This window comes from Ensifer sp. Root558, from assembly GCF_001427045.1.
In the GTDB taxonomy this organism is placed as follows: domain Bacteria; phylum Pseudomonadota; class Alphaproteobacteria; order Rhizobiales; family Rhizobiaceae; genus Ensifer; species Ensifer adhaerens.
The window spans coordinates 1-54,968 of the sequence record NZ_LMGC01000003.1; the positions used below are offsets into that span (position 1 = coordinate 1).

The following is a 54,968-nucleotide window of genomic DNA, read 5'->3' on the forward strand; positions in this document are numbered from 1 at the left end:
GAAGTCGAAGATCTGGCCGGCGGAAGTCGAAGATCTGGCCGGCGCGCACCGTCTCGCCGATGCCTTCGGCCAAGGTCTTGCCTTCCTCACGCGACAAGAGCTTTCCGAGTTCGTCCTTGCGCGCAAGGATCTCGTCGGCGGTCTTCCTCAGGATCGCGTGGCGCTCGAGAATACCGGAGCGCGACCAGGCCGGAAACGCCGCCTTCGCAGCCGCGATCGCCAAACGCGCATCCTCGGCTGACGCGCGGGCGTATTCGCCGACCACGTCGTTGGTATCGGACGGGTTGATGTTGGCAACCCCGTCACCGCCGACCCATTCGCCGGCTATCAGGTTCTGGTGCAAAGTCATGGCCTCAGGCCTCCTTCATAGATGCGCATGACCGTCCCTCGCGAACGGTCGCGCTTAGGAGATGTGTCAGAGCTGGCGGATCGCGACCTCTTCGTCAGCTGCGATCGCGAGAGCGTTGCGGAGCGGAAGGCCAAAACCATCGGCCTCGATCTCAAACACGTCACCTTCCTCGGTGCGGATGCCATCACCGAAGGACAGCGTCGCCGTGCCGAACATGTGCACGTGGATGTCGCCCGGCTGGCGGAACAAGCCATACTTGAAATGGTGATGCTCGAGATTGGCAAAGCTGTGCGACATGTTGGCTTCGCCCGACAGGAACGGCTTTTCCCACAGCACCTTGCCACCACGCAGGATACGCGACATGCCGCGAATGTCCTCCGGTGCGACACCGATGCGGATCTCCGGACCGAAGCTCGCCTGGCGCAGCTTCGAATGCGCGAGCCAGAGATAGTTGACCCTCTCGGTCTTGTGGTCGGAGAATTCGTTGGCAACGGCAAAACCGATGCGGAACGGCACGCCCTCGTCGGAGATCACGTAGATGCCGGCCATTTCCGGCTCTTCGCCACCATCCTCGGCAAAGGCGGGCGAAACGAGCGCATCACCCGGCGCCACGGCGGAGGTGCCGTTGCCCTTGTAGAACCATTCCGGCTGCACGCCTGTTTCGCCGGCCTTCGGCTTGCCGCCTTCGAGCCCCATGCGGAACATCTTCATCGAGTCGGTCAGGGTTTCCTCGGCCGCCTCGCTCGTCTTCTTGTGCATGGCGTCGCGGGTTGCGGCGGAGCCGAGATGGGTGAGACCCGTGCCGGTCAGGTGCAGGTGTGCCGGATCCGGATGAGTGATCGGCGGCAGGAAGCGCCCCTCCGCATAGGCCTTTTCGAGGTCGACGGCGGCGCCGAGCCCCTTGGCCTCGATCGTCTGCTTCAGGCTCCATCCGGCATTGGCCGCTTCCACCGCCAGCGCATAGACGCTTGTCGCGCCGTTCACCGCATGCGCCGCCTCACCCGGCAGCCGTACCGCCACCGTGATCGACCCGTCTTCGTTCCTGATCTGCGAAATCAGCACGATGCTATCCTTCCTATCGTCTTGGGTCGCTGTGTTCGCCTCTTCAAGGCAAAAGCGTCCCCGTGGGTGGCTTTCGCCACCCAATTCCGGCGGACCAATCCGCCGATCCTGGCAGCTGTGGCTGCCGGTGAATGTTACTGGTTCGCGTCGGGTCTTATGGCTTTCCGCTCAACCCTTGTTCTTGTTGTAGACATCGAAGAACACGGCAGCGAGCAGCACGAGGCCCTTGATCAACTGCTGGTAATCGATGCCGATGCCCATGATCGACATGCCGTTGTTCATCACGCCCATGATGAAGGCGCCGATGACGGCCCCGATGATCTTGCCTACACCGCCCGACGCCGAGGCACCGCCGATAAAGCAGGCCGCAATGACGTCGAGCTCGAAACCGACGCCGGCCTTCGGCGTTGCCGAATTGAGGCGAGCGGTGATGATCATGCCGGCGAGTGCCGCAAGCACGCCCATGTTGACGAAGGTGTAGAAGGTCAGCCGCTCGGTGTTGATGCCCGAAAGCTTGGTCGCCTTGACGTTGCCGCCCATGGCATAGATGCGGCGACCGATCGTCGAGCGCGTGGTGACGAAGGTATAGAGCGCAATCAGCACGGCCATGGCGATCAGCACGTTCGGCAGGCCGCGATAGGTCGCAAGCTGGAAGCCGATGAACAGCGCCACGGCAGCGATGACAGCCATCTGCACGGCGAAGAAAATGAACGGCTCGTTCTCCGTGCCGTGCTGCTCGTTGATCTTGCGGTCACGAATGCCCGCGTAGATCGCGTAGCCGACGAGCGCGATGACGGCGACGAGCGCCACCATGTTCTGAATGGTCTCGGGCGCCGGATTGAGGAAATAGAGGAAATCCGGAACGAAGCCGGTCGACAGCAGCTGGAATTCCTTCGGGAACGGACCGATCGGGCGGCCGCCGAGCACCACATAGGTGAGCCCGCGGAACACCAGCATGCCGGCCAGCGTCACGATGAAGGATGGGATCTTCTGGTAGGCAACCCAATAGCCCTGGGCCGCCCCCATGACGCCGCCAACGATCAGACAGGCGGGAATGACGATAATGGCGGGCAAGCCCCATTTGACCAGCATGATCGCTGAGATCGCGCCGATGAAGGCGACGATCGAGCCGACCGACAGGTCGATATGCCCGGCAACGATGATCAGCAGCATGCCGAGCGCCATGATGACGATGAAGGAGTTCTGCAGCACCAGGTTGGTGATGTTGACCGGCTTGAACAGCACGCCGTTGGTGACGAACTGGAAGAACAGCATGATCACCACGAGCGCGACGAGCAGGCCGTATTCGCGGATGTTGTTCTTGAGATAGTCCCCGATCGAGGGCTTGTTGTTTTGGGTGCTCGTATCGGCGACCATTAGTGTTTCTCCCCTGAACGCATGATGGCACGCATGATGGATTCCTGGCTCGCTTCCGCCTTCGAAAGCTCCGCGACGATGCGGCCCTCGTTCATGACGTAGATGCGATCGCAGGTTCCAAGCAGCTCCGGCATTTCCGATGAGATCATCAGGATGCCCTTACCCTCGGCGGCAAGCTGGTTGATGATGGTGTAGATCTCATACTTCGCGCCGATATCGATACCGCGTGTCGGCTCGTCGAGAATGAGAACTTCCGGATTGGTGAACAGCCATTTGGACAAGACGACCTTCTGCTGGTTGCCGCCCGAAAGGTTGACCGTTTCCTGATAGATCGAGTGCGAACGGATGCGCAGCTTCGAGCGATAGTCGGAGGCGACCTTCGCTTCCTTGCGATCGTCGATGACGCCGTTCGCGGCCACCGCCTTCAGATTGGAGAGCGTTGTGTTCTCCTTGATGTTGTTGATCAGCACGAGCCCGAGCTGCTTGCGGTCCTCGGTGACATAGGCGAGCCCCGCATCGATCGCACGCGGAATGGTGCTGACGTCGACGGGCTTGCCGCGCATCGTCACGTCGCCGGTGATCTTGTGGCCCCAGGACTTGCCGAAGAGGCTCATCGCCGTTTCGGTGCGCCCTGCCCCCATCAACCCGGCGATGCCGACGACCTCGCCGGCGCGCACGGTGAAATTGACGTCGTGCAGGAACTGCCGGTCGCGGTGCTGCTGGTGGAAGACGTTCCAGTTCTTCACTTCGAGCAGCGTCTCGCCGATCTTCGGTTCGCGCGGCGGATAACGGTCTTCCATGGCGCGGCCGACCATGCCCTTGATGATCCGGTCTTCGCCAATGTCTTCGCTGTGACAGTCGAGCGTTTCGACCGTGCCGCCGTCGCGCAGGATGGTGATCTGGTCGGCGACCTTGCGGATCTCGTTCAGCTTGTGCGAAATGATGATCGAGGTCATGCCCTGGGTGCGAAACTCCATCAGCAGCTTCAAAAGCGCATCGGAATCGGTTTCGTTGAGCGAGGCGGTCGGCTCGTCAAGGATCAACAGCCGCACCTTCTTCGAAAGCGCCTTGGCGATCTCGACCAGTTGCTGCTTGCCGACACCGATGTCGGTGATCAACGTCGCCGGGGATTCGCTCAAGCCAACCTTCTTCAGCAGTTCCTGCGTACGGGCAAAGGTCTGCGGCCAGTGAATCACACCGTTGCTGGCGATCTCGTTGCCGAGGAAGATGTTCTCGGCGATCGACAGCAGCGGCACCAGCGCCAGTTCCTGGTGGATGATGATGATGCCGAGGTCTTCGCTGTCGGAAATCGTCGAGAAGCGGCGGGCTTCGCCGCCATAGTGGATTTCGCCATCATAGGTGCCGGCGGGATAGACGCCGCTCAGCACCTTCATCAGCGTCGACTTGCCGGCGCCGTTTTCGCCGACGAGTGCGTGGATCTCGCCTTCGCGGACCTTGAAGCTGACATTGTCCAGCGCCTTGACGCCCGGGAACGTCTTGGTGATGCCCCGCATTTCAAGAATGATATTGTCCATGTTCAGTCATTCCAGCGGCAGTCTTCAAGAGAGTACCGGCTCCGTCATCTGGATAAAAGGGCCCGCGCGCATGCACGGGCCCTCACGCTCAAAAAGATCAGTTGTTGATCTGGTCTTCGGTGTAGTAGCCCGAGCTGACGAGCACGTCCTTGATGTTGGACTTGTCGACGGCAACCGGCTTCAGCAGGTAGGACGGAACCACCTTGACGCCGTTGTCATAGGTCTTGGTGTCGTTCACTTCCGGCTCCTTGCCTTCCATGATCGCGTTGACCATGCCGACGGTGACCTTGGCGAGTTCGCGCGTGTCCTTGAAGATCGACGAATACTGTTCGCCGGCAAGGATCGACTTGACCGACGGCAGTTCGGCGTCCTGGCCGGTGACGGCAGGCATTGCCATGTCGCCCGAACCGTAGCCGACGCCCTTCAGCGCCGAAATGATGCCGATCGACAGGCCGTCATAGGGCGACAGAACGCCATCGACCTTGGCGTCGGTGTAGTTCGACGACAGCAGGTTTTCCATGCGGGCCTGGGCCACGGCACCGTCCCAACGCAGCGTGCCGACCTGGTCCATGCCCTTCTGGCCGGACTTGACGACGATCTTCTTGCTGTCGATCAGCGGCTGCAGGACCGACATCGCGCCGTCGTAGAAGAAGAAGGCGTTGTTATCGTCCGGCGAACCACCGAACAGCTCGATGTTCTTCGGCTCGGTTGCGCCGTCGAGCTTGAGGCCCTGGACCAGCGACGTGGCCTGCTGCACGCCGACCTGGAAGTTGTCGAAGGTGGCGTAGTAGTCGACATTGCCCGAGTCGCGGATCAGGCGGTCATAGGCGATGACCTTGACGCCGGCGTCGTGGGCCTTCTGCAGGATGTCGGAGAGCGTGGTGCCGTCGATGGCGCCGATGACGAGAACCTTGGCGCCCTTGGTCACCATGTTCTCGATCTGGGCGAGCTGGTTCGGGATGTCGTCGTCAGCAAACTGCAGGTCCGGCGTGTAACCAGCTTCCTTGAACAGCTTCTCCATGGTCTCGCCGTCGGAAATCCAGCGGGTCGACGTCTTCGTCGGCATGGAAATGCCGACCGTGCCCTTGTCCTGCGCAAATGCCGGTGCAGCGAAGGACGCGATCGAAATCGCGGCGGCTGCGAGAAGCGAAGTCATCAATTTCATCAGTTCTCTCCCAAAAAAGTTGAAGCCGGCAGGCGAGAGCCTTTCCGTCTATGCGCAGCAATCCGCCGCCCGAGATCTTCGTCTCCGGCAGCGGATCAAGGTGAAGGAGAGGCCTCCCCGCCTCGCATGCTCCTACATGCGCTGGCACATAAGCAAAAACTGGAATGAAACCATATAACTGTCAAATACAATTTTGCTTTGAATACATACCAAAAGTGATATATCGAGCGCAAACAGTGTGATTTTTGAAAATCCCTGAAAACCAAAGAAAAAAACGCAGAGGTTGAAATGCGCGATCAGAAACCGAGCACCGCCGGCGAACTCTTCGATTCGACGCTTTTCCGCTCGGGCCTGAAGATCAGCCACCTCCGGCTGATTCTCGCGATCGACGATCACCGCCGCATCAGCGCAGCCGCTGACGCCCTCGGCATCTCGCAACCGGCGGCCTCGCGCATGCTCTCGGAAATCGAGACCATGCTGAAGGCGCCGGTCTGCGAACGCGTTGCCCGCGGTGTCCTGTTGACGCCCTATGGCGAAGCGCTGGCGCGACGCGCGCGCAGCATCTTTCTGGAACTCCGGGAGGCATCGCGCGAGATCAACGAGTTGAAGACCGGCAGCGGCGGCTCGGTTTCGCTCGGCTCGGTCACCGGCCCGGCGCTCAATCTCGCCGTGCCCGCCATCCGTCAGGTGATGACCGCCTATCCCGGCATCGAGATCAACGTCCAGATCGAAAACAGCAACGTGCTGGCAAGGGAACTGCTCGCCGCCCGCCACGATTTCATCATCGGCCGCATCCCCGACGACCAGCCGCCGCGGCTCTTCAACATGGTGGAGATCGGCTACGAGGAGGTTTGCCTGATCGTGCGCGACGGCCATCCGCTGCTCGACAAGCCCATGGTCGTCGCCGAGGACTTGCCCTCCTATGACTGGGTATTCCAGCCGCCCGGCACCCTTCTGAGACGCGCGGTCGAAGACAGCTTCGTGGCGGCCGGGGTGAGACTGCCGGCGACCGTGATCAACACCTCCTCGATCATCCTGACGCTGTCGATGGTGCGCAACACCAACGCAATTGCACCTGTGGCACTCGACGTCGCCAACCTGATTGCCGGCAACGGTACGCCGGCCGGCGAAATCCGCATCCTGAAGACCGAAATCCCGATCCGAATCAAACCCTATGGGCTGATCACTGCCGAGGGACGCGCGCTGCCGCCGAGCGCCAAGCTGCTCTACGACCTGATCCTCAAGCAGGGCCGCGCCTGATCAGCCCTGGCATGATCAGTCTGATCAGCCCGGGATAATCTCCGCCTGCCATGGTGCGCCGCGATCGGAGACGTCATGTTTGGAATGTCAGTCTTTCAGTCGGTGCTCGAGCGGCTGAAATCGGAAGAGGATATCGAACCGGCACCGGCTGAAGCGACGCGCGTCGCCACGCCTTACGCCCCGGCATTCGACAACGCCTTTGCTGCCGAAAGCGCCCGCTCGGCTGCCTTCGGCGCCGTCGAGCGGGCCTATCTCGATGCGTCCTTCGTGGAGCCGCCACCTCCACCGGTCATGCCGGACTATCTCAGCCGTACGACCCTTGCCGACGTGGCCGAGGAACTGGCCCTTGTCGACCACGAAACACAAATGACGCTTGCGGCAAAGCGCCGGGCCTTCGCGGCCCTGAACCATCCGGACCGTCTGCCGGCCGCGTTTCGCGCCAATGCCACCGTGCGCATGAAACTCGCCAACATGCTGATCGACGAAGCCGCAAAGCAGATGCGCGCCATCACCCCGGCGCCGTGAACCTCAGCCAGCGTCGCTCCCGTCGCCCTTGCCTTGCCCCTCGTCCCCAGCTTTCTCAACGCCCTTCTCGCTCGGCTTGTAGAAAACCAAGAGAGCCGCCGAGGCATAGGCGGTGACCGCGAGGAAAATCATCCCCCACATCGTTTGCTCGCCCAGGAATTCGACCACTGTCCAGACGCCGCAGAAGCCCACGATCAGCAGACGGATCCACAGTGGGCGGTAGAAGGGATGGTCCGGATCGATGAATTTGAGCATTCTGTCCTCTGGTGGCCTTGTCGCGTGCGTCCCATTTAGGGGAAATTCGTCGCGGACGGCAAGGCCATGGCCTCCGACTCCCTTGACGGGCGCAATAAAAATGGAATAAAAATTCCGAAATAATCTACATCGGCGACTTCATTCTAAATAGGAAGTGGCCGAGTAGAAACGGAGGTATCAAGGGAGAGGTGCTGAGCGCAGCGTTCCAACGCGCGGTCATTCGTGGCAATTCTCCAAACCATTCGCGGAAGCAGCGTTCCGCGGCGCCTTTGCGCGATGAGCGCCGATCATCACGCCCCTTCCCGGTCGCGAACCGGAATTCGAGAGAAACAGAGATGACAGTCAGATTTGGTCTTCTGGGCGCCGGCCGCATCGGCAAGGTTCATGCGAAAGCCGTCAGCGGCAATCCCGACGCTGTGCTTGTTGCCGTCGCCGATGCCTTCCCCGCCGCCGCCGATGCCATCGCCAAGCAGTATGGCTGCGAGGTCCGCACCATAGAAGCGATCGAAGCGGCGAAGGACATCGACGCCGTCGTCATCTGCACGCCGACTGATACCCATGCCGACCTGATCGAACGCTTCGCCCGCGCCGGCAAGGCGATCTTCTGCGAGAAGCCCGTCGATCTCGACGCCGAGCGCGTGAAGGCCTGCCTCAAGGTCGTGAGCGAGACCAAGGCCAAGCTGATGGTCGGCTTCAACCGCCGCTTCGACCCGCATTTCATGGCCGTGAAGAAGGCGATCGACGCCGGCAAGATCGGCGATGTCGAAATGGTGACGATCACCTCGCGCGATCCGGGCGCCCCGCCGGTCGACTATATCAAGCGTTCGGGCGGCATCTTCCGCGACATGACCATCCACGACTTCGACATGGCCCGCTTCCTACTCGGCGAAGAGCCGGTCTCGGTGACGGCAACCGCTGCCGTTCTCGTCGACAAGGCGATCGGCGAAGCCGGCGACTACGACAGCGTTTCGGTCATCCTGCAGACGGCGTCCGGCAAGCAGGCGATCATCTCCAACTCCCGACGCGCCACCTACGGCTACGACCAGCGCATCGAAGTCCACGGCTCGAAGGGCGTGGCTTCCGCCGAGAACCAGCGCCCGGTCTCGATCGAGATCGCCAATGGCGACGGCTACACCCGCCCGCCGCTGCATGATTTCTTCATGACCCGCTATACCGAAGCCTATGCCAACGAGATCGAGAGCTTCATCGCCGCGATCGAAAAGGGTGCGGAAATCACGCCGTCCGGCAAGGATGGTCTCGCGGCTCTCGCGCTTGCCGATGCGGCTGTAAAGTCCGTCGTCGAAAAGCGCCAGATCAGCGTCGCCTGAGCCTTCAACCGACGACCGATCAAGGAGAAAGGCCGGGCGCCATGTGCCCGGCCTTTTTCGTATCCGCACTGCCCGGCCGCGGCCGTTTCAACCGTCGGCGCGCGCTGGCACCTTCTCCCGGCGCGCGGTTTCCTGGCCGGTGCTGGGCGCCGCACCCGGCCGACCGGAGAGAAAGCCCTGTATCTGCAGGCAGCCCTCCTCCGCGAGGATTTGTCTTTGCCGTTCGGTTTCGACGCCCTCGGTCACGACCGCGAGCCTAAGGCTGTGGCCAAGCGCGATGATCGCCCGGACGATCGCCTGCGCCGAAGGGTCCTTTTCCAGCGCCGCGGTGAAGCTGCAGTCGATCTTCAGCTTGTCGAAGGGGAACGTCTGAAGGTTGCTCAGCGACGAATGGCCGGTGCCGAAATCGTCCATGACAATCCGCACACCAAGGACCCGTAGCCGCACCAACACTGCCAGCACGTCCTCGCGATTGTGCATCAGCGCCGCCTCGGTGATCTCAAGTTCGAGCCGCCAGGGATTAAGGCCGGTGCGGCGCAGGATGTTCGCAACCTGGTCGAAGAGGTTGGGCAAAAGGAACTGGACCGGCGAAATGTTGACGGAAATCGGCAGGGGCTCGTTCCACTTCGCCGCTTCCGTGCAGGCCCGCTCCAGCACCCATTCGCCGATCTGGATGATCGAGCCGCTCTCCTCGGCAATCGGGATAAAGACATCCGGGCCGATCAACCCGCGCTGCGGATGCTCCCAGCGCAGCAGCGCTTCGTAGCCGATGATCCGGTCGCTCTGGACTTCGACCAGTGGCTGGTATTCGAGGAAGAATTGTCGGCGGAGCACCGCATGGCGCAGGTCGTTTTCGATCTGGCGGCGGGTGCGTACCGCCTCGTCCATCTCCCGGTCGAAGAAGCAGGCGATGCCCTTGCCGCTCTGCTTGGCGCGGTAGAGCGCCGTGTCGGCATTGTTGCGCAACTGATCCGCCGTCTGCCCGTCTGCCGGAAAGATCGCAGCCCCGATGCTGACGCCGACGGCGGTCGGGTCACGATTGGTGTCCATCTCGGCAGCAAACAGCGCCAGGATCCGGTCCGTCAACTGCCGCGCCGCCTCCGGCTCCCTGCCGCCCACCTGGATGATCGCAAACTCGTCGCCGCCGAGCCGGGCGATCGTATCCTGCTCGCCGACGGCTGCGCGCAGGATGTCGGCGACCTTCATCAGGATGCGATCGCCCTCGCCATGGCCGAAGATATCGTTGACCGCCTTGAAGCGGTCGAGGTCGAGGCAGAGGATCGCCAGTTCTTCGTTTCTCGCAGCAGCCGCCGCCAGCGTCTGGCCCAGCCTGCGGTCGAAGAAGGCGCGGTTCGGCAAGTCCGTCAGCGCGTCATGATGGGCGAGATGTTCGATCGTGCGCTCGGCTTCCTTACGCGCCCGCAGGTCACGCACGAAGATCACGTCGCATTCCCGGCCGCGATACTCGATCGTCCGGCACATGAACTCCACGGGAATGGTGCGCCCTTCTGCGTTCAAGAGGTCGATTTCGCCCGGACCGTCGCCGTGTCTGTGGGCGTCCAACCCCTCCTCGCCGAAGACGAAGATGTCTGCCGGGTGCCGTCCGGAAAGCTCCGAAAGCTTGCGACCTGTCAGGCCCGCGAAGCGCTCGTTGGCGTCCACGATTACGCCATCGAAGACGATCGCCATGCCTTCGAGCGATGCATTGGCGAGTCCGCGCAGATCTGTCAGATGCCGGTCGAGGAAGAGCGCGCCGAAGGCGAGCACGATCAATGTGGTCGAAGCGGCAATGACGCCGCCTGCAAGCCAGGCGGGATGCATGGTATCGGCAACGGCGACATTGGCCTCGGGCACCAGCGTGATGCCGCTCATCGAGGTGAAGTGCAGCGCGCAGATGCCGACGACCAGCAGGAGCGACGCGACGACCAGGCGCCGCACGCCGCGCAAGAGCTGAAAGGCGTAGAGCGCGGCACCGGCCAGCACCGTCCCGGCGAGTACGGCGGAGACGGTGAATTGGGGATCGTAGGCAATATGTCCCTGGATCTCGATTGCCCGCATGCCGGTAAAGTGCATCGCCGCAATGCCGGCGCCGAGCAGCAGGCCACCGCAGGTCATCGAGAGATGCGAGCGCCCGCCAAGACCGATCGCAAAGGCCATCCAGGACGCTGCGATCGCCACGGCCACCGACAGGAGCGTGCCCCAGGCGCCATAGGCAACGGGAACGCCGCCGTCATAGGCGAGCATGGCGATGAAATGGGTGGACCAGACGCCGATACCGCAGGCAAAACCGCTGGCCGCGATCCACAAACCGCGTTGGCTGCCTTCGCTTCGTTGCGCGCGCAACAGGAGCAGCATCGTCGCGACGCTGCCTGCCAGGCAGACGATCGAGGCAACCAGGATGAGGCGCCAGTCATGATCGTCGCGTATGCATGCAATCACTGAAAACATAATCGTCTCCCGCGTCAGGGTCACCTTGACAAGGAGTCGCTAAATAACTGTAAATTGTATCACTGGAATTGTTCGCCTTCGGTACAACCCCAAAAATGGTTGCCCGAAAATTCGCCTCAACCGTGCATCGCCGATCCGCCGACGCTGGCGATGTCGCCATCGATCACACCCAGCGCCCGCGCCAGGTGCCCCTCGAAAACCAGGCGCTGTTCGTCGGCAACGACCGTGATTTCCGGCGGCCCCTGAAGACGGATCTGCATCGATTGGGCAAGCCCCTCCTCGATCCCGGGCAGCATCAGATCGAAGTATCGGATGCCGGGTCCGGTGACATGGACCGGCATGCGCTCGTAGAGGCTCAACATGCGCGAGATGCCGTTGCCGAGCGCGATGCCGGCCTGGCGAAAGGCATAGCCGGCCATGCGGTGGCCCTGTCGTGCGCTGGCGGCAATCTTGTCGAGCTCCGTCACCGGAACGAACTTGGCGGGGATCGTGTCTGCCGGCACTTCGAACGCCGCGCGCAGGATGCCGTAGAACCCGGCCGCCGCCTCGATGCAGCCATAGGCGCCGCAGCGGCAAAGGCCCGCGGACGGCGCGTGCAGCATGTGGCCGAAATTCGGCGCGCTGACATCCATATCGCCGCTCTGGCTCTTGCGGGCAACACCAAGGCCGATGCTGTGGCCGAGCGAGATCGCCGCAAGCGCCCTAAAGCCGCTCTCCGGCTTACGCTCTGCCTGGGCGGCGAGGGCCTGCGCGACCAGAAGGGTTTCGTTGCTGAGCATGACCTTCGCCCGCCAGTCCGGCGCGAGCAGCGCGGCGAAATCCAGCTCCTCCCGCCCGAACACCGGCGACCACAAGAGCCGCGCGGACGCGCCGTCGACCAGGCCCTTGCTGCTGATAGAGACGGCCAGTACCTGGTTCCGCTCCAGTCTCGACCGCTGCAACAGGCGCTCGAGCGCATCGACGAATGCCCGGGCGAAAGGGGCCGTACCGCGCTCGTCGTGATTTCGGGTTTCGTCGAAGCGGTCGAGCAACGTGCCGCCGTAGTCGACCAGCGAATATTGCACGATGTCGGACGAGATCCGAACGACGATCAGATGACCGTGATCGCGGCGTGGCGTGAACAGCACCCGCGGCCGCCCGCGCCCGCCCTGGACCTGCTGCTCTGCCTTGGCGAGCGCACCAGCTTTTTCCAGTTCCGCCGTGATCGCCGAAACGGTCGCGGAGGCAAGCCCGGTCTCGGCAGAGATTTCCGTATGGGAGAGATTGCCGGCGCGCCTGAGCGCCGCAAGGACCAGCGCGCTGTTTTGCTGACGCACGAGCTCAGTGCTGGACTTGGTCAGCATGAGACGTCCCTGTCAGTGGCGGATCCTTCGAACACATGCCCCTCCCAAAGCATCTGTTGAACGGCAAGACAAGGAGCAGAACGCCTTGTCGACAGCCTTGTGGCACCGATTTTCAGGGCGGTCGAGAAACATCGGACGCGACCGCTCGCGGAGCACCTTGTTGATGCCGCAACCAAGCTTTCGCACCGTGTTGACAGCCTCAAAAATCCATGACATTCATTTTCTCGACTGTCGAGAAAATAATTCCGCACAATGTAGCGGCACGATCTACGACAGCGTCTTAAGGCTGGCGGAGGATGGTGCGGGAGGTTCGCACGCTTGGCCGGCCCTCACTCGGGAGGATGAAATGAAAACCGTTTTGAAGCTGATGGCAGGGGTTGCCGTCATCGTTTCCCTGCATTCCGTTGCCCAGGCGAAGGACCTGGTCGTCGGCGTATCCTGGTCCAACTTCCAGGAAGAGCGCTGGAAAACCGACGAAGCCGCCATCAAGGCAGCCCTCGAAGCCTCGGGCGACAAGTACATCTCCGCTGACGCCCAGTCGTCCGCCGCCAAGCAGCTGACCGACATCGAGTCGCTGATCGCTCAGGGCGCCAACGCACTGATCGTACTTGCCCAGGACAGCGACGCCATCGGCCCGGCGATCGAAAAGGCCGCTGCCGAAGGCATTCCGGTCGTCGGCTATGACCGCCTGATCGAAAACCCGGCCGCCTTCTACATCACCTTCGACAACAAGGAAGTGGGCCGCATGCAGGCCCGCGAAGTGTTCAAGGTCAAGCCGGAAGGCAACTATGTCTTCATCAAGGGCTCGTCCTCCGACCCGAACGCCGACTTCCTCTTCTCCGGACAGATGGAAGTGCTGAAGGAAGCCGTCGACGCCGGCAAGATCAAGAATGTCGGCGAAGCCTATACCGACGGCTGGAAGCCTGAAAACGCCCAGAAGAACATGGAGCAGTTCCTGACCGCCAACGACAACAAGGTCGATGCGGTCGTCGCTTCCAACGACGGCACCGCGGGCGGTGCGGTCGCAGCCCTCGACGCCCAGGGCCTGGCCGGCTCCGTTCCGGTCTCCGGGCAGGACGCCGACAAGGCGGCCCTGAACCGTGTTGCTCTCGGCACGCAGACCGTCTCGGTCTGGAAAGACAGCCGTGAACTCGGCAAGCGCGCCGCAGAAGTCGCCGTCGAACTTGCCGGCGGCAAGAAGATGGAAGAAGTCTCTGGCGTCACCACCTTCAACGGCGGCCCGAAGGGCGTGGCCATGCAGTCGGTCTTCCTGGCTCCCCTGCCGATCACCAAGGACAACCTGAACGTCGTCATCGACGCGGGCTGGATCTCCAGGGCTGAAGCCTGCCAGGGCGTCAAGGGCGACGTCGCGGCCTGCAAATAAGCCGCACCAGCAGAACTGAGCGCTGACAAAAGACAAGCGCCGCAACGCAACCCGTTGCGGCGCTTGCGCAAGGTGCGGACGCGGCGGACAATACCGCTACCGCGACCGCACAATCAGCACGAAGGCTCGGTTTCTGCCGTCGTACCGGACTTGTCGCGTCCACTTGGGGCTCTTGGTGCCACTGACGCGATGACATCAACAACATAAGTGGGGGGAAGGCACGTCCATGGCCGACATCACACAAGGCAACACAAAGGGCGCACAGACAAATCGCGCCCGTACAGCGGACGAGAACCCGGTAAAACGTTTCTTCCGCGCCACCGAGATCGACACCCGGCTGCTCGGCATGGTCGGCGCGCTCATCATCATCTGGGTCGGCTTCCAGATCATGACCGGCGGGCTGTTCCTGACGCCGCGCAACCTGTGGAACCTGACGGTTCAGACCTCCTCCGTCGCCGTGATGGCGACCGGCATGGTGCTGATCATCGTCACCCGCAACATCGACCTCTCCGTCGGCTCCGTGCTCGGCTTCTGCGGCATGGTCATGGGGGTCATGCAGGCGAAGTTCCTGCCGCAATATCTCGGCCTCGAACACCCGGCCATCTGGATCATCACCCTTCTGAGCGGCATCGCCGTCGGTGCCGCCATCGGCGCGCTGCAGGGCTCGATCGTCGCCTTCCTCAACGTGCCCGCCTTCATCGTCACGCTGGGCGGCCTGCTCGTCTGGCGCGGCGCCACCTGGTTCGTCACCAGCGGCCAGACGGTCGCGCCGATGAACGCCACCTTCCGCCTGATGGGCGGCGGCACTGAAGGCTCGATCGGCGCAACGGCAAGCTGGATCGTCGGCATCCTTGCCTGCATCGCCATCGTCGCCGCCATCCTCAATTCGCGCAAGCAGCGCAAGCGCTTCCGCTTCCCGCTCCGTCCGATCTGGGCGGAGTACTTCCTGGCGATCCTCGGCTGTATCCTGGTTCTCGGCGCGATCGCCGTTGCCAACAGCTACTACTGGCCGACCAACATCGCCCGCAAATATGCCGACGCCAACGGCATCGCCTGGCCGGACGGCGGTCTGCTGATCTCGCACGGCATTGCCATTCCGGTGCTGATGGCGATCGCCGTCGGCATCGTCATGACCTTCATTGCCACCCGCCTGCGTTTCGGCCGCTACGTCTTTGCGCTCGGCGGCAACCCGGAAGCGGCCGAACTCGCCGGCATCAAGACCCGCTGGGTTACCGTCAAGATCTTCACGCTGATGGGCATCCTCTGCGCCATCGCCGCGGCGATCTCGACCGCCCGCCTCAATGCGGCAACCAACGCGCAAGGCGAACTCGACGAGCTCTACACGATTGCTGCAGCAGTCATCGGCGGCACCTCGCTTGCCGGCGGCGTCGGCACGATCGCCGGCGCCATGATCGGCGCGCTCGTCATGCAATCCCTACAGTCGGGCATGGTGCTCTTGGGGATCGACAGTCCGTTCCAGCGCATCGTCGTCGGCGTAGTCCTCGTCGTCGCCGTCTGGCTCGACACCGTCTACCGCGCCCGCGCCAAGTAAGGAGTACGATCCATGAAAGACCAACGCACTCCGCTTGTGGAAATGAAGAACATTTCCATCTCCTTCGGCGGCATTCACGCCGTAGACAACGCCTCCGTCGACCTCTACCCCGGAGAGGTCGTGGCACTGCTCGGCCACAACGGTGCCGGCAAGTCGACGCTGATCAAGATCCTCTCGGGCGCCTACAAGCGCGATGCCGGCGAGATCCTGATCAATGGCGAGGCCGCCGACATCAACAACCCGCGCGACGCCAAGAAATACGGCATCGAGACGATCTACCAGACGCTCGCCGTCGCCGACAATGTCGACGCCGCCGCCAACCTCTATCTCGGCCGTGAGCTGCGCACCCCCTGGGGCACGCTCGACGACGTGGCGATGGAGGCCAAGGCCCGCGAAGTCATGGGGCGCCTCAACCCCAACTTCCAGCGCTTCAAGGAGCCGGTGAAGGCGCTTTCGGGCGGCCAGCGGCAATCGGTGGCGATCGCGCGCGCGATCCTCTTCGACGCCCGCATCCTGATCATGGACGAGCCGACGGCAGCCCTTGGGCCGCAGGAAACCGCCCAGGTCGGCGATCTCATCAAGCAGCTGAAGCGCGAAGGCATCGGCATCTTCCTGATCAGCCACGACATCCACGACGTCTTCGACCTCGCCGACCGCGTGTCGGTCATGAAGAATGGCCAGGTCGTCGGCCAGGCCCGCACCGAGGACGTCACCAAGGACGAGGTGCTCGGCATGATCATCATGGGCAAGGTGCCGCCAAAGGCGATCCCCGGCCCAGGCGCCATGCAGGTGGCGTAAGCCCAGCGTCGCACAAGACCACCCTCTCAATGACGCCGCGCCCCCCGGGCGCGGCGTTTCTATTTGCCCGATGGGGCTCGCCCCGCAGCACGGGCCGGCTCTGTGCCGCGCCCTTCCCCCGCGCTGCCGGCGCGAAAGATCAGCGTCCGGCTCAGCGCATAGTTCACCGAAAAGACCAGGAGCAGCGCCAGCGCCTGGGCAATGACATAGTGCATGACGGCCGATAGCAGCGTGAAGGCGACCGCGTTTATTCCGGCGCCGAAGGTCGACACCGCCAAGAACTTCGGCAACGCCTTCAGGTGCGGTTCGTCGGATCGGAAGGTGAAACGCCGCTGCAGGAAATAGTTGACGACGACGGCAAAGTAGAAAGCGATGGTGGACGCATAGACCGGTTCGAGCCGCGCCGTCTCGACCAGGACGGCGAGCGTAGCCACCTGCAGGCTCGCCGCGATGCAGCCGCAGGCGAAATAGCGAACAAAGCTCATATCCAGAAGGCGTCTCATCCGGTGCCTTTCGCATCGAGCGACATCCAGCGGCTGGCGCATAGATGGTCGCCGCCTGGTCGAAAACAACGTTTTAGTAGCTTTTGCTTATAAGAGCAGCTAGAAATACAGGCAGTAAAGAGCAGACAACCGTATTCATCAAAGCAGCGCCAGGCTCCTTTCGAGGGGCCGGCTTGATAACGGGGCTCGGCCATGTCGCAGCACTTTCAACAGGCCATCCTGGCGCTCGGCGAGGCGATTGCCCATGAACGCGGCGCTACAGATGACAGCCGGGGCGCCCTGGGCGTACGTGCGGCAGAGTTTCTGCTGAAAGTTCATCGTCAGATGCCCGACTATCTGCGCCCGCCCTTCCATAGTCTCGTGCTTCTTTTCAATGCCTGGCCGCTGCTGCGCAGAGGCAAGTTCTTTCATCAGCTTTCGCTCGACGACCGACTGGCCGAACTCGACAAATGGCGGCAATCCCGCCTCGAGTTCCGGCGGCGCTTCGTCGAGTTCCATATGTCATTGGCATTATTCTGTATTTACTCAGACCTTTACGGCCAGGATTACCAGCATGAACCTGCAACCGGAGCACCTGCTAGCCCCTGAGAGGCTTGCCCCCGACATCATCGTCATCGGCTCCGGCCCGGGCGGTGCGGTGACCGCCACCCGTTGCGCGGAGGCGGGCAAGTCCGTGCTGATGATCGAGGAAGGTCCGCATCTGGCGCTCGAGTCTGCGCCGCATTTCTCCCGCGAGGAAATCCTTCAGAAGTACCGCAACGCCGGCATCAACATCGGCTTCGGCGCGACGAAGATCGCCTATGTCGAGGGCTGCTGCGTCGGCGGCGGCAGCGAGATCAACCGCGGCCTCTACCACCGCACGCCGCAAGCGGTGCTCGACCGCTGGCGCCGCGACTATCGGGTCGATGCCCTGACGCTCGAAGAACTGACCCCGCATTTCGACGCCTGCGAGGCAGTAGCCCGGGTCGAATACCTGCCTGGCCCTGCGCCGCAGCTGTCGACACGGCTCGATGAGGGTGCGCAGCGGCTCGGATGGTCTTCCCTCGAAGTGCCGCGCCTCTTTGCCTACGCCGCCGCCGGGGCCGGCGGATCTCCGGGCCGCAAGCAATCGATGTCGGCAACCTTCGTGCCGCGCTTCCTCGACGCCGGCGGTATGCTGCTTGCCGATACCTGCGCGACCAAGCTTACCCATGCGAACGGGCAGTGGACGGTGCATGCGCGCAGCAAGGGACCGGCGGGCACGCGCCAGATCGAACTGAAGGCCAAAACCGTCTTCGTTGCCGGCGGCGCGGTGCAGACCCCGTGGCTGCTACGCCGCTCAGGCATCACGCGCCATGTCGGCGACAGCTTGCGCTTCCATCCGATGCTGAAGGTGGTGGCAGTCTTTCCCGACGAACTCAATACCCCTGGCGAACTCGAACCGGTCCACCAGATCAAGGAATTCGACCCGCGCTTCAGCATGGGCTGCTCGATGAGCAAACGGCCGGCGCTGGCGCTGGCCATGGCGGCGCACCCGGAGATGATCGATGCGGTCGATCGGGACTGGCGGCGCATGGCGATCTACTACGTGCAGAGCACCGGCGGATCCGGCAAGGTGAGATCCCTGCCCGGCTTTCGCGATCCCCTGGTGCGCGTCGGCCTTCAACCGTCGGACCTGAAGGAACTGGCCGTCGGCCTTGCACGCCTCGCCGAAGTGCTCTTTGCCGCCGGTGCCCTTGCAGTCTATCCGAGCATTCCGGGCTATCCGGTGCTGAAATCGCTGGCCGATATCGCCAAGCTTCCCGAAACGCTTCCTCCCAAGCAGGCAAACGCCACTGCGCTTCACCTCTTCTCCTCCTGCCCGATGGGCGAGGACGCCGAGAAATGCGCTGCGAGTTCGTTCGGGCGCGTGCATGGCGCCAGCAATCTCTACATCGCCGACGCTTCGCTTCTGTGCGGGCCGACGGTCGTCAATCCACAAGGGACAGTGATGGCCGTCGCGCATCGCAACATCACACGCGCGCTCGAGGATCGGGCGATCTGATCAGAAAACTTCCGCAGACAGGGGCTGGAGGGACATATGCGACATCTCATCACCGGCGGATCGGGCTTCATCGGCAACCTCGCAGCTCGACGGTTGCGCGAACACGGCGACGAGGTGCGGGTGCTCGACCTCTGGGAGGATCGCTCCCGCCCGGCGGATATCGAGTTCGTCAATTGCTCCGTGCTCGACCGCGACGGCGTGCGCGCCGCCATGCGCGACGTCGACGTCGTCCACCACAATGCGGCGCTGGTGGCGCAGACCGATGCGGGGCGCGACTACTGGAACGTCAACGTCGAGGGGACCCGTATCGTCTGCGAGGAAGCCGCAAGAGCGGGCGTCCGGTCGCTGATCCATGTCAGTTCGACCGCCGCCTACGGCATTCCGCCTTCCGGCCCGATCACGGCGACAACCCCGCTTCGCCCGGTGGAGCCCTATGGAAAATCGAAGCGCGCCGGCGAAGAAGTGGCCGAGGCCATCTGCACGGCCGCCGATATGACCCTGATCACCATCCGGCCCCGCGCCACCCTTGGCGGCGGCCGGCTCGGCATCTTCCAGATCCTCTTTGAATGGATCAGCGAAAACCGCGCCGTCTATGTCATCGGATCCGGCAACATCAAGTTCCAGTTCGTCCACGCCCATGATCTCATGGATTTCTACATGCTGGCGCTCAAGGCCGGTCGGAGCGGCACCTACAATGTCGGCACCGACAGCTTCGGCACGCTGCGCCATGACCTGGAGGCCCTGATCCGCTATGCCGGCAGCACATCGAAAGTCCGGAGCCTTCCGACCTCCGCTACCATCAACACGCTGCGGGCGCTGCATTGGCTGAGGGTCTCGCCGCTGGTGCCCTGGCACTACCTCACCTACCACAAGGAATGCTACTTCGACGTCGAGCCCCTGCTTGCCATGGGCTGGCGGCCGAAATACTCCAACGAAGCCATGCTGCAGGAGAGCTACGACTGGTATCGCCAAAGCGCGAAGCTCGCGTCCGCCGTCACCGCAAAGAGCCCGCACCGCGCGCCGCTCAAGCAGGGCGCGCTCTGGCTGCTCAAGATGATATCGTAAGCGAGCGGGGCGCCGGAGCCGGCGCGCCCATCGGCTGCGGCTCCGTCACTGGCCAAAAGATTTCGTCGTCATAGCCGCGGAACGTATCGACGCCGGCAATTGGGCTTGCGCTGCGAATCAGGGCGCGCATGCCGTGGCTCTGCGCCACCGCCCAGTCGCGCTCCACCCGGTCGCCAATCATGATCGCCTGCTCCGCCGGCACCTGCGCACGATTGAGCACATGGGCAAGACCGGCCGGATGCGGCTTCAAAGCGCCGACTTCGGGATCCATGGCGGAGACGACGATGCTGGCGCCAAGGCCAAGCGCCTTCAGTTTCTCCGACGCCGGATAGTCGGACAAAACCGCAATCGTCTTTCCCTGAACCGCAAGGCCGGCAAACACCCGCTCGACGCCGCGGCACCGGCAAGCCGGAAGGAGATCGAGCGGACGCCGTTCGATCCATTCCTCGACCGTCTTCCGGACGCTCTCCGGCGACTGCCCGCACCGCTCCGCAGTCAGTTCGTATTGCCGGGCTGCCACATCGGTCGCCAACGCATCGCCCAGTTCCTCGCGGCAGTCGCGAAAGGCGCGCAGGACGCGGATGGTGCCAAGGCTGCACCTGCGCGCCGCGTCAGCAACAAGCCGCAGCAGCATCCGCGCCCGCAGCCGCCGCTGGTCGTAGAGCGTGCCGTCGAGATCGAACACCACGAGACGCACCCGATCCCAATCCACCGGTCCATTTGGCAAGGCCCCGTTCGGCAGCGTCGAACCGGTCATTGCAGCGACGATATCGGCACGAGGAACGAAGCGGCCAGGAAGTCCAGCACCGGCACGTTGACGAAGCTCGCGAACAGGAAGACGACGATGGTCAAGGTCAGCATGACGTCCAGCCGCCGGGAGTGAAACAGCCTTTCCGGCCGTTGCACCACCGATCCGGGGCGCGTGGCAAGCCAGAGATAGACGGCGAAGAGGCCGCTGATGAACGGAAAGACGAGGATGTATTCCACCCGGTATTTCACCAGGAAAACGCCAAGCAGAAACGCCGTCATCATCGCGTAGACGAAGCAGGAAACGGTGAGGCTCTCCTCGGTGTAGTATTCGAATGACCGCCTATATTTCTTCAGGACGGCGACCCCCGCATTCGCGGCGATGTCGCGATACTCCCCGAGCCGCTTGGCCGCCATCAGGAAGGCGCCGGCCATCCAGTAGGCCGCAAGCACGCTGACCGGCGGCAAGGTCACCTGATCGACGATGGCCCAGCCGAGCAAGAAGCGGATCGGATTGTTGAGGCATTCCGTCAGCACATCGAGATAGGGCTTGTCCTTCGCCCGGATGGGCTCGACGTTGTAGAGGATGCCGGACAGCAGGAAGAGCAGCGACGTGGCGAAGAACAGCTTGCCGACGACCGACGCAAGCAGCAGTCCGATGACGGCAAGCAGCAGATACTCGCCGTAGACGATGCGCGGCTGCATCTCAACGACGACGGCGCGACGCTGCGATTTGGTCGGATGGGCCGCGTCGCGTTCCCGGTCGAGCCACTCGTTTATGACGTAATTGGCCGATGCGATCGAGACGGCGCTCAGAAGCCCCACGGGAATATTGATGACGAGAGCGGCCGGATCAGGCTCGCTGAGGGCACAGGCAAGGATCAGCCCAGGCAGGATGAAGACGTGCTTGGTGACATGGTCGAACCGGGCCAGCGACAGGTAGTCGCTTGCCCTCCCCCGCGGTTGGGGCCCCAACGCCTCGATAGGCGTCGTCTCTTCCGGGTTTGCTGGCATGTCCCTCTCCTTGTCTAGAGACCACGCGCCTGAGTCGGGACGCCTACGGCGCGCCGGTACTTGCCGTCTGGTAGATGCGACCGTCCCTCTCGGAGCGCACGAGCTTCAGCTTGGCGAGTTTGACGAGCTCTTTCTCCGTTACCAGGTAGAACCGCCAGTCGATCGCATCGACGAAGACGACATAGGCATTCTTCTGCGCCATATCCTCGCGAAACCGCTCTAGCTGTACGTCGAGCGAACCCGCGTCACTCTCAAGGCCGGTTCGCCTTTCGCTGTGGGAGGGGATCCAGTCCGTCGAGCGGCGCGTCAGGAAATTGAGCGGGTCGCACGCATTGGTGAAGATGACCGCATCTGCCGGCAACGCCCTGACTGCGCGCACGATCGGCGACGACTTCCAGGCCGTGCTCTGAAACCCCACCCCGTCACGGAAGGCCTCCGCCGTCTGGGCGGTGCTGCGCAGTCCGTGGATGGCGAGAAGGCAGAGCAGGATCAGCGCAAGCGAACGCCGGACGACAGGTGCTGCATCGACGCGACCGCAATAGTCCGCCGCCGCAATTACCAGAACGAAGATGATGGCGACATAGAAGGGAAGCGAGTAGCGCGAATTAAGCTGCAGGTTCGCCTCCACATGCACGGCGAGCACGACGAACAGCAGATAGAAATATCCAAACAGGCCGAAGATGAGGGTCATCAGATCGTGGTCGTCCGGCTGGCGTTCGGGCCAGTTTCGCTTCAGCGTCTGCACCAGAACAACCGTCGCCGCGACAAGCGCGAGAAGCAGCACCGGGATGCGGATCACCTGCGGCACCTGGCTCGGCAGGAGAAAGCTCGCCAGAAGCGACAGCCCGCCTAGCCAGCGATCGGCATCGGCATTGCCATAGAACCAGAGCGCGCGGCCAACCGACCGGCCGACAAGCAGCTTGCTGACGATCACCCAGGCGAGAAAGATACCGGCGCTACCAGCGAACAGGAGGACGACGTCGAGGAGCCTTTGGCGAAGGGATCGCGCCGAATTGTAGAAGAGCGCGATTGTGGCAAAGGCCGCCCCGACCGGAGGCGCCACGAAGCGAGCGAGCATGGCAAGCCCGACGCAGGCAGACGAGGCAAGCAAGGGCCCCCGCCCTTCACCGCGCATATAGCGAATGAAGAAACGGATGGCGAGAAATGTCAGCGCAAGGAACAGCGCCTCCAACATCGCTATCGTGCTCGTCCAGAGGAATGTCGGATTGACGATGATCAAAAGCGTTCCGACGGTCACGAAGAACGGTTGATCCGGTAGCGCCGTCCTGAACAGCGAAAAGACGAGCCAGGTATTGAGTAGATAAAGCAGAAAGGCGATGCCGAGCGCGACATGCTCAAGCGCAAACCCAAGGGATCCCCCGGCACCCAGCATCCACGCGTAAAGCGGCGCGTCATAGGGCGTGCTGACGATCTGCATGTAACGCGTCGAATCCGGTAGGATGCCGATACCGTTCCAGGTGTTCAGCACGAAAAGCACGGCCGCGAGAGCAACAAGAAACATCAACGCGGGATCGGAGCGCAGCCTCTCCAACGCCGGTTCGCCGGTCGTGAGATATCGGTTGACCAAAACTTGCCCCCTCGCCTGAAACAATTACGCGAGCACTGGGTACTGGAGCACTTGGTTACTGGAACGCTTGCCTACTTGAGCACTGGCACTTTAATTTAGAATTATCTTTAATGCAGAATTTATAACGCGCCGCCTTTCGTCGCAAGGACGTTCGCCTGACCAATTCTAGCTACATCGGGTGGGTGATCCCGTCAGATGGGTTGGCCGTCGCCCGGCGCCATTGCCCGAAGCGATGCGCCGCGACCACAACGCAAGCACAGGATGGCGGTTTCTACCACAATCTCTTGCAATGACCATTGAAGCGACGCGCAAGCTAGGCTAAGAACCGCTCACAGCCTGCTTCGGCGGCCCTGCCGCCAACGGATGCACCCGTAGCTCAGCTGGATAGAGTGTTGGATTCCGATTCCAAAGGTCACAGGTTCGAATCCTGTCGGGTGCGCCATTTTACGTCTTGAAATTTTTGATTGATAACGTGCCGTCTTCAAGATGCGAGAAGCGCTGGTTGATGGCAGGCAATCCGTACATGTCCGCGCCCTTCCGATTTTCCTAGACTACCGTTTCGGCCTCGAGTGCCTGCAATTCCCTGAAGGAAGCCATCCACCCCTCGGGAAGGCCGTGTGACGCGTTCACCGGCGTGTCGGGCGCTTCGATATGGATCGCTTGGTTAACCCAGACCAATCCACAATAGACCTTCATGAGATATGCCCGCTTTTGCCAGCGCGAAAGCGGCCACTGAGGATCGGCACCGCAAGCGATCTGCGACACCAGTTCCCCACCGTCCACGCTCTGGTCGACGCGATGAAGCGAACAGCCGAGCAGGCGAGCCTTCGCTTCATAGGCGTCCTCCACGCCTCTCAGCCCCTTGAACGCCGGCAAGGCTGCCGGATGGATGTTGAACGTATCGACGCTATCAAACAGTTCGCTCGAAACCAGACGGTCAAAGAACAGCAGTATATTGTTGACGCGCAGGTCTTGAAGGGCTGCGGCCACCTTGGTGGAAAACAGCTTCCTGTCTCGCTCTTCGATGCGGATGTGCTTCGCGTTGACGCGGCCGGCAACCACCTCCGCCCCACACCCTCTATCAGTGATCACCGTGAAATCGACGCCGTCGTGTCGAACAATGCGAGCCACCTGTTCAAACGCTGCCCCACCAGAAGATACAAGGACGGCGAGTTTCATGTCTTGCGCTCCGTAAATATTTTACCGCCCCGAGGAATGCCCCGACATGGCGCAGCTACCGCGTCGCACGTCTGGTGAGACGCTGAAAGCACTGTAGGTTTTCGAACTGCCACACTTTCCATCCGTGTGGATGCCATGAAAGGACGCATGACGCAGAGGCAGGCAGACGGAAGTATCAGATCACCCCCTGCTTTGAGAAGACTATGGCACTTGCGCTTCAACCGATTGATGCGGCGGCCGCCGTGCTCTGTCGTTCCGCGAAACACAGGGCAACATATTCGTCGACCCATGGGCCAACGAGAAAAGTACCGGGCTGCGCATAGCCACGCCCGCCCGTTGGTGGCTATGCGCCCTGGTCTTCTGTGCTGAACGACGCGCTGATGGCCAACACATGGAGTCCATTCCGCGTTGGCGGAAGCGACCGCCCACGGTCGTTGGAAGCCGCCGCCCGCTCAAGTCGCGTCGCGTTCCGTCCTGAGATTGGAGACGACGCGGCGGTTCTGGACCTTGCAGGAGCGCTCGGTGCAGTCGCGCACCTCGCGGTCGTTGCCGTAGCCTTTGGCCCACAAGCGATTGGGGTCCACACCCTTGGACACCAGATAGGCCATTACCGCATCGGCGCGTTTCTGCGACAGCGTTTCCATCTTGGAAGCGGAGCCGCTGTCGTCGGAGAAGCCCTGTAGCTTGACCAGCCAGCGCGGGTTGCTGTTGAGCCAGATCGCCTGCTTGTCGAGTGTCGCCTTGGCGACGCTGTCGAGTGCGGAGGAATCCTGGGTGAAGTAGGTCCGGCGGCCGACATTGAGGATAAAGTCCTCTTCGGTACCGACCGATACGGTTTCGAAGCCGGGTGCCGGGTCGTCGGTTTTTCCGGTCATCGGCACGGCTGCGGGCTCTTCGACTGCGGCCATCTCGGTGGTGTTGCAGGAAGCAAGCGTCAAGAGAATGGCGGCCGCGGAAAGCAGCCTCGTCAATCCGGTCATAGCGGGCATCGGGTGATATTCCTCATTCGACCGGAGTTGCGACCGGGGTTGCTTGGCTGACCTCGGGGGCCTTTTCGGCGATATGCGGCAGCACCTGCACCGCCGTGCCGATGGGGCAACGCTGGTAAAGGTCGATCGCATCCTCGTTGAACATGCGGATGCAACCGCTGGAGGCATCCTTGCCGATGCTGCCCGGCTCCAGCGTGCCATGGAAGCGGTAGCCGGTATCGACGCCGTCGCGCAGCAGGTACATGGCGCGCGGGCCGAGCGGATTTTTCGGCGAACCGCCCTCGACGAACTCAGGCAGTTCGGGGTGGCGCTCACGCATCTCCGGTGGCGGCGTCCAGCGCGGCCACAGCGATTTCCGGTCGATCGTCGCCCGGCCGTACCATTTGAAACCCTCTTTCCCGACGCCGACGCCGTAGCGGATGGCCGTCTTGTTCTCCATGATCAGGTAGAGAAAGTGGTGCCTGGTATCGACGACGACGGTGCCGATCGGCTCGCTACTGAAATACTTGACGACCTGGCGCTGCCATTTCCTGTCAATGTTGGCGAAATTGGTGCTCCGGTATGTCACGCCGTTGTCCACGGCCGGGCCGGAAAAATAGGCTGTCGCCTTTGCCAGTGCCGGGCTCTGAAGCGCATTGGCGCCAAGCAGCGCCAAACCACCAAGCATAGTCTCCCTGCGGGTCCACACCATCGGCAATATCCCCCGAAAGCCAATTAGCGAGGCTGCAGTAAATCAGATTTTTGAACTGCTACAACAGAAAATTCTCACGCATCGATTCTTTCGCGACGGCCGGACAATAGATTGGATCTTCTCGGCGTTCGTCGCAAACGAACAGGCGGCAGACATCGCCAGCCCACCGCGGACGTGCCTTCGCCCGCCTCGCCGTTGCAATGCTGCGCGGCGCCGGCCGCGGCGTAAGCGCCGGGCGAGCGTCAGCTGCGTTTACCGGCAATATGCGGCGAACTACTTGATATCGCGTGCCTGACCTGACGCCCTGAGCTCCGCGAGCGTCTTTCCAAGGCAACTCCCGCCGGCATCAGAGCCAACCGCCTTGGCCGCGCCGTCCAGCGTGATCGTACCGGCGAAGTTGTCAGAAGCCTGATAGGTTGCGGTTCCATCCGCAGTCACCTTGGACAGATAGAAGGCGTGCTGGGTGCCCTTGTATTCGCAGGCAACGGCAAACGGAAATTGATCGAACAGGACGCCTTCGGCACGTGCCGAGGTACCGAAGGACTGAACGCTGGTCGCAACCAGCAGTACTGCCAGAGACTTGGACATATTCGCAGAGCGTATGCGCACCATCGATCCCCCAACCCAGTTAGATAAAGGTATCCGTCGAGCGCGATGGTGCCGCCTAGCGTGCGCTTTGACAAGCCCGACTGGCAGATTCAAGCACAGCAAATATCGACCAGCGGTTGGCCGCTCCTTCCCGCTTCAAGCGGATGGCGCCAAGGAACAGGCGGCAGGCGTCACGCCAGCGCAAACAAGATCGTTCTGAACGGCCAGTCACGCCGGATGGCTGAAGCGGGCGATCTGCGCGCCCCGCATCAGGTTGCGGAAATTCGCGCCGCTCATGTGCACCAGCGTCCGGTGATCGCCGCCTTCGAAATAGACGTCGCTGACATCGCCGAGGCTTTCGTCTAGCAGCACCGGCACGTCATAGGCCGAACCAACCGGCGGCACGGCGCCGATGTCGCAATCGGCAAAGAGATTGCAGACCTCCTCTTCCGAAGCGAGGCCGAGGCGGCGGTCCATTACGTCCTGCAGGGTCGAGAGTTCGACCCGGTGCGTGCTCGGCACGACGGCGAGCACGTAGCCCATTTCGTGGTGAACGACCACGGATTTGGCAAGCCGGCTGCCCGGCACATGCGCCGCCCGCGCCGTCTGGCTGGTGGTCGCGGTGCGGTGGTGGTCGACGGTGTCATAGGCGACACCCGAACCGTCGATATAGTCCTGAAGTTTTCTGGCGATCGTCATCGTCGACACCCCTTCTCTCTCGTGGTGGCGCGGAGAGGTTATTGTCCTCCCATCCCTCACGAAGTCAACGACGGGCGGCGACGATCCTGTTCGGCAGCAAAGGGAGCGCCTGGTCGCGCGGCGACATTTGCGAGACCGGCAACGGCCAGGCGATCGCGAGCCCCGGATCGAGCGGGTTAAGCCCGCCTTCGGCCTCGGGCGCATAGGGCTTGTCGTGCAGATAAATCAGCTCGCAATCCTCGGTCAGCGTCTGGAACCCGTGGGCAAAACCGCCAGGGATCATCATCGAGCGACCATTGTCCGCACTCAGCACCTCCCCGTGCCATTGCAGATAGGTCGCAGAATCCGGCCGCAGGTCGACCGCCACATCGAAGACAGCGCCGGAAAGGCAGGAGACGAATTTCGCCTCGTCGTGCGGCGCCTGCTGGAAGTGCAGGCCGCGGATCGTGCCTGCTGCCTGCGTCAGGGTATGGTTGATCTGCGCGATCTTTCCATCGCCGCCGAAATCGGCCAGCGCCTCGCGACAAAAGAAGCGCGAGAAGAAACCGCGATCATCGCCCCTGCGTTGCCGCTCGACGACGATGAGACCCGCTATGGGTGTAGAAATTCGATCGAATCGCGACATGGTTCCTTCCGCCAGAGACCAAGGACTACCCGTCTTTTCGCCCTTAAGAAACCGGCCTTGACCGTATTTGCAATTGCCGACATGAAAGCGTTCACAGGAAAGCGTTGCGAATCGGCGAAAGCGCCAGGGATCGCGATTCGCGGTCGAGAGCGTATCCATAGGTTGTATCCGAAGAAGGGCATCAGACAGCAATGGCAGTGGAAGACGATCGTCTCGCATTCGAAGCCCACAAGACCGAAATGGCCCTTGCGCTCGGCAAGGATCAGGGCGCTTTCCAGCAGGCACACGACACTGTGGTAGCGCTCGACAAGTACGACTACTCCTATCTCTGGTCGTTCATGGGCGTGCCGATCATCCAGATGCCGGCCGATGTCATGGCGACCCAGGAGGTCATCTGGAACACCAAGCCAGACATCATCATCGAGACGGGCGTTGCCCGCGGCGGCTCGATGATCTTCATGGCCGCAATGCTGCAACTGATCGGCAAAGGCAAAGTCATCGGCGTCGATATCGATATCCGCGCCCACAATCGTGACTCGATCGAAAACCACCCGATGTCCTCGCGCATCACGCTGATCGAGGGGCCGTCGACGACGGCCGAAACGCTGGCGAGGGTCGCGGCCGAAATCCCAGAGGGTGCTTCGGTCATGGTGGTACTCGACAGCGACCACAGCCGTGATCACGTGCTGGACGAATTGCGGAACTACGGATCTCTGGTGACCGAAGGGCAATATCTCGTGGTCGCCGACACGCTGCTTGGCTATGGCGACGCGTCTCAGACACCTACGAAGCGCTCGAAAATCTGGCATCCGGGCGATGAGCCCTACGCCGCGCTCAACGCCTACCTCAAGGAAACGGATCGCTTCGAAACGGACCCGGTTCTCAACGGCAAGCTTGTGCTTTCGAGCTCCCCCGGAGGCTATCTGAAGTGCGTGCGCAACTAGGAACCGGAGATATCCCAAGCGCGCTGTTCGAGAGTCCTTGCCACGACACGGATGGAGACCTCGACACCATCTTCGCGCCGGACGAGCCCCACGTATGACCGCCGTCGTCATCTCCCAGCCGATGCTTTTTCCCTGGCCGGGCTTTTTCGAACAACTGGCGCTTGCCGACGGCTACATCTACCTCGACGATGCCCAATTCTCGAAAGGCAGCTTCACCAATCGCATCCAACTCCTGAAAGGCAACGATCGTTGCTGGATGACGATACCGCTTGCGGGAAAAGGAAGCTTCCAGAAGATCCAGGACCTTTCGGCGACCGCCGACAACTGGCGCGCCAGCCATCGCTCGTTGCTGCGCCAGTCGCTTGATGGCGCGCCCTACATCGATGACGCGCTGGCAATCTTAGACGAGGTCTACGCCAACGACAGCCTGTGTGATCTTCTGATTGCGAGCACCGAGGTCCCGGCCCGCTATCTCGGCATCGGCTTCGAACGCACCATCCGGCGCTCCCGCGACATGGCTTCGAATGGAACGTCCTGGCAGCGCGTGCTCGACCTGGTGCTTGAGGCGAATGGAACGCGCTATCTGACCGGACACGGCGCTGCCAACTATCTCGATCATCAGGCCTTCGAAGCTGCCGGTGTTTACGTCGAATACATGAATTACAGCTGCACGCCGTGGCCCCAGCCCCGCGAAACCTTCACGCCTTATGTTTCCGTCCTGGACCTCATTGCGCGCACTGGGCCCGATGCGCGCAAGCATTTGTTACCAAAAACCATTTCGTGGCGGGAATTCCTGAAGGAGGAAGCAAGCGTATCATGAAGAACGGCACCATCATTTCCGAAAGCGCGCGCCAGGAATTCGAGACCAAGGGTTATCACGTCGTACCCGGCTTCTACGACATTCAGTCAGAGATTGCCCCGATCCACGAAGGCATCCGCCAGACCCTCGAACTGATCTGCAACAAGTACGGCGTCGACGCCCCGACCGACACGGCGCACGAGGCGATGACGATCGCCTATCGCAAGCTCATTGCGGTCAACCGCTCTTGGGGCGGTGAAGTCTATGATGCGATAAAGCAGATCCCTGCCTTTATGCGGCTCGTCAGCTCGGCTGCCAACGACGAGGTCTTTAAGGCACTTCGGCCCGGCAGCATCCCGGGCATCGCAGCTGGCGGCTACGGCATGCGCATCGACAATCCCGGCGAAGAAAAGTTCCGCGCGCAGTGGCATCAAGAATTCCCCTCGCAACTGCGCAGTGTCGACGGCATCGTTTTCTGGACGCCGCTTTTGCCGGTCACCGAAGACATGGGCCCGGTCCAGATTGCCGAGGGGTCGCAGGCCGAAGGTCTCGTTCCGGTCTATGAAGACGACGCCGGCGCTGGCAAGACCGGCGCCTATGCGTTGCATCTTCACAAGGGTGAAGAGCGGCTTGCCCGCTACAAACAGGTCGCTCCCTTGAGCAGGCCCGGCGATCTGATCCTGATGGACTTCCTGACCTTGCATCAGTCGGGTCACAACGTTTCGCAGACGCCGCGGTGGAGCATCCAGTTCCGCTATTTCAACTACGCCGAGCCGCTCGGCATCCGCATCGGCTGGAAGGGCTCGTTCGCCGCAGGCGTAAAGTTCGCCGAGGTTCTGCCGGAGCTGGTTGCACCGCAGGGAGAATTGGCATGACGAACTGCCGTGTGTGCGGCGGCCACATTGGCGCACCGACCTACGACGTGCCCGCGCCGGCGCTGACCTCGATCATGACGCTGCTCGACGTACCGACACGCGTCTTCGTCTGCGGCGCTTGTGGACATGCGCAAAGCGACGATATTCCCGATATCCAAGCCTTCTACGACACCGGCTACCGGATCTCGCTGACCAGCGAAAATCATGATCAGATCTTCGCGGTCGCAACCGATGGCACGATCACCTATCGCACCGATCACCAGGCCGCACTGGCGCTGCGGTTGCTCGATCTGCCCGAGGGCGCCTCAATCCTCGACTATGGTGCAGCAAAGGCAGTGACACTGCGCAAGATGGTTGCGAACCGCAGCGACTTGCGTCCGCACGTCTTCGACGTCAGTGCCGATTATGCGGCCGCCTGGCAGGGCTGGGTGCCGGAAGCGGCCCAGGCCACCTACGCCGCGCCCGAAGGCTGGCAGAACAAGTTCGACGCCGTCATGAGCCACTTCGTCATCGAGCACGTGGCCGATCCCGTCGGCTTCATGCGCGACGTGCGCAACCTCCTGCGGCCGGGCGGCAGCTTCCTGTTTTCCATGCCCGATGTCGCCGGCAACCCGGGCGACATGGCCGTCGCCGATCACGTCAACCATTTCAGCGAAGCCTCGCTCGCCCATGCCCTGGCAAGCGTCGGGTTCGAACTGCAGGTGATTGACTCGACCTCGTTCCCTGGCGCCTTCTTCGTCGTTGCAAAGCGCGCGGAAGCGACCGTCGAGGCCGCCCACACGTCGAAATCCGCCGCCGATGCGGCCAAGGAAGCCCGCGACATCTGCGCCTTCTGGGATCGGGCGTCGGAAACGCTCGCGGGCGGGGCAGATCGCTACGCCAAGCGCAAGGTCGCGATCTACGGCGCCGGTTTCTACGGAAGCTGGATCTACTGCCGGATCGGCCAGGCCGTCGATGTCGTGGCATTCCTCGACCGCAACGAGAACATGAAGGGCGCCACCCATTTCGGCATCCCGGTGCTTTCGCCTGAGGACCTGCCAGCGGAAGCCGAAGCACTGTTCATCGGTCTCAACCCGCTGAAGGCCCGCGCTGCGATTGCCGCGCAACCCTGGCTGCAGCGGCCTGGGCTCGACCACGTCTGGCTCTGACAAGAGCACACAGCAAGAAGCCGGAGCGGGACGAAAACTCGACAAAATCCCGCCCGGCATCCACGCCTCTTTCGAACTCCCGGTTCTCACCAAGCGCTCCCCATGAAACCCCGCATCCTCTACACCAAACCTTCGATCACCGACCGTGAAGTGACCTATGCGACCGATGCGGCGGCCAATGGCTGGGGCGAGCGCTGCTACGACTACATCAACCGCTTCGAGGCGGCCTTCGCCGCGCATCTCGGCACGACGCACGCGATCTCGACATCGAGTTGCACCGGCGCGCTGCACATGGGGCTTGCCGCACTCGGCGTCGGCCCCGGCGACGAAGTGATCCTTGCGGACACCAACTGGACGGCGTCTGCCGCGCCGATCGTTCACCTCGGCGCAAAACCGGTCTTCGTCGACGTGCTTGCTGATAGCTGGTGCATCGATCCGGAAAAGGTCGAAGCGGCAATCACGCCAAGAACCAAGGCGATCCTTGCGGTTCACATCTACGGCAATCTCTGCGACATGGACCGGCTGCTTGAGATCGGCGCCCGGCACGGCATTCCTGTTGTCGAGGATGCGGCCGAAGCGCTCGGGTCCGAGTGGCATGGACGCAAGGCCGGGTCGCTCGGCGCCTTCGGCGCCTTTTCCTTCCACGGCACCAAGACGGTCACGACCGGCGAAGGCGGCATGTTCGTCACCAGCGATGCGAAGCTCCATGAAAAGGTGTTGACGCTCTCCAATCACGGCCGCGCCCGCGGGCAAAAAAAGCAGTTCTGGCCGGACGAGATCGGTTTCAAATACAAGATGTCGAACCTGCAGGCCGCCGTCGGCCTCGCGCAGATCGAGCGCGTCGGCGAGCTGGTCGATCGCAAGCGAGAAATCTTCTACGCCTATCGCGAGCAGCTTGCAGGCGTGAACGCCATTGCCATGAACCCAGAGCCGGAGGGAACGAAGAACGGCTTCTGGATGCCAACCGTCGTCTTTGCGCCGGAAACCGGCGTCACCCGGGAGGCTCTGCAGAACGCCTTTGCGGCCGAGAACATCGACGCCCGTGTCTTTTTCTGGCCGCTGAGTTCGTTGCCGCCCTTCGACGAGGTGCCAGCGAACACCGTGGCCTATGACCTGCCCGGCCGCGCGATCAACCTGCCGAGCTATCACGACATGACATCCGACGAGATCGGCCGCGTGGTCGAGGTCCTGCGGGGCTGCCTCGCCGCCTGAGAGCAGGCGCGCGCAGACCACCTCCGCGCAAGGTCGCCAGGATATTAGGACTTTGCAATGCGCCATGCCGAGTGGCCGGCGCAAATACGGGGCGGTCGCATGAAAATCGTCATTCTCGCCGGTGGCTACGGCACGCGGATCTCGGAGGAGAGCCATCTCCGGCCAAAACCGATGATCGAAATCGGCGGGCGGCCGATTCTCTGGCACATCATGAAGATCTACAGCCACTACGGCTTCTCGGATTTCGTGATCTGCCTCGGCTATCGCGGCTACATGATCAAGGAATACTTCGCCAACTACGTGCTGCATTCCTCCGACGTCACCTATTGCATGGCGACGGGTGAAACCCTGTTCCATTCGAACAAGGCCGAGCCCTGGCGCGTGACGCTCGTCGATACCGGAACGGACTCCATGACCGGCGGGCGCCTGAAACGCGTGGCCGACCATCTCGGCGATACGTTCTGCCTCACCTATGGCGACGGCGTTGCCGACATCGATATCAAGGCGCTGACCGACTTCCACCGCCATCACGGCCGCCAGGCGACGGTCACCAGCGTGGTCCCGCCCGGCCGATATGGCGCGCTTGCTGTCAGCGACGGGCGGGTCAGAAGCTTCATCGAAAAGCCGGCAGGCGACAACGGTCACATCAATGGTGGCTTCTTCGTCCTCAACCGTTCGGTGCTCGATCGCATCGAAGGCGATCAGACGCCGTTCGAAGCGGAGCCTCTGGAAGGTCTCGCCGCAGACGGCCAGTTGATGGCCTTCGAACACGCCGGTTTCTGGCGCCCGATGGATACGTTGCGCGACAAGAACCAGCTCGAAGACCTCTGGCAGAGCGGAGCGGCCCCCTGGAAAGTCTGGGCATGAGCAGGCTTGCGGACCCGTCCTTCTGGGCCGGAAAACGGGTGATGCTGACTGGTCACTCCGGCTTCAAGGGAAGCTGGGCCCGCCTGTGGCTGACACAAATGGGCGCTGAGGTGACCGGATACGGCCTGTCACCGGCGGCCACCCGCTCGCTGCACGCACTGCTCGGATCGGAATCGGCCACCAACGAACATTTCGCCGACATCCGCGACGGCGACACGCTCGCATCCGCCGTCCGCGCTTGCGACCCGCAGATCGTCCTTCACATGGCGGCCCAGCCTCTGGTTCGCGAAAGCTACCGGACGCCGGTCGAAACCTTCGACGTCAACGTCATGGGCACGGCGCGCCTGCTGGAGGCAACTCGCGCAGCCCCTGCCCTCAAGACCGTCCTTGTCGTCACCACCGACAAGGTCTACCGCAACGACGAAAGCGGCCGGCATTTTCCGGAAGACGCCGTGCTTGGCGGCCATGATCCTTATTCCGGTTCGAAGGCCGCCTGCGAGCTGGTCGTTTCGACCTGGCGGGATTCCTATCTGCGTGAGCGCGGCATAAGGGTGGCAACCGCCCGTGGCGGCAACGTGCTCGGCGGCGGCGATTTTTCCGCGGACCGGCTGGTTCCGGATATCGTTCGCGCTGCCCTTACGGGCGAGACGCTGGACATCCGGAGCCCGATGGCGACACGTCCCTGGCAGCACGTGCTCGACTGCCTCAACGGATACTTCGTCTATGCCGAGGCGCTTCATGGCGGCCAGACCGATGTGGCGGCGCTGAATTTCGGCCCGGCTCCGGACGAGCGACAGATCCCAGTTCGGGACGTTGCCGCCGCCATCCAGACCGCGATGGGCTTGCCCACGCAATGGCGTGACGCGTCATCCGAGGACCAGCCGCACGAAATGAAGTCGCTCGGCCTCGATCCGGCGCTTGCCGGACGGACGTTGTCATGGGCAACCCGTCTATCGCAGGACGAGGCGATCGCCTGGACCGCCCACTGGTATGACGGCTGGCGCCGCGGCGCTGACGCCCGTGATCTGACACTCAGCCAAATCGACGCATTCATGAGAGGCTAACGACTTCGATGTCCCACAACTGCCGTTTCTGCTCGACACCGCTCAAGACCGTCGTTGCCGACCTGGGCTCCACGCCCTGGTCCAATTCCTTTCTCGAACCGACGAAGGAAGCCATCGCCCGCGAGCGATCGTTTCCGCTGAAGGCGATGGTCTGCTCCGAGTGCCTGCTGGTGCAGACGACGGAAAACGTGCCGGCCGATGAAATCTTCACCGACGGCTACGCCTACCTCTCTTCCTTCTCCACAAGCTGGCTCGAACACGCACGCCGCTACGCCGAGAGCATGACCGAACGCTTCGCGCTCGATGACAATTCGCAGGTCGTCGAGATCGCCTCGAACGACGGCTATCTGCTGCAGTATTTCGTTGCCAAGGGCATCCCGGCGCTCGGCATCGAACCGGCCGCCAATGCCGCGCGACTGGCCGAGGAGCGGCAGGTCCCGACCGAGGTCGCCTTCTTCGGACGGGAGACGGCAACCGAACTCGTCAAGCGCGGCATTCGCGCCGATCTCACGGCGGCCAACAACGTGCTCGCCCATGTGCCCGATATCGCCGACTTCGTCGGCGGCTTCGCCATCCTGCTGAAGCCCGATGGCGTTGCGACGTTCGAGTTCCCACATTTGCTGCGTCTGATGGAAGGCGTGCAATTCGACACGATCTACCACGAGCACTATTCCTATCTGTCGCTGGCGGCCGTCGAACGCATCTTCGAAAGCTCAGGCCTCAAGGTCTTCGACGTCGAGGAACTGCCGACCCATGGCGGTTCGCTGCGCGTCTATGCGCAGCTGAGGTCCGGCGTGCGCGAGACCACGCTGGAACTCGAGCGGTTGCGAGCGACTGAGGCGCTTGCCGGGCTGATGCGGATGGAGACCTACACGGCATTCGACGACCGCATCGCCGCCGTCTGCAAGGATTTTCAGAACTTCCTGGCGAACGCCAAGGCGGAGGGAAAAACCGTAGCCGCCTATGGCGCCGCTGCGAAAGGCAACACGTTCCTCAATGTCTGCGGGCTGTCGCCCAGCGAAATCGCCTTTGCCGTGGACCGCAATGACCTGAAGCAGGGCAAGCTCCTGCCCGGTACCCATATTCCGGTGCACGCGCCGACGGTCATCGAGGATGCAAAGCCCGATTATCTCGTCATCCTGCCCTGGAACCTGAAGACCGAGATCGTCGCCGACAACGAGGCGATCCGCGACTGGGGCGGCCGCTTCGTCGTCGCCATTCCGAAGCTGAGCGTCTTCTAATCCTAGACGCCAGGAAGTGTGGACAGTCCTCAACCAGACCGCGTTGAGCCGCCCAAAATCGACTTTATTGATCGCCTTAGGTCGCTTTGCCGTAAATTCGGTGACTTTGCCGTAAATTCGGCACGATCTAAGTGAACGTCAGGGTTGGCGTGGGTATTGACGGTTGAAAAAAATGCACCCAAGGAGGTGCTATGTCCACGATTGACCTATGCCTTGTCGCCACCCGGCGCCCGGACCTGCTTGCCCAGACGCTGGCGAGCTTCCGGGACAAAATCTTTTCCAGGCTCGACCTGCGCGGCGCCTACCTCAATCTCGATCCGGTTTTCGGATCGGAGGAGGATCATCGTGCCTGCGTCGAGATATTCCGCAACCATTTTCCCGACGGAACCGTGTTCCAGCCCGAGAGCCCGGGCTTTTGTGCGGCCGTCGCGAAACTCTGGTCGGCCACCAGCGCCGACTACGTCTTCCACCTGGAGGACGACTGGATCTCGCTGAGGGACATGGGCGAAGAACTGCTGGCGCCCTTCGCGGACCCGGCGATCAGCCAGGTCTCGTTCCACACGGCGGACCAGAACTGGAATATCCGCCGCAAGGGCCATTTCCATCGGCGCAACGAATACGCGTATCTGTTCGGGATCAAGATCCCGCTGTTTCGCACTTTCCCGAAATTCACGACGTCGCCGTCGATCCTTCGCGGCGACTTCGCGCGGCAATGCGCCGGCCTGATGGACCTCTCGCGTGATCCGGAAAAGCAGTTCTATTCGGGCGTCAACCCGGCGATGGAGGCCTATGTCGCCAGTCGCCGCAACTATATCTTCTCGCCCGAGGCGCAGCCGGTCATCAAGGATATGGGCCGGGAATGGCGCGAGCAACGCCGCATCCAGAAGGTGATCACCGACTCGACCTCGGTCTGGCGGCAAAGCGCCTAAGCGGCCGGGCCTGGACCGGATGGCTCGAAACGAAGCGATACAAGCGGGACGATGGCCCCGCTTGTATCGGTACCTTCACGCAGTCACGGCAGCGTCCTTGCGCTGAAAGCCCTTGCTCGCGACCATAAGGCTGCGCGTGTAATCTTCACCGATACGCCCGGCGACGAGGTCCGCCGAGGACAAGCGCTCGACGACGCGTCCACCCTGCATCACCGCCAACCGATCACACATATGGGTGACGACACCGAGATCGTGGCTGACCATGATGAAGGTCAGCTTATGGTCGCGCCGGACCTGTTCCAGGAGATTCAAGACTTCCGCCTGGACCGAGGCGTCGAGCGCCGAAGTCGGCTCGTCGAGCAGCAGGATCGAGGGTTCAAGGATCAGCGCCCGGGCGATCGCAACGCGCTGGCGCTGACCGCCCGACAGCTGGTGCGGATAACGGAAGCGGAAACCCGACCCGAGACCGACCTCGTCAAGCGCCTTCAGGATGCGCCGCTCGCCGTCGGCCACGCCGTGGATCGCCAGCGGCTCCAGCAATTGCCGGTCGATCGTCTGGCGCGGGTGCAGCGAGCCATAGGGATCTTGAAACACCATCTGCACGGCGCGGTAGAAGGCCTTGTCGCGCTTTGCCCCCTGCAGAACACGATCATGCACGCGAATGGTGCCGCCGGTGACGGGCGCGAGACCGGCGATCGCCCGAAGCAAGGTCGACTTGCCCGATCCGGACTCGCCGACGAGCCCGAAGGATTCGCCCGGCGCAATCTCGACGCTGACGTCGTTCAGCGCCTTGAACTCGTCATAGGTGACGGAAAGGTTCGAAACGGAAACGGCTGAGGTCATTGGGCCCACTCCGGCTTGCGGTCGAGAACCGGCAGAGGATGACGATCGGATCCGATCGCCGGCATGCAGTTCAGCAAACCTTGGGTATAGGGATGCTTGGCATTGGCAAGCTCGGACGCCGCCAGTTCCTCGACGATCCGGCCGGCATACATGACGATCACGCGGTCACAGAAGGACGACACGAGCCGCAGATCGTGCGACACGAAGACCAGACCCATGCCTCGATCGGCGACGAGCTTGTCGAGGATGCCAAGCACTTCGAGCTGTACCGTCACGTCGAGCGCCGAGGTCGGCTCGTCGGCGATCAAGAGTTCCGGCCCGGCAACCAGCATCATCGCGATCATCGCGCGCTGGCCCATGCCGCCCGAAACCTCGTGCGGGTAGAGATCGTAAACGCGCTTCGGATCACGGATCTGCACCGCGGCCAGCATGTCGAGTGCCCTCTCCCGGGCCTCGCCGCGGCTGACATTTTCGTGCTGCCGTAGCGTCTCGACGATCTGCCGGCCGATGCTCATCACCGGGTTCAACGAGTACTTGGGGTCCTGCAGGATCATCGCGATCCGCTTACCCCTGAGATCCCGGCGGACCTTCGGCGATGCGGAGAGCAGGTCGATGCCGTCAAAGTTCAACTGCTTTGCCGTCACCTGCGCATGACCAGGCGTCAGCCCCATGATCGCCCGGCCGGTCTGCGACTTGCCGGAGCCGCTTTCGCCGACGATGCCGAGGCGCTCGCGGCCGAGCGTGAAGGAGACGCCGCGCACGGCCTCGACGAGGCCGGTGCGGGTCGGGAACGAGACCTTGAGGTCTTCAACGGTCAGAAGCGCACTCATTGGCCGCTCTCCCGCGGATCGAGCGCGTCGCGCAGACCGTCGCCGAGCAGGTTGAAACCGAGGCTGACGATCAGGATCGCGATGCCGGGCATCGTTGCCACCCACCACTGGTCGAGGATGAAACGGCGACCGGAAGCGATCATGGCGCCCCATTCCGGCAGCGGCGGCTGTGCGCCGAGGCCGAGGAAGCCGAGGCCCGCGGCCGTCAGGATGATGCCGGCCATGTCGAGCGTGACACGCACGATCAACGACGACATGCACATCGGCATCACATGGCGGAAGACGATACGGATCGGCGATGCGCCCATGAGCTGCACGGCGGCGATGTAGTCGGAGTTGCGCACCGTCAGCGTCTCGGCGCGGGCGATACGCGCATAGGGCGGCCAGGAGGTGATGGCGATCGCGATGACGGCGTTCTCGATGCCCGGTCCGAGCGCTGCCACGAAGGCGAGCGCCAGAACCAGTTTCGGGAAGGCGAGGAAGATATCGGTGATACGCATCAGCACTGCGTCGACCCAGCCGCCAGCATAGCCGGCGACAGCGCCGACGATGAGCCCGACAGGTGCTGCGATGATCGCAACGAGAAGCACGACGGCAAGCGTCAGCCGCGAACCATGGATCAGCCGCGAGAGAATATCGCGGCCGAGATCGTCGGTGCCGAGCAGGTAGCCGGGGGTTCCCGGCGGCAGCAGACGGGCGTTGGCAAGATCCCCGATATAGGGCGAATGCGGCGCCAGGAAATCGGCGAAGGCGGCAACGAAGACCAACGCCAGCAGGATGAGCAGGCCGAGAACGGCGAGCTTGTTGGCGGCAAAACGCTGCCACGTCATATAGGCACGGCCAAGCCGGGCCTGGGTGCGCGACTGCGGGCGATCGGACAGCAGCCATTCGCGACGCGTCATCGCACGGGTTTCGGTAACGGTACTCATCGCTGGCGCGTCCTCGGGTCGAGCGTCCGGTAGAGAAGATCGGACAGGAGATTGATGCCGATGAAGACCGAACCGATGATGATGGTGCCACCAAGCACGGCGTTCATGTCGGCATTCTGCAGCGAGTTGGTGATGTAGAGACCGAGACCTGGCCAGGCGAAGACGGTTTCCGTCAAGACCGAGCCCTCGAGCAGGCCGGCATAGGAGAGCGCAATCACCGTGACGAGCGGCACGGCCGCGTTCCGGAGCGCGTGGCCCCAGATGATCCGGGTCTCGGACAGGCCCTTGGCGCGCGCCGCGACGATGTACTCCTGCTGCAGCTCGTTGAGCATGAAGCTGCGCGTCATGCGGCTGATATAGGCGAGCGAGAAGTAGCCGAGCAGCGAGGCCGGCAGAATGATGTGGCGGAACACATCCCAGAGCACGTCCCACTGCCGCTGCCAGAGCGCGTCGAACAGGTAGAAGCCTGTGATCGGCGTGAACGTGTACTCGAACACGATATCGATACGGCCGGGATAGGCGACCCACTTCAGCCGCGCGTAGAACACCAGCAGCGACAGGAGCGCCAGCCAGAAGATCGGCACGGAATAGCCGACAAGGCCGATGACGCGCACGATCTGGTCGGCAATGCTGCCGCGCTTGACGGCCGCAAGTACGCCGAGCGGAACGCCGAACAGGGCGCCGATGAGCGTGCCGAGCGTCGCGAGCTCCATGGTCGCCGGGAAGACGCGGCGGATGTCGGTCATCACCGGATTGGTCGTCAGCACCGAAACGCCGAAGTCACCGGTCAGCGCCTGGCGGACATAGATGAAGAATTGTTGGTAGAGGGGCAGATTGAGCCCCATCGCCTCGCGCGTCCTTTCGACGACATGCGTCGGCGCCCGGTCGCCGAGAACGGCCAGAACCGGGTCGATCGGGATTACCCGGCCGATGAAAAAGGTGACGGCCAGAAGGCCGAGATAGGTGGTGACGACAACGACAAGAAAGCGCAGCACCGCTGCCACGATCTTACCGGGACGGGCGCGTTTGCGCCCGCCCACTGTCCCTGTTGCGCTCATGCTCAAGGGAACGATCCTTTCGGTTTATTCCTTCGAGACGGCTTATTCTTTGGTGATGCCGGCGACGAAGTTGGTGTCGAAGCTCGGACCGAGCTTCAGGCCCTTGACGTTGCCGCGGTAGCCGGCGACTTCGGTCTGCTGGAAGATGATGACGAACGGGCTTTCGCCCAGCACCGTCTTCTGCAGTTCCTTGTAGGTCTCCGCACGCTTGGCGCTGTCGCGCTCGAGCAGAGCGTCCTTGGTCTTCTTCGTCAGCTCCGGAACGTCCCAGGCATTGCGCCAGGCAAGGGTCTTGTTCTTGCCTTCGTCGGAGTTGTCAGGGTTGCTGGTGAAGGTTTCGGCGTTCGAGTTCGGGTCGAAATAGTCCATGCCCCACTGACCGATATACATGTCGTGGTTACGGGCACGATACTTCGTCAGCGTCTGCTTGCCGTCGCCGGGGATGATTTCGAGCTTCACGCCGGCCTGGCCCAGCGTCTGCTGGAAGGACTCGGCAATGCCGGTGACCGGCTGGCCGTTGCGAACGTCCATGGTGACGGTGAAGCCGTCGGCAAGGCCGGCCTTGGTCAGCAGTTCCTTCGCCTTGGCAACGTCGAGCTTGTAGGGGTTCTCGTCGAGTGCACCCAGAACGCCCTTCGGCAGGAAGCTCTGGTGGATCTCGCCGATGCCCTTGATGAGGGTCGAGCCGATGGCATCGTAGTCGACCAGATACTTGAACGCTTCGCGCACTTCGGGCTTTGCGAGGTTCGCATTCTTCTGGTTGAGGCTGATGTAGTAGACCGTGCCCTTCGGCGCGTTCGTGGTGGCGAGGTCGGCATTCTTCGAAACGGCGTCGAAATCGCCCGGCTCGAGGTTGCGTGCCACGTCGATATCGCCCGCTTCAAGCGCCAGGCGCTGGCCCGAGCTTTCCTTCATGTGGCGATAGATGACGCGAGCAAGCTTTGCCTGTTCGCCATAGTAGTTTTCGTTGCGCTCGAGAACGATGACTTCGTTGGCGCGCCATTCGCGCAGCTTGAATGGGCCCGAGCCGGCATAGCCGGTCTTCAGCCATTCATTGCCGAAGTCGTTGTCATACTTGTACTCGTCCGTCGGCGTGACCGGCTTGACGTTTTCGAGCACGAGCTTCTTGTCGAGCACGGCGCCCACGGTTGCCGTCAGGCAGTTCAAGACGAAGCTCGGCGCATAGGCCTGATCGACGGTGAAGACAAAGGTCTGCGCGTCCGTTGCCTTGGCCTTTTCCGTCACGTTGTCGCCCGTAAGGCCGAACTGGGTGAGGATGAAGGCCGGGCTCTTGTCGAGCTTCACGGCACGCTCGAAGGACCAGGCGACGTCTTCAGCGGTCACCGGATTGCCGGAAGCGAACTTCAGGCCGGGCTTCAGCTTGAACGTATAGGTCAGGCCGTCGTCGGACACGGTCCAGCTGTCGGCGAGGTCGCCGACGACCTTGGTCGTGTCGTTGATGTCGAGGCGCACCAGCATGCTGTAGGTGTTGCCGGTGATTTCGGCCGCGGTCAGCTCGAAAGCTTCGCCCGGATCCATGGTAATCACGTCGTCGATCGCAAAGGCTTCGACCAGCGTGTCCTTCGGCGTTTCCGCAAAGGCCGGTGCGGTTGCAGCCATCACCATGGCCAGCGCCGCAGAAGCCGTCAGAAGACGAAGACGTCCATTGAGCTTGTGCATCATGTTTGCAGTTCCCTCGTTTGCGCCCTTTTGGGCCCCTTCTTCATGGGTTCAGGCGGCCTCGTGCCAAGCCTGTCCCAGAACTCTCCACCAGTTCTCCCGGCATATCTTTGCCAGTTCGGCATCACCATATCCGGCGCTTCTGAGCGCCGCAACGAGCGCCTGACTACCGGCCGCATCAGCAATCTCCTCGGGGATCGTTGCCCCGTCGAAATCCGACCCGAGTGCGACGCAGTCGATGCCCATGCGCTCGATGAGATAGTCGACATGGCGCACCATGTCGGAAAGCGGCGTTGCGGCATTTTCCTGGCCGTCGGCGCGCAGCATCGTCGTCGCGTAATTGAGCCCCACGAGGCCCTTGCTTTCGCGGACGGCGTCGAGCTGCTTGTCGGTCAGGTTGCGCGCGACCGGGGTCAGCGCATGCGCATTCGAATGGCTGGCGACCAGCGGCTGGTCGGTGGTCTTCGCCACGTCCCAGAAGCCCTTCTCGGTGATGTGTGCAAGATCGATCAGAATGCCCAGACGGTTGCAGGTCCGCACGAGCTCGAAGCCGGCGTCCGTCAGTCCGGGTGCGGTGTCCGGAGACATCGGATAGGAGAACGGTACGCCATGACCGAAGACGTTGTGGCGGCTCCAGACCGGCCCGAGCGAACGCAGGCCAGCGGCATAGAACGTTTCGAGCGCGGAAAGATCGGCGCCGATCGCTTCGCAGCCTTCCATGTGGAGGACCGAGGCGAAGACGCCGGCCTCGACCGCCCTACGGATTTCGGCGGTCGACCGGCAGAGCTTCCACGCCCCTGCCCGGTCGAGGCGGACGGCGATATCGGCGAGCTCCATGGCGATCGCCAGCGACGGCAGGTGCTCGAGCGGTGCCGAAAGCGGCGTTTCGTAGTGACCGTTCTCGTTCGGCGGCTGCAGGACGAGATCTCCCGAGGGCACGTAGATTGCCGAGAGGCCACCAACGAGACCGCCCGCCTTGGCGCGCGGCGCATCGATATGGCCCTGGTCGATGCCGTCGACGAATTCGCGTACCGGGTCCTGGCCCTTCCGGGCGTTCTGCCACAGACGCAGAAGCACGTCGTTATGGCCATCGAAAACCGCCTGCATTCCTGAATTTCCTTATCATTTCAGGGAGATCGGACGGGCCGTTCGGGTCGCGTCCAGGGGAAAGTCGAAGCGATGCTAGTGAAAGCCCAAAGCCTTTTCAATGAATATCAGGGGGTTTTACCCAGGCCTGCCTGTAGCGAAATGTTGCATGATTGCCGCATAGCCGCTGGCAAACACGGTGCCGCAGGGCTTCGAACCCCAGCCAAGGGATGAAAACCCAGCGTTTCTCATGCAAGGAGAATGGCTTGGGCCCACGGATCGGGCCGACATGCTGCATGATGCGGCACAGGGAGGTTGGTGGTGCGTTCGTTTTCTCTTGCGGGCTCGGAGAGGCCCTGGGGCCGCATCGCTGCGACGCTTCTCCTGGCGGCCACCCTTGCGGCCTGCGCCGGACGCCCCGTGGGCGTGCTCGTCCCTTCGGGCACGACGGGTGGCGCCTCCAAGGTCGATCTGCTGGTCGCAACCACCCGTGCCCCCTCCACCGAGCCGGGCGTGCTTTTTAGCGGCGAACGCTCAGCCGAGCTTTCGCTGACGGAAATTGCCGTCTCCATTCCGCCGGAAAAGAACCGCAAGGTCGGCCAGGTGCAATGGCCGACGAAGCTTCCCGCCAATCCGGAGCGGGATTTCTCCACCGTCAGCGTCACGCCGCTCAATCAGGGCAACGACGTGCAGAACTGGGTGAAAGGTCATCTGCCGAAAACCCGGCGCGTACTGATCTTCGTTCACGGCTTCAACAACCGCTACGAAGACGCCGTTTATCGTTTCGCCCAGATCGTGCACGACAGCGGCACCGATGTCGCGCCCGTCATCTTCACCTGGCCCTCGCGCGCCAGCATATTCGACTACAATTACGACAAGGAAAGCACCAACTATTCGCGCGACGCGCTGGAGGAACTGCTGCGGCGTGCCTCAAGCAATCCTGCTGTCGGCGAAATCACCGTCATGGCCCATTCCATGGGGTCGTGGGTGACGGTCGAGGCACTGCGCCAGATGGCGATCCGCGACGGACGCATCGCGCCCAAGATCACCGACGTCATCCTGGCGTCGCCCGACCTCGACGTCGACGTCTTCGGCCAGCAGATCCGCGCCATGGGTACGAAGCGCCCGAAGTTCACGCTGTTCGTATCGCGCGACGACCGGGCGCTGACCTTGTCGAGGCGTATCTCCGGCAATGTCGACCGCCTCGGCCAGATCGACCCGACCGCCGAGCCCTATCGCACGCAACTGGAACAGGCCGGCATCAGCGTCATCGATCTGACAGCGCTGAAGGGCGGCGACAAGCTCAACCACGGGAAGTTCGCCGAAAGCCCCGAAGTCGTGCGCCTGCTTGGCAACCGGCTGATCGCCGGCCAGACCGTGACCGATTCCGATGTCGGTCTCGGCGAACGCATCGGCGCCGTCACGCTCGGCGCCACGCAGACGGTCGGCAATGCCGCGAGCCTGGCGGTTTCGACGCCGATCATGATCTTCGATCCCAACACCCGCAGGAACTACGACGGGCAGCTGCGGCGTCTCGGCCAATCGATGGAAAACACCGTCGGCTCGGCAGTGACCCCTTGGACACCGCCGGAAAGCGGGGGAGCCGCGAAAAGCAACACCCCCGACCGTCACTCTCGTTAGACGGGCAGCTCGCGCCGCTCGGCTTCCGTCACCATCGCGAGGTCGAGCACTTTCTGCAGGTTCGCCGCATGGCGGAACCCGGGCTCCTCCGTCTTGCCCTTACGGACGGCGGCCACGAAGCGCTCGTAGTTCGTCGCGACGGTGCCCGCATCGACATCGCGCCAGGTCGCGGTTTCGACGTCCGCCCCGAGGCAGGCGCGCAGCGTCGATCCATCGGGCGTGTGCACCACTTCGAGGGCACCCTTGTCGCCGTGTAGCCTCAGCCGGAGCTCGTTCAGATGCCCGGTCGCCCAGCGGCTGGCATGGACGACGCCCATGGCGCCGTTGCCGAACTCGGCCGTCATGACGAAGCTGTCATTGGCGTCGAGATCATACTCGCCGATGCGGTTATCAGGCGCCTTGTCGAAGGTCTTCAGCCGCGCGAAGACCCGGGCGGCGTCCGTGCCCGCGCCATAGCCGGCAAAGTCGAGAATGTGGATGCCGACATCGCCGAGCACGCCGTTCGAGCCGTGCTTCGTCGAGAGCCGCCACAGCCATTGCGATTCCGTCGCCCAGTCGCCCCAGGCCTTGGAAACGAGCCAGCTCTGCAGATAGGACGCTTCGAGGTGGCGCAGCTTGCCGACCTCGCCGGCAAGCACCATTGCGCGTGCCTTCTGCAGCGGCGCGACGTTGCGGTAGGTGAGGTTGACCATGGTCACAAGGCCGGAACGCTCGGCCGCTTCCGCCATCTCTGCCGCCTTGGCATAATTCTCGGCGAGCGGCTTTTCGCACAGCACATGCTTGCCGGCGGCAATGAGCGCCAGCGTCGTCGGGTGATGCGCCTTGTCGGGCGTCACGTTCGTCGCCGCATCGAACTTGCCCCAGGCGATCGCCTCGTCGAGCGAGGTGAAGGTCGCGGCAATGCCGTGCTTGTCGGCAAAAGCCTTGGCCCGGGCGGGATCGACATCGACAGCGCCGACCATCTCGACGCCTTCGATCTTGGTAAAGGCCTGGGCATGGCTGTTTGCCATGCCGCCGGTTCCTACAATGAGAAGACGCATGATGCTCACCTGTATCCTGCTTCGCCGGCCTGGTGCAGCCTGGGGCCGCGCTCGACGATCGGCTCCAGCGCCTTTTCGACCGGTACGTTTGGTGCGTCGTGGATCGCCGTGTAGCGGTTGTCGGCGTTGTAGGCCCACTTCACCGAATTGCGCAGCACCTTCTGGACATTGCCGTCGTGATAGGTCGGGTAGGTTTCGTGGCCGGGACGGAAATAGAAGATGTTGCCGGCACCGCGGCGCCAGGTCAGCCCCGAGCGGAACACTTCGCCGCCGGCAAACCACGAGATGAAGACGGTTTCGAGCGGCTCCGGCACCGAGAACTGCTCACCGTACATTTCCTCGTTCTCGAGCACGAAGTTCTCCTCGATGCCTTCGGCGATCGGGTGACGCGGATTGATCGCCCAGACGCGCTCACGCTCGCCTGCTTCGCGCCATTTTAGCGCGCAGGGCGTGCCCATCAGCCGCTTGAAGATCTTGGAGAAGTGGCCGGAGTGCAGCACGATCAGGCCCATGCCCTCCCAGACGCGCTTGGCAACGCGCTCGACGATCTCGTCGCTGACGGCGCCGTGGTCCTTGTGGCCCCACCAGAGAAGCACATCGGTGTTGGCAAGGCGCTCGACGCTCAGGCCATGTTCCGGCTCCTGCAGCGTCGCCGTCGTCGCCTCGATCGCAGCTTCCGTATTCAGCGCCGCCGCGATCGTATTGTGCATCCCGTTTGGATAGATGCTGCGGACGATTTCGTTGGTCTGCTCGTGAATATTCTCGCCCCAAACAACTGTTCTGATAGGCACGGCCATTCTCCTTGCGTGTTCGCCCGTTACGGGCCTGTCGTCTTACGATAGATGGGGCCGCCAGGAATTGGCGACCCCGAAGCTCTGGGTGTCTTCAGTTTGATCGGGGTCTGGTCAGGCAGCCCCTTTCATGGGTGCGCGGCCGAGAGCCTGCCCCGATGCATCGAAGCGGTGGATGCTGCCGCCGAGCGGCGAGATGTGAATTGTCTCACCCGGCCGGTGATGCGAGGTGCCACCTTCCCGGACGATGACCGGTTCGCCAGCGCCGATATCGAGATAAATGTAGCTGTCGGACCCCAGCATTTCGGAATGCACCACCGTTCCCGACCATTGACCCCCACTCGCCTTGATCTCCAGATGCTCCGCTCGGATGCCGATCGTATGGGCATCGTAGGGCGCAGCCAGTGCGCCGGACAGAAAGTTCATCTTCGGCGAACCGATAAAGCCGGCGACGAAGACGGAGTTCGGGCTTTCATAGAGTTCGAGCGGCGTGCCGATCTGTTCGACCCGGCCATCCCGTAGCACGCAAATGCGATCGGCCAGTGTCATCGCCTCGACCTGGTCGTGGGTGACATAGATCATCGTCGTCTTGTGCATGCTGCGATGCAGCTTGGCGATCTCGATGCGGGTCGCAACGCGCAGCGCCGCATCGAGATTGGAGAGCGGCTCGTCGAAGAGAAAGACCTTGGGATCGCGCACGATAGCCCGGCCGATCGCCACGCGCTGGCGCTGGCCGCCGGAGAGCTGCCGCGGCAGCCGCTGCAGATAGGGCGTCAGCTGCAGCATCTCGGCTGCCGCCTCGACGCGCTTCTTGCACTGCTCCTTGTCCTTGCCGGCAAGCTGCATGCCGAAGGACATGTTCTCGAATACCGTCATATGCGGGTAAAGCGCATAGGACTGGAACACCATCGCGATGCCGCGCTTCGACGGCGTCAACTGGTTGACCACCTGGCCGTCGAAGGACAGCGTGCCCGATGAGATGTCTTCGAGCCCGGCGATCAGCCGCAGCAGCGTGGACTTGCCGCAGCCGGAGGGCCCGACAAAGACCATGAATTCGCCGGCCCGGATATCCATGCTGACGCCCTTGATCACCTCGAAGGCGCCGAAGGACTTGCGGATGTTGCGCAATTGGAGCTCTGCCATATTTTCTCCCCTTATCCTTTGACGCCGCCGGCGGTGAGCCCGGAGATGATCCGCCGCTGAAAGATCAGCACGAGAACAACCAGTGGCACGGTGACGATGATCGATGCGGCCATGATGTTGCCCCACGGAATTTCGTACTGGCTGTTTCCCGAGAGCAGCGCGATCGCGACCGGCACCGTGCGCTGGCTGTCCGATGAGGTGAAGGTCAGCGCGAACAGGAACTCGTTCCAGGCGGCGATGAACGCGAGCAGCCCCGTCGTCACCAGCGCCGGCCACATCAGCGGCATGAACACGCGGGTGATGATCACCCAGGGTGTGGCGCCATCGACGATCGCCGCTTCCTCGATCTCCACCGGCAGATCGCGCATGAAGGTGGTGAGCACCCAGACCGTGAACGGCAAGGTGAAGATCATGTAGGAAAAGATCAGCGCCAGGGGCGTGTTGAAGATGCCGACCGAGCGGATGAGTTCAAAGAGGCCGGCAAGCACCGCGATCTGCGGAAACATCGACACCGACAGGATCGTCAGAAGCAGGAGCCCGCGACCGCGGAACCGCACTCGCGCCAACGCATAGGCAGCGGTGACGGCCAGGAGCAACGACACGGCAACGACGATCGTTGCGACCAGCAGCGAATTGGCGAGATTGCGCAGGAAGCCGCTGCTGGTGACGATGCCCGCGTAGTTGTCGAAGGAGATCTCGGTCGGCCAGTAGTCGACCCGGAACAGCGCCGTCCCGGATTTAAAGCTCGTCAGCACCGCATAGTAGAACGGGAAGACGGCCATGATGATGATGGCGGCAACGAGGGCGTAGAACGCCGTGCGCTTGGCAAGGGTGGCAACCATCAGCGCTCTCCTTCGAGATTGACGCGGCCGAACCACATGTAGGCGACGGTGATCGCCGCGATGATCAGGAACAGCATCGTCGAGGCCGCGGCGCCATAGGCGAACTTGTCGAAGTCAAACAGGTTTTCGCGCGCGAGCACCGACATCGTCTTGGTCTTCGCGTTGTTGGGCGTCAGCACATAGATGAGATCGAAGATGCGCAGCGCATCGAGCATGCGGAAGATCACCGCCACCATCAGCGCCGGCCGGATCAAGGGCAACGTCAACCGCCAGAAGACCTTGAGCGGATGCACGCCATCGATCTTGGCCGCCTCATAGATATCCGACGGTACCATCTGCAGGCCGGCCAGCATCAGGAGCGCCATGAACGGCGTCGTCTTCCAGACGTCGACGATCAAAACGGCGACCATCGCGGTCTCCGGATTGGCGGTCCAGGCGACCTTCTGGCTGATGAGGCCGAGGCCGAGCAGAAGATCGTTCAGGATGCCGAACTGATCGTTGAGCATCCAGGCCCACATCTTGGCGGACACGATCGTCGGGATCGCCCAGGGAATCAGGATTGCGGCGCGCACCAGCCCGCGGCCCGGGAAATTCGCATTCAGGACCAGCGCGACGATCAGGCCGAGCACCGTCTCGATGGTGACGGAAACGGCCGAGAACTTCAGCGTGTTCCAGACGGCGTTCCACCAGGCCGGATCGGCAAGCAGGCCGTTATAGACGGTGCGCCCGCTCTTCAGCGTGATCCAGGAAAGGTAGTTCTTGAAGCCGACGAACTCGGCGCCTTCGAGGTTGGTCAGCGACGCATTGGTGAAGCTGAAATAGACTGTGCGAATGAGCGGCCAGCCGGCGACGAGTGCCAGCACCAGAAGCGTCGGTGCGAGAAAGATCCAGGCGGAGCGGATGCGCTCGGCGTTGAGATCGGAGCGGATCCGGGCCTGCTGCCCAAGGGCGGAAGGCGGGTCTGCGACGGAAATGTCGGTCATGTCTGTACTCACCCTTGCCATTCGGCGCACGGCGGAGCGGTTGATCGGAGAGAAAAGGCGGTGGCTCGGTGGAGCGAAGGGAGGCTTGACAAGCACTCCCCTCGCCCCCGGGAGGATCACCAGTTGTCGCCCTTCATCTCGGTGAGTTCGACTTCGAGCAGTTCAAGATTTTCCGCTGCCGTGCCGTTGCCGGAAAGCGAGTTGTGCACCGCGTTCCAGAACTTGGCGGAAACCTCGTTGTATTTGACCTTGGTGACGGCCGACGGGCGCGGCACCGCGCTTTCGAAGATCGGTTTCCAGGCCGGCATGAACGGCTGGGCCTTGGCGACCTCCGCATCGTCGTAGAGTGCGGCAACCGTCGGCAGGTTCGAAAGCTCGATCGCCCGGCGCTTCTGCACCTCGGCGGACGACAGGAACTTGGCGAGCGCAATCGCCGCCTCCTGGTCGTCGGAATATTTGGAGACGGCGACGTTCCAGCCGCCGAGCGTCGAAGACGGCTGGTCACCATCGGTGGCCGTCGGCAGCGGCGCGACGGCAAACTTGCCCTTCACAGCGCTGTCATCGCCATTGCCGAGCGCATAGGCATAGGGCCAGTTGCGCATGAAGACGGAATTGCCGGTCTGCCAGACCCCGCGCGATTCCTCCTCCTGATAGGCAAGCACGCCCTGCGGCGAGATCGTGCCGACCCATCCCTTGATCCGGTCGATTGCGGCGGCCGCCTTCTCGTTGTTGATCGAGATCGTGCCGTCGGGCTCGACGATCTGGCCACCGCCCGACGACTTGACCCATTCGAGTGCGTTGCAGGTCAGGCCCTCATAGGCATTGCCCTGGAAGACATAGCCCCAGAGATCGGCTTGGCCGGCGGCCCGCTCCTTCTCCTGGATTTCCTTGGCGGTCGCAGCCAGCTCGTCCCAGGTCTTCGGCGGCGTCTTGCCGTATTTTTCGAGCAGGTCCTTGCGATAGAACAGTGCCGGTGCATCGGTGAAAACCGGCAAGGCCACGAGGCGACCGTTCACCGTCTGCGAAGCGATGATCGACGGGAAGTGCTGGCCAACAACGTCCTTTGCCGCCTCCGTCAGATCGACGAACTGGTCGGCCAGTTGCGGCGCCCAGACGACATCGGTCTGGTAGACGTCGACATCCTTGTTTCCGGCGGCAAGCCACAGCCGGTACTGGCTGAACTGCTCGCTGCTCGATGGCGGCATGGTGACCAGGCTCACCTTGTGCCCGGTCTGCTTCTCGAAAATGTCCAGCTGTTCGCGAATGAAATGGACGTTCTTCCCGGTCGTGTTGGCGGCGAGCGAAAGCTCGGCGGCGCCAGCCGTCCCGGCTGCAACGATTGCGGCACAAAAACTCAGCACATTGAGCGTGGTTGTCATTGGGTCGACTCCTCCTGTTCCCCCTCCCACCGCACGAAAGCTCCTCGGCAAATTCGAAAGCGGTTTGGATAAGAAAAAGTTGGCAGAAGACGGAAAAACTGTCAATCCACACACTTAGAAAAGTCCATTTGGCGTGGATTATTACAAATAATCGTTATTTTTCAACAAAATAGCAATGGGAGAAAAAAATCGACCGCCCCTCACAGAGCCCCATAAAATCAAAGGGGAACTGTATTAATTTAAAACGGTTTGGTAAAATACATACCCGGCCTGTAGAACCTAGCGTCCCCGACAAACCGATTGTTACGGGCAGCGAAGGTGTATATTTCTGGGACCGGGCTAGGCTTGAGGAAACGCATTTCGAATGAAGCTGAGGGAGTTCGCACAACAACTGGGGCTTTCGCCGACGACGGTCAGCCGGGCGCTGAGCGGTTATCCCGAAGTCAGCGAAAAGACGCGCAAGCGCGTGGCCGAAGAGGCAACCCGCCTTGGCTATCGTCCGAACATCAATGCGGTGCGGCTCGCCACCGGTCGGGCCGGCGCGATCGGCGTGGTCATGGGCCGCTCCGGCGAGTTCCATTTTTCCGAGTTCATGGGTGGCCTGGCCGAACGGCTCGGCACCGAGGATATCGACATTCTCGTCAGCCCAATGGACGACAAGAACCCCACGGGCGAAATCCAGCTCTATAGCCGGCTCGCCGTCAGCGGCCGCGTCGACGCCGTGATCGTACACTCGCCCGAACCGAACGACGAGCGCATCGCCCTCCTCCACAAGCTCGGCATGCCCTTCCTCGTGCACGGGCGCTCCGATATCGACGTGCCGCACGCCTGGCTCGACATCGACAACGAAGGCGCGATCCGCCGCGCGACCTCGCATCTCATCGATCTCGGCCATCGCCGCATCGCCATGATCAACGGCCGGCAGGGCCGCACTTTCTCGCTTCACCGCGACAAGGGGTACCGCGACGCGCTGCAGGCGCGCGGCATCGCCTTCGATCCGCGCCTCGTCGCCCATGGCAACTTTACCGACGAACTCGGCTTTCGCTTCGCGCGCTCGTTCCTGGAGCAGACGCCTCGCCCGACCGCCTTCGTTGCCGGCTCGATGATGACAGCGCTCGGCATCTACCGGGCAGCACGGTCCATCGGCCTGGAGATCGGCCGCGAGGTCTCGGTCATCGCCCATGACGACGTTTTCCCTTACCTCACGGCCGACAACATGGTTCCGTCGCTCTCGGCGACACGCTCTTCGATGCGGGCGGCGGGCGCGCGCTCGGCCGACCTCGTGCTGCAGCTTCTCTCAGGCCGGCCGACCGAAGAGGTTCACGAACTCTGGCCGGTGGAACTGATCCTCAGGGAATCGACCGCGCCACCGCAGGGCGCTTGAGGACAGGCGCTGCCGACCGCTTCAGTGGAAGGTCGACTTGGAAAAGAGATTGAGGACCACCACGCCTGCTATGATCAGCCCCAGTCCGAGGATCGCCGCCAGATCGAGCTTCTGCCCGAAGGCGAAGTAACCGACGAGCGAAATGAGCACGATGCCGAGCCCGCTCCACACCGCATAGGCGATGCCGACGGGGATGAAGCGCAGCGTGTAGGACAGGAAGAAGAAGGCGATCGCATAGCAGACCACCATCATCACCGTCGGCCCCAGCCGGGTGAAATGCTGTGCGGCCTGCATCGCCGAGGTGCCGAGCACTTCGAAGACGATGGCTGCAACCAGGACGGTATAGAGCATGGCGGGGTTCATCGGGGACTCCATTCCGGACCAGAGCAGTTCCAGGAAAAGTGCAAAGCGGTTTTCCGTCCGGAACTGCGTGATTTCAAAGACTTAGATCACTCCAGTGTTTCGATAAAACGATGAAGTTATCTATTGCGCCGAAAGCGCCTTGAGATTTTCAACCAGACCGACCCGCGCCTCCGCATCGAGGTCGTGGCTCTGCATCAGATCCGCGAGCCAGACGCCGTCGCAGGCGAAACGCGCAAGCACGCAGCCGGTCGAACCGTCCGTCTCCGCAAACTCCGCCGATCGCCGGCCGACCCAGTCGCGCCAACGGCTCTTCAGATGCGGCTCGGCAATCAGCGCGATGGTCAGCATGCGCCAGCCCGGCACGTCTGTTGCCGGATCGAGCGCGAAGCAGACATCGATATAGGCGCGGGTGAAGCGCCCCTTCGCCACCGGATCGCGCGCCATCGCCGCCTCGATCTCGCGATCGAACCGTGTCACCAGGTCGTCGAACAGCCCGTCGAGCAGCGCGAGCTTGTTCGGGAAATGGTGCAGCAGCCCGCCCTTGCTGACCCCGGCTGCCTGCGACACGGCATCGAGCGTGATGCCAGCCACGCCCTGCTCGTGCGAAAGGCGTGCGGCAACCTCCAGCAATTGATGGCGCACCTGTTCCGGCTGTTTCTTGCGACGATGAGCTTCGGTCATGCACCCATAAAGATACCGTCTGGACGGTTTGTCAAGAGAAGTGTTGTTTGACCGCGATGAAACGCCGCAAATTCCGCGTTCTGAAAACCGTTGTCCGCCCGGTCGCGGCGCGCTAGGACCGAACGAACGAAGGACGCAGAGCATGGCGGAACCGGAAACCACGACCCTCTACGAAGCCATCGGCGGTGACCCGACGGTCCGCGCCCTGACGCGCCGTTTCTATGAGCTGATGGACACGTTGCCAGAAGCGGCGCGCTGCCGTGCCGTGCATCCGCCCGATCTTTCCGGAAGCGAAGAGAAGTTTTACGAGTACCTGACCGGCTGGCTCGGCGGGCCGCCCATCTATGTCGAAAAGCGCGGCCATCCGATGCTGCGCCGTCGCCATTTCGTCGCCGAGATCGGGCCTGAGGAACGGGACGAGTGGCTGCTTTGCTTTACCCGCGCGCTTGAGGAAACGATCGACCATCCGAAGCTCCGGCAGATCATCCTCGACCCGATCACCCGCCTCGCCCTTCACATGCAGAACAAGGAATGACCATGTCGCACAGCGGATTTCGCGCCACGACGCTATTTGTTGCCGGTTTGATGGGCCTGACCGGCGTCGTCAGCGCGGCCGCCGCTTCGCATGGCGACGACCCGAGGCTGCTTGCCGGCATTTCGGCGATGTGCCTCGCCCACGCCCCGGCGTTGGTGGCGCTCTACGCCGCCTGGCCGCACTTTCGAACGGCGGCCGTTGCCGCGCTCCTGATCGCGGCTGGCACGGCGCTGTTTTCGGCCGATCTCGCCATGCGCCATGTTGCAGGCCATGGTCTCTTCCCGATGTCCGCTCCGCTCGGCGGCACGACGATTATGGCGGGGTGGCTCGCCGTTTCGCTCGGCGCCTTCCTGCCGAAGAAGACGGCCTGACCCCAAAACAATCCGCCTCCCGGAGAGGTCCATCCGGGAGGCGAATAACACGCAAAATCAGGATCATATGTCCGCGCCGGCGCGCGGATCAGGCGCCTTCAACGGCCGAAAAACCCTCGAACTTCGGCGGACCGAGATACATCGCCCTGTTCTCGCCGGCGTTCTTGTGGGCCGCGCGAAAATTCTCCGACTTGGTCCAGGCTGAAAACGAATCCTTG

At 62.6% G+C, this 54,968-nt stretch carries 55 protein-coding genes and 1 tRNA gene (1 of these 56 running past the window's edge); 23 read left to right on the forward strand and 33 right to left on the reverse strand.

Translation table 11 applies throughout. The annotated features are described in order from the left end of the window. The 5 genes from ASD63_RS06875 to chvE form a co-directional block, all read right to left on the reverse strand. A partial coding sequence (locus ASD63_RS06875; protein ID WP_156624119.1) for an aldehyde dehydrogenase family protein occupies positions 1-349 on the reverse strand: 349 nt, incomplete at its 3' end. Positions 350-415: 66 nt separating this feature from the next. Beyond that, positions 416-1,411, reverse strand: a complete 996-nt coding sequence (gene araD1 / locus ASD63_RS06880) for an AraD1 family protein (RefSeq protein ID WP_034793883.1) — start codon at positions 1,409-1,411, stop codon at positions 416-418. Positions 1,412-1,579: 168 nt separating this feature from the next. Continuing rightward, positions 1,580-2,788, reverse strand: a complete 1,209-nt coding sequence (gene mmsB / locus ASD63_RS06885; RefSeq protein WP_034793886.1) for a multiple monosaccharide ABC transporter permease — start codon at positions 2,786-2,788, stop codon at positions 1,580-1,582. Then, positions 2,788-4,323: a multiple monosaccharide ABC transporter ATP-binding protein gene (mmsA, locus tag ASD63_RS06890; protein WP_034793889.1), complete on the reverse strand. Its 1,536-nt coding sequence runs from the start codon at positions 4,321-4,323 to the stop codon at positions 2,788-2,790. Before mmsA ends, mmsB begins: the two co-directional genes overlap by 1 nt. Before the next feature lie 97 nt (positions 4,324-4,420). Further along, entirely contained in the window at positions 4,421-5,488 is a 1,068-nt protein-coding gene (chvE, locus tag ASD63_RS06895; RefSeq protein ID WP_034793892.1) for a multiple monosaccharide ABC transporter substrate-binding protein, read from the reverse strand. 288 nt (positions 5,489-5,776) lie between these two features. On the opposite strand from chvE, the gene ASD63_RS06900 reads away from it, so the two are divergent. Continuing rightward, positions 5,777-6,748, forward strand: coding sequence for a LysR family transcriptional regulator (locus ASD63_RS06900; protein WP_034793895.1), 972 nt, complete (start codon positions 5,777-5,779; stop codon positions 6,746-6,748). A gap of 75 nt (positions 6,749-6,823) precedes the next feature. Continuing rightward, positions 6,824-7,273, forward strand: a complete 450-nt coding sequence (locus ASD63_RS06905) for a hypothetical protein (protein ID WP_034793909.1) — start codon at positions 6,824-6,826, stop codon at positions 7,271-7,273. Positions 7,274-7,276: 3 nt separating this feature from the next. On the opposite strand, the gene ASD63_RS06910 is transcribed toward ASD63_RS06905, so the two are convergent. Continuing rightward, positions 7,277-7,528 (reverse strand): hypothetical protein, encoded by a 252-nt coding sequence (locus ASD63_RS06910; RefSeq protein WP_034793912.1) that lies wholly within the window; start codon positions 7,526-7,528, stop codon positions 7,277-7,279. A gap of 335 nt (positions 7,529-7,863) precedes the next feature. On the opposite strand from ASD63_RS06910, the gene iolG reads away from it, so the two are divergent. Beyond that, positions 7,864-8,856: an inositol 2-dehydrogenase gene (gene iolG, locus ASD63_RS06915; protein ID WP_034793914.1), complete on the forward strand. Its 993-nt coding sequence runs from the start codon at positions 7,864-7,866 to the stop codon at positions 8,854-8,856. 87 nt (positions 8,857-8,943) lie between these two features. On the opposite strand, the gene ASD63_RS06920 is transcribed toward iolG, so the two are convergent. Together ASD63_RS06920 and ASD63_RS06925 are read right to left on the reverse strand one after the other, a co-directional pair. Continuing rightward, positions 8,944-11,304, reverse strand: a complete 2,361-nt coding sequence (locus ASD63_RS06920) for an EAL domain-containing protein (RefSeq protein ID WP_051659297.1) — start codon at positions 11,302-11,304, stop codon at positions 8,944-8,946. A 116-nt stretch (positions 11,305-11,420) separates the two neighbouring features. Then, the gene (locus ASD63_RS06925; protein WP_034793917.1) at positions 11,421-12,647 is read right to left on the reverse strand and encodes an ROK family transcriptional regulator; all 1,227 of its coding nucleotides are present in this window, start codon (positions 12,645-12,647) and stop codon (positions 11,421-11,423) included. A 346-nt stretch (positions 12,648-12,993) separates the two neighbouring features. Here ASD63_RS06925 and xylF point away from each other — a divergent pair, with 346 nt between their 5' ends. The 3 genes from xylF (at position 12,994) to ASD63_RS06940 (ending at position 16,381) form a co-directional block, all read left to right on the forward strand. Next, the gene (xylF, locus tag ASD63_RS06930; protein ID WP_060528919.1) at positions 12,994-14,031 is read left to right on the forward strand and encodes a D-xylose ABC transporter substrate-binding protein; all 1,038 of its coding nucleotides are present in this window, start codon (positions 12,994-12,996) and stop codon (positions 14,029-14,031) included. A 226-nt stretch (positions 14,032-14,257) separates the two neighbouring features. Further along, the gene (locus tag ASD63_RS06935; protein WP_034793924.1) at positions 14,258-15,583 is read left to right on the forward strand and encodes a sugar ABC transporter permease; all 1,326 of its coding nucleotides are present in this window, start codon (positions 14,258-14,260) and stop codon (positions 15,581-15,583) included. Positions 15,584-15,595: 12 nt separating this feature from the next. Continuing rightward, a complete protein-coding gene (locus ASD63_RS06940; protein ID WP_034793927.1) occupies positions 15,596-16,381 on the forward strand; it encodes an ATP-binding cassette domain-containing protein in 786 nt (261 codons plus the stop codon). A 59-nt stretch (positions 16,382-16,440) separates the two neighbouring features. Here ASD63_RS06940 and ASD63_RS06945 read toward each other — a convergent pair whose 3' ends face one another. Further along, positions 16,441-16,884, reverse strand: a complete 444-nt coding sequence (locus tag ASD63_RS06945) for a GtrA family protein (protein ID WP_051659298.1) — start codon at positions 16,882-16,884, stop codon at positions 16,441-16,443. Between the two features lie 192 nt (positions 16,885-17,076). Between ASD63_RS06945 and ASD63_RS34935 the strand changes: the two genes are divergently transcribed. From ASD63_RS34935 to ASD63_RS06960, 3 genes are read left to right on the forward strand one after another with little or no spacing between them, the layout of a single operon-like run. Then, positions 17,077-17,472: a hypothetical protein gene (locus ASD63_RS34935; protein WP_060605073.1), complete on the forward strand. Its 396-nt coding sequence runs from the start codon at positions 17,077-17,079 to the stop codon at positions 17,470-17,472. Next, the gene (locus tag ASD63_RS06955) at positions 17,438-18,907 is read left to right on the forward strand and encodes a GMC family oxidoreductase (RefSeq protein WP_060518857.1); all 1,470 of its coding nucleotides are present in this window, start codon (positions 17,438-17,440) and stop codon (positions 18,905-18,907) included. The genes ASD63_RS34935 and ASD63_RS06955 overlap by 35 nt, the downstream gene beginning before the upstream one ends. 36 nt (positions 18,908-18,943) lie before the next feature. Next, positions 18,944-19,972: an NAD(P)-dependent oxidoreductase gene (locus ASD63_RS06960; protein WP_034793933.1), complete on the forward strand. Its 1,029-nt coding sequence runs from the start codon at positions 18,944-18,946 to the stop codon at positions 19,970-19,972. On the opposite strand, the gene ASD63_RS06965 is transcribed toward ASD63_RS06960, so the two are convergent. From ASD63_RS06965 to ASD63_RS06975, 3 genes are read right to left on the reverse strand one after another with little or no spacing between them, the layout of a single operon-like run. Further along, positions 19,956-20,729, reverse strand: coding sequence for an HAD family hydrolase (locus ASD63_RS06965; RefSeq protein ID WP_051659299.1), 774 nt, complete (start codon positions 20,727-20,729; stop codon positions 19,956-19,958). The two genes, ASD63_RS06960 and ASD63_RS06965, sit on opposite strands and share 17 nt — an antisense overlap. Next, the gene (locus ASD63_RS06970) at positions 20,726-21,733 is read right to left on the reverse strand and encodes a UbiA family prenyltransferase (protein WP_051659300.1); all 1,008 of its coding nucleotides are present in this window, start codon (positions 21,731-21,733) and stop codon (positions 20,726-20,728) included. The genes ASD63_RS06965 and ASD63_RS06970 overlap by 4 nt, the downstream gene beginning before the upstream one ends. Before the next feature lie 43 nt (positions 21,734-21,776). Next, on the reverse strand, positions 21,777-23,255 hold the full coding sequence (locus ASD63_RS06975; protein WP_156624120.1) for a glycosyltransferase family 39 protein: 1,479 nt from the start codon (positions 23,253-23,255) through the stop codon (positions 21,777-21,779). Between the two features lie 431 nt (positions 23,256-23,686). Between ASD63_RS06975 and ASD63_RS06980 the strand changes: the two genes are divergently transcribed. Continuing rightward, a tRNA-Arg gene (locus ASD63_RS06980) sits at positions 23,687-23,763 on the forward strand. A gap of 104 nt (positions 23,764-23,867) precedes the next feature. Here the strand turns inward: ASD63_RS06980 and ASD63_RS06985 are convergent. The 6 genes from ASD63_RS06985 to ASD63_RS07010 all read right to left on the reverse strand — a co-directional run bounded on the left by ASD63_RS06985 (position 23,868) and on the right by ASD63_RS07010 (position 28,092). Further along, positions 23,868-24,500 carry a formyltransferase family protein gene (locus ASD63_RS06985; protein WP_082566324.1) on the reverse strand — a complete coding sequence of 211 codons (633 nt, stop codon included), beginning with the start codon at positions 24,498-24,500 and terminating at the stop codon, positions 23,868-23,870. Between the two features lie 452 nt (positions 24,501-24,952). Further along, entirely contained in the window at positions 24,953-25,489 is a 537-nt protein-coding gene (locus tag ASD63_RS06990; protein WP_034793945.1) for an OmpA family protein, read from the reverse strand. Positions 25,490-25,502: 13 nt separating this feature from the next. Beyond that, on the reverse strand, positions 25,503-26,180 hold the full coding sequence (locus ASD63_RS06995; protein ID WP_034793947.1) for a L,D-transpeptidase: 678 nt from the start codon (positions 26,178-26,180) through the stop codon (positions 25,503-25,505). 273 nt (positions 26,181-26,453) lie between these two features. Next, entirely contained in the window at positions 26,454-26,768 is a 315-nt protein-coding gene (locus ASD63_RS07000; protein WP_051659302.1) for a hypothetical protein, read from the reverse strand. 228 nt (positions 26,769-26,996) lie between these two features. Next, on the reverse strand, positions 26,997-27,467 hold the full coding sequence (locus tag ASD63_RS07005) for an aminoacyl-tRNA deacylase (protein ID WP_034794215.1): 471 nt from the start codon (positions 27,465-27,467) through the stop codon (positions 26,997-26,999). Positions 27,468-27,531: 64 nt separating this feature from the next. After that, positions 27,532-28,092, reverse strand: a complete 561-nt coding sequence (locus tag ASD63_RS07010; protein WP_034794218.1) for a dTDP-4-dehydrorhamnose 3,5-epimerase family protein — start codon at positions 28,090-28,092, stop codon at positions 27,532-27,534. A gap of 191 nt (positions 28,093-28,283) precedes the next feature. Here ASD63_RS07010 and ASD63_RS07015 point away from each other — a divergent pair, with 191 nt between their 5' ends. From ASD63_RS07015 to ASD63_RS07055, 9 genes are all read left to right on the forward strand, one after another. Continuing rightward, positions 28,284-29,036, forward strand: coding sequence for a CmcI family methyltransferase (locus ASD63_RS07015; protein ID WP_034793950.1), 753 nt, complete (start codon positions 28,284-28,286; stop codon positions 29,034-29,036). 94 nt (positions 29,037-29,130) lie between these two features. Further along, a complete protein-coding gene (locus tag ASD63_RS07020; RefSeq protein ID WP_034793960.1) occupies positions 29,131-29,856 on the forward strand; it encodes a WbqC family protein in 726 nt (241 codons plus the stop codon). Further along, positions 29,853-30,710, forward strand: a complete 858-nt coding sequence (locus tag ASD63_RS07025; RefSeq protein WP_060528921.1) for a phytanoyl-CoA dioxygenase family protein — start codon at positions 29,853-29,855, stop codon at positions 30,708-30,710. Before ASD63_RS07020 ends, ASD63_RS07025 begins: the two co-directional genes overlap by 4 nt. Beyond that, entirely contained in the window at positions 30,707-31,858 is a 1,152-nt protein-coding gene (locus tag ASD63_RS07030; protein ID WP_034793964.1) for a class I SAM-dependent methyltransferase, read from the forward strand. Before ASD63_RS07025 ends, ASD63_RS07030 begins: the two co-directional genes overlap by 4 nt. A 102-nt stretch (positions 31,859-31,960) precedes the next feature. Further along, positions 31,961-33,070 carry a DegT/DnrJ/EryC1/StrS family aminotransferase gene (locus ASD63_RS07035; protein ID WP_034793966.1) on the forward strand — a complete coding sequence of 370 codons (1,110 nt, stop codon included), beginning with the start codon at positions 31,961-31,963 and terminating at the stop codon, positions 33,068-33,070. A 99-nt stretch (positions 33,071-33,169) separates the two neighbouring features. After that, complete coding sequence (gene rfbF, locus ASD63_RS07040; protein ID WP_034793969.1) at positions 33,170-33,937, forward strand: glucose-1-phosphate cytidylyltransferase; 768 nt, start codon at positions 33,170-33,172, stop codon at positions 33,935-33,937. Then, complete coding sequence (rfbG, locus tag ASD63_RS07045; protein ID WP_034793972.1) at positions 33,934-35,001, forward strand: CDP-glucose 4,6-dehydratase; 1,068 nt, start codon at positions 33,934-33,936, stop codon at positions 34,999-35,001. Before rfbF ends, rfbG begins: the two co-directional genes overlap by 4 nt. 8 nt (positions 35,002-35,009) lie before the next feature. Next, on the forward strand, positions 35,010-36,242 hold the full coding sequence (locus ASD63_RS07050; protein WP_034793975.1) for a class I SAM-dependent methyltransferase: 1,233 nt from the start codon (positions 35,010-35,012) through the stop codon (positions 36,240-36,242). Positions 36,243-36,433: 191 nt separating this feature from the next. After that, on the forward strand, positions 36,434-37,171 hold the full coding sequence (locus ASD63_RS07055; protein WP_226020614.1) for a hypothetical protein: 738 nt from the start codon (positions 36,434-36,436) through the stop codon (positions 37,169-37,171). 75 nt (positions 37,172-37,246) lie between these two features. Here the strand turns inward: ASD63_RS07055 and ASD63_RS07060 are convergent, their stop codons facing one another. The 6 genes from ASD63_RS07060 to ASD63_RS07085 are packed head-to-tail and all read right to left on the reverse strand — an operon-like array spanning position 37,247 to position 43,618. Then, the gene (locus tag ASD63_RS07060; RefSeq protein ID WP_034793978.1) at positions 37,247-38,014 is read right to left on the reverse strand and encodes an ABC transporter ATP-binding protein; all 768 of its coding nucleotides are present in this window, start codon (positions 38,012-38,014) and stop codon (positions 37,247-37,249) included. Next, on the reverse strand, positions 38,011-38,844 hold the full coding sequence (locus tag ASD63_RS07065; RefSeq protein WP_034793982.1) for an ABC transporter ATP-binding protein: 834 nt from the start codon (positions 38,842-38,844) through the stop codon (positions 38,011-38,013). The genes ASD63_RS07060 and ASD63_RS07065 overlap by 4 nt, the downstream gene beginning before the upstream one ends. After that, positions 38,841-39,773, reverse strand: a complete 933-nt coding sequence (locus ASD63_RS07070) for an ABC transporter permease (protein ID WP_034793984.1) — start codon at positions 39,771-39,773, stop codon at positions 38,841-38,843. Before ASD63_RS07070 ends, ASD63_RS07065 begins: the two co-directional genes overlap by 4 nt. Further along, positions 39,770-40,831: an ABC transporter permease gene (locus ASD63_RS07075; protein WP_034793987.1), complete on the reverse strand. Its 1,062-nt coding sequence runs from the start codon at positions 40,829-40,831 to the stop codon at positions 39,770-39,772. Before ASD63_RS07075 ends, ASD63_RS07070 begins: the two co-directional genes overlap by 4 nt. A 42-nt stretch (positions 40,832-40,873) precedes the next feature. Further along, entirely contained in the window at positions 40,874-42,514 is a 1,641-nt protein-coding gene (locus ASD63_RS07080) for an ABC transporter substrate-binding protein (protein WP_034793990.1), read from the reverse strand. Positions 42,515-42,562: 48 nt separating this feature from the next. Next, positions 42,563-43,618, reverse strand: a complete 1,056-nt coding sequence (locus ASD63_RS07085) for a dipeptidase (RefSeq protein WP_034794001.1) — start codon at positions 43,616-43,618, stop codon at positions 42,563-42,565. A 345-nt stretch (positions 43,619-43,963) separates the two neighbouring features. Between ASD63_RS07085 and ASD63_RS07090 the strand changes: the two genes are divergently transcribed. Beyond that, positions 43,964-45,238 (forward strand): alpha/beta hydrolase, encoded by a 1,275-nt coding sequence (locus ASD63_RS07090; protein ID WP_234798763.1) that lies wholly within the window; start codon positions 43,964-43,966, stop codon positions 45,236-45,238. Here ASD63_RS07090 and ASD63_RS07095 read toward each other — a convergent pair. The 6 genes from ASD63_RS07095 to ASD63_RS07120 all read right to left on the reverse strand — a co-directional run bounded on the left by ASD63_RS07095 (position 45,235) and on the right by ASD63_RS07120 (position 51,416). Then, the gene (locus ASD63_RS07095) at positions 45,235-46,278 is read right to left on the reverse strand and encodes a Gfo/Idh/MocA family oxidoreductase (RefSeq protein ID WP_034794226.1); all 1,044 of its coding nucleotides are present in this window, start codon (positions 46,276-46,278) and stop codon (positions 45,235-45,237) included. The two genes, ASD63_RS07090 and ASD63_RS07095, sit on opposite strands and share 4 nt — an antisense overlap. Before the next feature lie 5 nt (positions 46,279-46,283). Next, on the reverse strand, positions 46,284-47,069 hold the full coding sequence (locus ASD63_RS07100; RefSeq protein WP_034794228.1) for a ThuA domain-containing protein: 786 nt from the start codon (positions 47,067-47,069) through the stop codon (positions 46,284-46,286). Between the two features lie 114 nt (positions 47,070-47,183). Next, the gene (locus ASD63_RS07105) at positions 47,184-48,212 is read right to left on the reverse strand and encodes an ABC transporter ATP-binding protein (protein ID WP_034794003.1); all 1,029 of its coding nucleotides are present in this window, start codon (positions 48,210-48,212) and stop codon (positions 47,184-47,186) included. A gap of 11 nt (positions 48,213-48,223) precedes the next feature. Further along, positions 48,224-49,054, reverse strand: a complete 831-nt coding sequence (locus ASD63_RS07110) for a carbohydrate ABC transporter permease (protein ID WP_034794005.1) — start codon at positions 49,052-49,054, stop codon at positions 48,224-48,226. Further along, positions 49,054-50,037: a sugar ABC transporter permease gene (locus ASD63_RS07115; protein ID WP_034794007.1), complete on the reverse strand. Its 984-nt coding sequence runs from the start codon at positions 50,035-50,037 to the stop codon at positions 49,054-49,056. The genes ASD63_RS07110 and ASD63_RS07115 overlap by 1 nt, the downstream gene beginning before the upstream one ends. 116 nt (positions 50,038-50,153) lie before the next feature. After that, entirely contained in the window at positions 50,154-51,416 is a 1,263-nt protein-coding gene (locus tag ASD63_RS07120) for an ABC transporter substrate-binding protein (RefSeq protein ID WP_051659303.1), read from the reverse strand. Positions 51,417-51,780: 364 nt separating this feature from the next. Here ASD63_RS07120 and ASD63_RS07125 point away from each other — a divergent pair, with 364 nt between their 5' ends. Next, entirely contained in the window at positions 51,781-52,800 is a 1,020-nt protein-coding gene (locus tag ASD63_RS07125; RefSeq protein WP_060528922.1) for a substrate-binding domain-containing protein, read from the forward strand. A 21-nt stretch (positions 52,801-52,821) separates the two neighbouring features. Here ASD63_RS07125 and ASD63_RS07130 read toward each other — a convergent pair whose 3' ends face one another. After that, positions 52,822-53,163 carry an SMR family transporter gene (locus ASD63_RS07130; protein ID WP_034794243.1) on the reverse strand — a complete coding sequence of 114 codons (342 nt, stop codon included), beginning with the start codon at positions 53,161-53,163 and terminating at the stop codon, positions 52,822-52,824. Positions 53,164-53,283: 120 nt separating this feature from the next. Beyond that, complete coding sequence (locus ASD63_RS07135) at positions 53,284-53,844, reverse strand: TetR/AcrR family transcriptional regulator (protein WP_060528923.1); 561 nt, start codon at positions 53,842-53,844, stop codon at positions 53,284-53,286. 142 nt (positions 53,845-53,986) lie between these two features. Between ASD63_RS07135 and ASD63_RS07140 the strand changes: the two genes are divergently transcribed. Beyond that, positions 53,987-54,379, forward strand: a complete 393-nt coding sequence (locus ASD63_RS07140) for a group II truncated hemoglobin (RefSeq protein WP_034794012.1) — start codon at positions 53,987-53,989, stop codon at positions 54,377-54,379. Between the two features lie 2 nt (positions 54,380-54,381). Next, the gene (locus ASD63_RS07145; protein WP_034794246.1) at positions 54,382-54,750 is read left to right on the forward strand and encodes a DUF423 domain-containing protein; all 369 of its coding nucleotides are present in this window, start codon (positions 54,382-54,384) and stop codon (positions 54,748-54,750) included. A gap of 88 nt (positions 54,751-54,838) precedes the next feature. On the opposite strand, the gene ASD63_RS07150 is transcribed toward ASD63_RS07145, so the two are convergent. Beyond that, positions 54,839-54,968, reverse strand: partial view of an antibiotic biosynthesis monooxygenase gene (locus ASD63_RS07150; RefSeq protein ID WP_034794014.1) — the final stretch only. Its footprint extends 185 nt past the window's final position; the window shows 130 of its 315 coding nt (coding positions 186-315); its start codon lies off the right edge, out of view — the gene reads right to left on this strand; the stop codon is at positions 54,839-54,841.

Excerpts from the sequence above, each read along its gene's own strand:
- mmsB (WP_034793886.1), bottom strand. The coding sequence starts at position 2,788 with ATGGTCGCCGATACGAGCACCCAAAACAACAAGCCCTCGATCGGGGAC.
- mmsA (WP_034793889.1), bottom strand. The coding sequence starts at position 4,323 with ATGGACAATATCATTCTTGAAATGCGGGGCATCACCAAGACGTTCCCG.
- chvE (WP_034793892.1), bottom strand. The coding sequence starts at position 5,488 with ATGAAATTGATGACTTCGCTTCTCGCAGCCGCCGCGATTTCGATCGCG.
- ASD63_RS06900 (WP_034793895.1), top strand. The coding sequence starts at position 5,777 with ATGCGCGATCAGAAACCGAGCACCGCCGGCGAACTCTTCGATTCGACG.
- ASD63_RS06905 (WP_034793909.1), top strand. The coding sequence starts at position 6,824 with ATGTTTGGAATGTCAGTCTTTCAGTCGGTGCTCGAGCGGCTGAAATCG.
- ASD63_RS06910 (WP_034793912.1), bottom strand. The coding sequence starts at position 7,528 with ATGCTCAAATTCATCGATCCGGACCATCCCTTCTACCGCCCACTGTGG.
- iolG (WP_034793914.1), top strand. The coding sequence starts at position 7,864 with ATGACAGTCAGATTTGGTCTTCTGGGCGCCGGCCGCATCGGCAAGGTT.
- ASD63_RS06920 (WP_051659297.1), bottom strand. The coding sequence starts at position 11,304 with ATGTTTTCAGTGATTGCATGCATACGCGACGATCATGACTGGCGCCTC.
- ASD63_RS06925 (WP_034793917.1), bottom strand. The coding sequence starts at position 12,647 with ATGCTGACCAAGTCCAGCACTGAGCTCGTGCGTCAGCAAAACAGCGCG.
- xylF (WP_060528919.1), top strand. The coding sequence starts at position 12,994 with ATGAAAACCGTTTTGAAGCTGATGGCAGGGGTTGCCGTCATCGTTTCC.
- ASD63_RS06935 (WP_034793924.1), top strand. The coding sequence starts at position 14,258 with ATGGCCGACATCACACAAGGCAACACAAAGGGCGCACAGACAAATCGC.
- ASD63_RS06940 (WP_034793927.1), top strand. The coding sequence starts at position 15,596 with ATGAAAGACCAACGCACTCCGCTTGTGGAAATGAAGAACATTTCCATC.
- ASD63_RS06945 (WP_051659298.1), bottom strand. The coding sequence starts at position 16,884 with ATGAGACGCCTTCTGGATATGAGCTTTGTTCGCTATTTCGCCTGCGGC.
- ASD63_RS34935 (WP_060605073.1), top strand. The coding sequence starts at position 17,077 with ATGTCGCAGCACTTTCAACAGGCCATCCTGGCGCTCGGCGAGGCGATT.
- ASD63_RS06955 (WP_060518857.1), top strand. The coding sequence starts at position 17,438 with ATGAACCTGCAACCGGAGCACCTGCTAGCCCCTGAGAGGCTTGCCCCC.
- ASD63_RS06960 (WP_034793933.1), top strand. The coding sequence starts at position 18,944 with ATGCGACATCTCATCACCGGCGGATCGGGCTTCATCGGCAACCTCGCA.
- ASD63_RS06965 (WP_051659299.1), bottom strand. The coding sequence starts at position 20,729 with ATGACCGGTTCGACGCTGCCGAACGGGGCCTTGCCAAATGGACCGGTG.
- ASD63_RS06970 (WP_051659300.1), bottom strand. The coding sequence starts at position 21,733 with ATGCCAGCAAACCCGGAAGAGACGACGCCTATCGAGGCGTTGGGGCCC.
- ASD63_RS06975 (WP_156624120.1), bottom strand. The coding sequence starts at position 23,255 with ATGTTTCTTGTTGCTCTCGCGGCCGTGCTTTTCGTGCTGAACACCTGG.
- ASD63_RS06985 (WP_082566324.1), bottom strand. The coding sequence starts at position 24,500 with ATGAAACTCGCCGTCCTTGTATCTTCTGGTGGGGCAGCGTTTGAACAG.
- ASD63_RS06990 (WP_034793945.1), bottom strand. The coding sequence starts at position 25,489 with ATGCCCGCTATGACCGGATTGACGAGGCTGCTTTCCGCGGCCGCCATT.
- ASD63_RS06995 (WP_034793947.1), bottom strand. The coding sequence starts at position 26,180 with ATGGTGTGGACCCGCAGGGAGACTATGCTTGGTGGTTTGGCGCTGCTT.
- ASD63_RS07000 (WP_051659302.1), bottom strand. The coding sequence starts at position 26,768 with ATGTCCAAGTCTCTGGCAGTACTGCTGGTTGCGACCAGCGTTCAGTCC.
- ASD63_RS07005 (WP_034794215.1), bottom strand. The coding sequence starts at position 27,467 with ATGACGATCGCCAGAAAACTTCAGGACTATATCGACGGTTCGGGTGTC.
- ASD63_RS07010 (WP_034794218.1), bottom strand. The coding sequence starts at position 28,092 with ATGTCGCGATTCGATCGAATTTCTACACCCATAGCGGGTCTCATCGTC.
- ASD63_RS07015 (WP_034793950.1), top strand. The coding sequence starts at position 28,284 with ATGGCAGTGGAAGACGATCGTCTCGCATTCGAAGCCCACAAGACCGAA.
- ASD63_RS07020 (WP_034793960.1), top strand. The coding sequence starts at position 29,131 with ATGACCGCCGTCGTCATCTCCCAGCCGATGCTTTTTCCCTGGCCGGGC.
- ASD63_RS07025 (WP_060528921.1), top strand. The coding sequence starts at position 29,853 with ATGAAGAACGGCACCATCATTTCCGAAAGCGCGCGCCAGGAATTCGAG.
- ASD63_RS07030 (WP_034793964.1), top strand. The coding sequence starts at position 30,707 with ATGACGAACTGCCGTGTGTGCGGCGGCCACATTGGCGCACCGACCTAC.
- ASD63_RS07035 (WP_034793966.1), top strand. The coding sequence starts at position 31,961 with ATGAAACCCCGCATCCTCTACACCAAACCTTCGATCACCGACCGTGAA.
- rfbF (WP_034793969.1), top strand. The coding sequence starts at position 33,170 with ATGAAAATCGTCATTCTCGCCGGTGGCTACGGCACGCGGATCTCGGAG.
- rfbG (WP_034793972.1), top strand. The coding sequence starts at position 33,934 with ATGAGCAGGCTTGCGGACCCGTCCTTCTGGGCCGGAAAACGGGTGATG.
- ASD63_RS07050 (WP_034793975.1), top strand. The coding sequence starts at position 35,010 with ATGTCCCACAACTGCCGTTTCTGCTCGACACCGCTCAAGACCGTCGTT.
- ASD63_RS07055 (WP_226020614.1), top strand. The coding sequence starts at position 36,434 with ATGTCCACGATTGACCTATGCCTTGTCGCCACCCGGCGCCCGGACCTG.
- ASD63_RS07060 (WP_034793978.1), bottom strand. The coding sequence starts at position 38,014 with ATGACCTCAGCCGTTTCCGTTTCGAACCTTTCCGTCACCTATGACGAG.
- ASD63_RS07065 (WP_034793982.1), bottom strand. The coding sequence starts at position 38,844 with ATGAGTGCGCTTCTGACCGTTGAAGACCTCAAGGTCTCGTTCCCGACC.
- ASD63_RS07070 (WP_034793984.1), bottom strand. The coding sequence starts at position 39,773 with ATGAGTACCGTTACCGAAACCCGTGCGATGACGCGTCGCGAATGGCTG.
- ASD63_RS07075 (WP_034793987.1), bottom strand. The coding sequence starts at position 40,831 with ATGAGCGCAACAGGGACAGTGGGCGGGCGCAAACGCGCCCGTCCCGGT.
- ASD63_RS07080 (WP_034793990.1), bottom strand. The coding sequence starts at position 42,514 with ATGATGCACAAGCTCAATGGACGTCTTCGTCTTCTGACGGCTTCTGCG.
- ASD63_RS07085 (WP_034794001.1), bottom strand. The coding sequence starts at position 43,618 with ATGCAGGCGGTTTTCGATGGCCATAACGACGTGCTTCTGCGTCTGTGG.
- ASD63_RS07095 (WP_034794226.1), bottom strand. The coding sequence starts at position 46,278 with ATGCGTCTTCTCATTGTAGGAACCGGCGGCATGGCAAACAGCCATGCC.
- ASD63_RS07105 (WP_034794003.1), bottom strand. The coding sequence starts at position 48,212 with ATGGCAGAGCTCCAATTGCGCAACATCCGCAAGTCCTTCGGCGCCTTC.
- ASD63_RS07110 (WP_034794005.1), bottom strand. The coding sequence starts at position 49,054 with ATGGTTGCCACCCTTGCCAAGCGCACGGCGTTCTACGCCCTCGTTGCC.
- ASD63_RS07115 (WP_034794007.1), bottom strand. The coding sequence starts at position 50,037 with ATGACCGACATTTCCGTCGCAGACCCGCCTTCCGCCCTTGGGCAGCAG.
- ASD63_RS07120 (WP_051659303.1), bottom strand. The coding sequence starts at position 51,416 with ATGACAACCACGCTCAATGTGCTGAGTTTTTGTGCCGCAATCGTTGCA.
- ASD63_RS07125 (WP_060528922.1), top strand. The coding sequence starts at position 51,781 with ATGAAGCTGAGGGAGTTCGCACAACAACTGGGGCTTTCGCCGACGACG.
- ASD63_RS07130 (WP_034794243.1), bottom strand. The coding sequence starts at position 53,163 with ATGAACCCCGCCATGCTCTATACCGTCCTGGTTGCAGCCATCGTCTTC.
- ASD63_RS07135 (WP_060528923.1), bottom strand. The coding sequence starts at position 53,844 with ATGACCGAAGCTCATCGTCGCAAGAAACAGCCGGAACAGGTGCGCCAT.
- ASD63_RS07140 (WP_034794012.1), top strand. The coding sequence starts at position 53,987 with ATGGCGGAACCGGAAACCACGACCCTCTACGAAGCCATCGGCGGTGAC.
- ASD63_RS07145 (WP_034794246.1), top strand. The coding sequence starts at position 54,382 with ATGTCGCACAGCGGATTTCGCGCCACGACGCTATTTGTTGCCGGTTTG.